Below are 57,671 nucleotides of genomic sequence, written 5' to 3' on the forward strand. Positions count from 1 at the left end.
CTGTATATGTAATACGCACTTCATACAACATACCATTTCTTTTCTCAATTATTTCAACAGGAAATGCATCAAACAACTCATTCGAAAAAAGAATTCCCTCGAAAGAATCTCCCATTTCACTATAAGAGGTATAGTACGATACATTAGAAAATGAGCCAAGGTGCTCCTGCTGTAATTTTCTATGAAAAGGGCTCACTTCAATCATTGAATAGTTTAAATCAATAAAGGTTTTTGGAGATAATTGCTTCCATTCTTGTAAAACATCATAGGCAAACTTCCCTGTTCCTCCACCAATTTCACAAATATTCGGAGCAACTTCACCATTTTCAACAAGACGAATAAAAAGTTTAGCAAAAGTTTTTGCAAACACAGAGGATACGTTGCTACTTGTAAAAAAATCACCTTGTCTTCCAATCTTTTCACGTTCTTTCATATAATATCCATGACCTTCTGTATACAATACAAGGTTCATATACGTACTATATGAAATTGAATAATCCTTTTCTTTCCCCATCCATTCTCTTAAAATGAGCTCCATTCCCATAATGACTCCTTATTGTAAAAACGGATTATTTTCTTTTTCAAAGCCAATGCTTGTTTCTGGACCATGTCCACATAGCACCGCTGTTTCATCTGGTAATACAAATAATTTCTCTTCAATACTTCCAATTAATTCAACGAAACTTCCACCAGGTAAATCTGTTCTTCCAATGCTCATTTGGAACAATACATCTCCTGAGAATACAGCATTCGCCTCTTTACTATAATAAGAAATACTTCCTGGAGAATGTCCTGGTGTCTCAAAAATTTCAAAATTAAATGATCCAATTGTTAATGTACCTTCTGCATCAATAATATGATCCGCTGGTTTTGCTGTAATACTGCGGTTCATCATAAAAATTTGAGAGCCGTTTACAGTTGCATCTCCTAACCAATCTGCTTCTTCTTTATGTACGTACACAGGAATATGAAAAGCGCCTCTTACCGCATCAACAGCACCGATATGATCAAAATGAGCATGTGTTAATAAAACAGCCAATGGTTTTAATTGTTCTTCTTGTAAATATGTAACGAGCTTTTCACCTTCATGACCAGGGTCAAAGATAATGCACTCTTTTTGATCGTTCATTAAAATATAAGCATTTGTTTGTAATGGGCCTAACGGCATTTGTATCCATTTCATATGAAAATCTCCTCCAGTTATTAAACTTACTTTTAATGATACAACATTTCTTTCTCTGAAGAAAAGAAAGGATGCTATCTCGACAATCATTTTTAAAACATGTACAATATAAAAGAGTAAATATTCCAAAAACTCATAATAAGAAATGGGTAGACAGAGGAGGATATTGTATGGGCCTTGTTATTATTTTTACACTTGTCACTCTGTTAGCTGTATTCGCTACGCTTAGAACACTTCGTGAAAAAAACTTTTTCGCAAGCGGCTTTGCAATTGCAACTGTACTCGTTTTCGGATGGTTTACGATCATGACTGTTCTATATAACGGGTATCCACCAGCAGCTTAATTCGTTTACACTTTATTCTTCATCGAGATTTCACACAAAAAGAGGAAGGGTTCCCCTTCCTCTTTTCATATTTCACAACTTATATCATCTTCGCTTCGTATTTGTGCTTTTTTACAAGCCAAGCTCCTCCGATAACACCTGCATCATTACCAAGTGTTGCAATAGCTAACTTCGTGCTCTTTACAGCACGTGAGAAAGCATATTGCTCGAAATAGCGTTGAATTGGTTCTAATAGCGCATCTCCAGCTTTAGACACGCCTCCACCAATAACAATTTTCTCTGGGTTCAACGTACTAGAAAGGTTCGCTACAGCTAATCCTAAATAAGAAGCTACTTTTTCTACTACTTCTCCTGCTAATTCATCACCTTGTCCAAGTGCTTCAAAGACATCTTTTGATGTAATACGTCCTTCTTCAGCTAACATAGAACGCAACATGCTCTCTTTATTAGTCTCTTGTATTTTTTGCATAGCAACACGTACAATACCTGTCGCAGATGCTACTGTTTCTAAGCAACCAGACTTCCCGCAATTACATGGGAAAGCATTTTCTGTAACTACTGTAATATGTCCAATCTCACCAGCAGCACCACTCACGCCGTGTACAATCTCACCATTGGCGATTACACCACCACCAACGCCCGTACCAAGTGTCATACAAATTAAATCTTTTGCACCTTCACCAGCACCTTTCCACATTTCACCAAGCGCTGCTAAGTTTGCATCATTATCAATAACAACAGGTAATCCTGTTTCTACTTCTAATAAATCTTTTAGTGGATAATTTTTCCACCCTAAATTAACCGCTTCATAAATCATTCCAGATGCCACATGTACAGGACCAGGAGCCCCCATACCAATACCAATTAACTTGCTCTTCAATTCGCCTAATTCTTCTAGCTTTTTATCAATTGCTTTCGCAACATCAAGTGTAATATGTTTTCCTTGCTCACCTGTATTCGTAGGGATTTCCCACTTATGTAAAATTTCACCGTATACATTAATAAATGCTAATTTAATCGTTGTACCACCAAGGTCAACACCAACTAACCATTTCTCTTCCATGTTGCTTACCTACCTTTATCTAATTCTTATTTAGCTCTTTTTGAATTTCTTGCTTCAATAAAAATAAAGCTGTTTGATAGTCTTGTGGATCGATTAGCTGTGATTGATTTAATTCACGCAATTCATCTTGCATTAATTGTAAATCTGCAATTCGATCTCCCGTATAAATAATCGTACCAAATTTCTTTAGCAATTGCTGAATATCATAAATAGATACCATTTCATCACCCTCTATACTCACTTACTATAAAAAATTATAATAAGAAAACGTTCACATATTTTATTATAATCAAGAAGAAAAAGTCTCGTCAATTTTTATTTGTCTATACAAGCTTATTTATAAGTATTGTTCCTTTTTCTGTAATAATTTTTTCTATGTTTTTATCAAATGGCTCTACCGGAATGTGTTTTACCATTTGAAAATCATACGCTAATGATAGCGTTTTCCCTTTATAATGCACGAGATAACGATCATAATAGCCACCGCCGTACCCAATTCGCTCTCCTCGTTCTGTATAAGCTACGCCCGGCACAATTTGAAGATCAATTTCATCCATATTCACTTCTTCCGTAAGCCCAGGAATCGGTTCACGTAAATTCATATACACCGTTTCTAATTGATCAAAATTATTAATTTGCCGGAAAGACATCGTTCTTGTTCCTTTATTACACTTAGGAACTACAACTTTCTTTCCTTCTTCCCAAGCTTTTTCGATAATAGGATATGTATTCACTTCATTTTCCATTGAAAGAGTAATTCCAATTGTTTTAGCTTCAACCCACTCTTTTTGCGCATACAACGAAAATGCAATCTGTTCTGATAAAGTTGTATACTGTTCTTCTGATAAAGAATTCATGTGTTCTATTATTTGTTTACGTAAACGTACTTTCTCTACTTTCACACACTCTCCCCCTTACAGTGACACTTTACTCTATGCTGATAGTGTATCACTTTTAACATAGGAATCGAATAAAAAAAGAAACAGTAGGAAAATATTCCTACTGCTTACTTTGTTTCACGGTGTAACGTAGACTTCTTGTCACGCTTGCAATACTTTTTAAGCTCGATACGCTCAGCGTTGTTACGTTTATTTTTCTTTGAGATATAGTTACGATCTCCGCATTCTGTACATGCTAGAGTAATATTCACACGCATTCTTATTTCCCTCCAGTACTAATAACTTAAATCAGACTATACTATAATACCACTTTTAAAATAAAAATTCTACACCTTTTGATATTGTCTAATTTTTTCTATAAGATTTTTCATGTTTTCCCTTGCTATTACTGGGTTTCTAGCATGTGAATACACCAAAAACTTTGGTTGTTTTGTGTCAGAAACGATATAAGACCACTCTTTTTCAGTATATTTGAACTGTACTCCTTCAAATATACCTTCTCCCTTCCTTTCCATATCATCCAATAATTTCCTCATAATTTCTCCTTTTTCATTCCATGAACATACCACTTCATCATAAAGTAAATAGAGCGGAGGTGATTGCTCTACTATGCTGAGAAACTTTTTTCCTTGCAATGCTATTAGCTCAAATAATTTTCCAATTCGATATAAAATATCTCGCTTCCACCTTACTTGAAACGACTTTCTTTCATCCTGCGTATAAAATAGAAGATAACATTCTCCTAACTTCAAAGACATTGGGTAAATATTTCCTGTCGATTCGAGTAAGAAATCCGGAATATCTACCTCTTCCAAATCTGTACCTTGGTAAATATTACTATGTTTATCGTATAACTCGAAATGATTTCCTTGCTCAGAAAACATAAGAGCCATATTCGCTTTACTTGATTTCATCAAAGCTTTCACATGATCTTTTTGTTCGCTTGCATAAATCCATGTAACTGTACAACCAAGTCTTTGCAGAAAGAGCATGAGTAAATGTTGCAACGTATCATTTCTCTTATTAATAAGAAGATGAAACTTCTGCATCTGTATTTTCTCGATATCAATATGCTCCAATATAACTTCTATATACTCATTCATAGAAACATGAACCAGCTTATTACGCCCCATTTCTTTCTCATGCACGTAATAAAACAATTCGGACATATATACTTGTTCTATCTCTTTTTGCTGCTTATACGTTAACGGCATGCCAGCTTGACCGTATAACTTTATAACAATCTCATTCCCATTCTCCACTTGAATGAAAACACCACCTGCACATTGCAAATGATGAACACTATATTGAAAAAGTGACTCGTTCATTTCTTTACATTCCATCGTATGAATCCCTATACCATGAATAGCATGTAAAAATAAATTTTTATAAGAGGTTGTTTCTATATTTTCTTGACTTCCAATTAATATACTTTCTCCTTTTGTAAAAAGAGAACCATACGCCATCGCAATCTTCACGATAAACTGGGGAGTAATTTCAACATTCCCTCTTCCTACAATGCGGCTTTTTTGTAACCACCCTGCACTCATTTCACTCTCTTGAATACCAGCCGCTCCTACTATCGAATGACTATCAATCGCCTTATAAGGCCATAGTTTTCCTTTTTGCTTAATTACCGTACTTCTCCCGATATGACAGTGATCCGCTACAACGCTTTTTTGAAACAGTGTAACATCATCTTCAACTATTGTACGCTCTCCTATTGTCGTTTCTAATAGTTCACAATACTTCCCAATGTGGGCATTTGCAAAAACAATACTCTTTTGAAGATGAGAATAATTTGAAACGATACTATTTTTCCCAATAATAGAATATGGCTCAATTACAGCTCCTGTACCAATCTTTGCTCCTTCTCCAATAAAAGAGGGGCCATGAATTTTCGTCCCTTTACCAATCGTCACCCCTTCTCCCATCCATACCATCGGTAATACTTCCGTATAAGGAATAGGTACTTGTAACTTTTTCGTTAACAAATCAAATTGTGCTTGTCGATATTGATTAAATGTGCCGATATCTAACCAATAACCTTCTGACAAATATGCGAATAACACATTTTTGTTTGCCAATAGCGGAAACACATCATGACTGAAATCAAAAAATTGCCTAGGCGGTATGTAAGAAAAGATTTCTGGTTCCATAATATATATGCCTGTATTCACAACATTAGATACTACCTCATTCCAGCCCGGCTTTTCTATATATCGTGTAACCTCCTGGTCTTTATTCATTACAACCAATCCAAATGAGAGTGGATTTTCTACTTCTTTCACAAACATTGTTACCATTCTTTTCTTTTGTTCATGAAACCCAATTCCTTCTGATAATTGAAAGTCAGTTAATGCATCCCCGCTTATCACAACAAATGTTTCATCTAAAAATTGTTCTGCTTGTTTAATACTCCCTGCTGTGCCAAGCGGAGGAGAGTCTTCAAAATAATACAAGTTAACTCCCCATTTACTACCGTCACCAAAATATTGCTTAATGGTCGTACTCATATATTGAACAGTAATTGCAATTTCACGAATACCATGCTGGCGTAATAACTCAATATTATATTCTAAAACTGGTTTTTCTAATAATGGTAACATCGGCTTTGGAGTATTACATGTTAATGGCCTAAGGCGTCTTCCTTTTCCTCCAGCTAAAATAACCCCCTTCATATACTTCAGCCTCCACTTATATAATGTTCAATAACTCCATATACCATATGTATATTCCCTATCCCACATGAACTAGCAGCATAAACTTGATTAGTTAAACAAATCCTCATTTAGAAGACCATATAATTAAATTTCTCACCTATAAAAACGTACGTTTCAAACAACAAGAAAGCGCTTACTATTAATTGTTAAATAATACTTATTAACGACAAACATATATACTAATTTTTCCATTATATTATGATACATCTTATCATCATAAACTAAAGGAAACAACGAGCTTTTTTTGTCATGTTTTGACTAAAAAAAGCAGGTGATTTCTCATCACCTACTTTAATTCCTACTCATTCAATAAATAATGCTTTCCTTTTACTAAATAAAAGACATTTTCAGCAATATTTGTAATATGATCTGCTACACGCTCAATATATCTCGCGACAAATGATAATTGTGTAATTTGCGTAATTGCTTCTGGTTGTTCCGGAACTGAAGATATAAACTCACGAATTGCTTTTCCATATATTTCATCAACGGAATCATCCATTTCAGCAATTTGTTTCGCAAAAGTTAAATTTTCTTGTTCATATGCTTCTAACGCTAAATGCAACATCTCATTTGCAACCGCAAACATTTCATCCAGGTTGTGCAAACTAACAGCCACTTCTTTTTCCCCAAGACGAATTGTAGCCTTTGCAATATTAACAGCATGATCTGCAATACGCTCTAAATCTGTCGCTGTTTTAATTGAAATAAAAATCCTTCTTAAGTCACTTGCTACAGGTTGCTGCTTCGTAATGAGCATAAGCGCAAGATCGTTTATTTCCTCTTCTAAATTATCCATGCGGTAATCACCATCAATGACCTCTAACGCTTTCTCTACATCCCTTGTATGCAGACCTTCCATAGCAATCAATAAAGCCGCATTTGCTAATTCTCCAAGCTCGATCACCTTTTGCTGTAACGCTTTTAAATCACCTTGAAACTGTTCTCTTACCATTTTTCTTCCCCCTCAATATTATGTGCCATTATATAAAAGTGAAACTTTAATCAACCCTCATCAATCGGGCTTTTATAGGCAGCAAGATCCCCTCCCTAACTTCTTTGCTTTCGCTAAATTTTAAGGTGGGGGGCTTACTGCCTGCAAATAGCGGGGCAAATCTCCTACATAGCCTCTTGCGCTTGTAATAAACCTTAAGATAAGGAGAAGTATTACTTCTCTATTAACAGTAAGATAAAATAAGAAATGCCCTCTGTTAAGAGGGCATTTGCTCTTAGCTTTGAAACGATATCAACCAAAGCGACCTGTAATATAATCTTCTGTACGCTTATCTGAAGGAGTCGTAAATAATTTGTTTGTATCTGTATACTCCACAACTTCCCCGCTTAAGAAGAAAGCTGTTTTGTCTGAAATACGCGCTGCTTGTTGCATATTATGCGTTACGATAACAATACTAAAATCTTTCTTTAGCTCTTGAATTAATTCTTCTACTTTTAATGTTGAAATTGGGTCTAATGCCGATGTTGGCTCATCCATTAAAATAACGTCTGGCTCAATAGCTAAGCAGCGTGCGATGCATAGACGCTGTTGCTGTCCACCAGATAAACCATATGCATTATCGTGCAAACGATCTTTTAACTCATCCCAAATCGCTGCTCCACGTAAACTTTTTTCAACAATTTCATCTAATGCCTTTTTGTCACGAATACCATGGATTTTTGGACCGTATGCTACATTCTCATAAATAGATTTTGGAAATGGATTTGGCTTTTGGAACACCATTCCTACATGCGTTCTTAATTCTTCAACTGGATATGATTTATCAAATATATTGCGTTCTCTATACTCAATTACACCTGTAGTTCGAACGATCGGTACTAGCTCTACCATGCGATTTAATGTTTTTAAGTAAGTTGATTTACCACAGCCACTTGGACCGATAATGGCTGTAACTTCATTCTCATGAATACTTAAATTAATATCTTTTAAAGCATGGTCTTCCCCATACCATAAATTTAAGTTTTTCGTATCAAATACTACCTTCTTTGGCGCAGTCTCGATTTTCTCTTCGTTTTTCACCTGTACATTTACTACTGTTGCTACCATTTGAATTCCCCTTTCATCCACTTCCAACTTATTTTCGATTTCGTAACCATAAAACAAATATATTAATAAATAGCAACAAACCTAACAAAACAATCATCCCAGCTGCTGCTACATACTGAAATTCTTCTTTTGGCCTACTCATCCAATTAAAAATTTGAATTGGTAGAACTGTAAATCTATCAAACATACTAAATGGAACATAATTTGCAAACGCAAGTGCCCCAATAACTAATAGTGGTGCAGCTTCTCCAATTGCTCTTGATATCGCTAACGTACAGCCCGTTATAATCCCTGGGAAAGCATATGGCAATACAATTTGATACATCGTTTGCCACTTCGTAGCACCTAATCCGTAAGAACCCTCTAATAATACACTTGGTACTGATCGAATTGCTTCTTGACTCGCCACAACAACTGTTGGTAAAACGAGTAAACTCATCGTCAGTGCTGCTGCAACTATACTCTCTCCTAAATGAAGAGCATATACAAAAATAGTTAAACCAAGCAATCCAAATACAACGGATGGTACTCCTGCTAACGTTTGATTATTAATCACTATTATTTTTTTAAATAGAGATTCCTTCGCATATTGCTCTAAATAAAGTGCTGTTCCAACTCCAAATATAAAAGAAACAGGTATAACAATACTCATAAATAATATTGTCCCTGACAAAGCTGCAGCAATACCAGCTTCTTTCGGATTACGTGAAGCGAAATTTGTAAAGAAATCTATTGAAAGATAACTTATACCTTTTTCAACAATTTGAAACAGTAACAAAAACAAAATTACAATTGAAAATAAAATTGCTATATAAAATAACAATTTGTAAATTCGATCTTTTAAAAAGCGTGATGCCATGTTTTTTTGTATTTTTTTATGATTCAACATTCGCATATTATGTCATCCTCCTAAAACGGCGCATAATTGACTGCGAAATGATGTTCATAATAAAAGTAAACAAAAATAACGTTGCACCTACAGCATACATGCTGTAATACGTAATCGTTCCATGCGGAGCATCACCTAAACTTACTTGTACAATATAGGCTGTTAACGTTTGAATAGAATGTGTCGGATCAAGCGATACATTTGGTGTGGATCCTGCTGCAATTACAACAATCATCGTTTCACCAATTGCACGAGAAGCCGCTAATATAATTGCTGCCATAATCCCTGTAAAAGCGGACGGAAACACCACTTGTTTTACCATTTCAAACCGCGTCGCTCCGAGTGCTAATGAAGCTTCTTTCGTCCCTTTCGCCACAGCTCTCATCGCGTCTTCAGATAGAGATGCAACTGTAGGCATCATCATAAATCCGATAACGATTCCTGGACTAATCGCATTAAAAAACTGTAAGTCTGGTATAATCCTTTGTAAAAGTGGCGTAACAATTGTTAATGCAAAAAAACCATATACAATTGTCGGGATACCTGCTAATAGCTCTAACATCGGCTTTAATATTTTCCGTGCACTATTTGAAGCATATTCGCTTAAAAATACGGCACACGCTAAACCGATAGGAATTGCTACAAACATAGCAATTGCTGTTACAAGGAACGTTCCACATATAAGTGGTAATATGCCGAATTTAGGATCTTCAAAAAATGGTAACCATTCTTTCTCCGTCAAAAAGGAGTATAATGATATTTTTTGAAAAAACATGATTGTTTCATTAGAAAGCGTAAAAACAATTCCAAGTGTCGTCACAATAGAAACGCTAGCAATTATTTTTAGTAATAAAGGTACTATTCGATTGATTCGCTGCGTTTTTTTTCTTTGTTTTGTATTTCTTTCAATCAAATGTTGTACAGAAAATGTAATTTGACTTTTGTCATTATGAGCCAAAGATGAAAACCCCTTTCCACCCCGACATTACCTTTTTATTTCTGTTAACATACGCAGCTGTTCATTGTATTTTTCTTTTCGTAATTTTACATACCCGACCTCTTCAGCGAGGTTACCGACATGCTGAATCATAAACTCAACATAGTTTGCTACATTCATTTTATTTCGGATAGATGCATTATTCACATAAGCAAGTAGCGGCCTAGATAACGGCTTATACTTACCTGATTGAATGGTCTCTTTCGTCGGAAATACACCATTTACTTTTATTGCTTTCACCTTATCTCGATTAGCCATATAATAAGCATATCCTACAAAAGCAATGGCATGTTTATCATTCATTACCCCTTGCATAATAACTTGATCATCTTCAGACAAAGAGACTTTTTTTACAATGCGATGATTTTGTAAGATGACATTTTGAAAATAATCATACGTACCAGAGTCTACGCCTGGTGCATAAAACTTCACTTGTTCACGTGGCCATGTTGAATGAATTTGTGACCATCGCTTCTCTCTTCCATCTTCACTCCAAAGTAGTCGTAACTCGTCTACTGACATATCGTCTACCCATGTATTGTGGCGATTCACAACAATCGTAAGACCGTCGTTAGCAACCTCAAAAGGTGTGAACTGAATAGAGTTTTTCTTCATTTCATTTTTCTCGACTTGTTTCATTACTCTCGAAGCATTATTTATATCTACTTCTCCTTTACTGAAACGATTAAATCCTCCCCCAGTTCCAGAAATACTGATGGAAATTTTCACGTCTGGATGCACCTTTGTATATTCCTCCGCTACTGCTTCTATAATAGGAAAAACCGTTGAGGATCCATCAACTCTCACTTCTCCCGTATCATTTAAAGCAAATGCAGTAGACATTTCAAAACAGAGGAACCATATTGATAATACGAAAATTTTAATAGGTGTACGCATCCATTTCACGTGTTCTTCCTCCTAGAAGTAACCGGAAATAACAGGATTACAGATATAAGAATACTGCTAAACTATTAATTCGGTTTTAATTGTTTGTAAAAGTTTTGTAAAGTTCCACAAAAATCAACATACGATACAATTTTAATTCATTAGTAGCTATTCATTTCCTCTGATGATTTCCCTATAAAATATTTATCCCCTATCCCACCATATACAAGTATCATTTATACGGCCGCGCTTTTTCCAATGTTGTATACTTGTCCACATTTATTACACGATATGCATAAACCATAAAAAAAAGCACACTATCTTTTCAGATAGTGTGCTTTTTTACAACTTTTTTATTCATCATCTTGATCTTTATTTTTATTGTCTTTATCATCTTTTGAAGCTTGACCATTTACTTCTTTGTTTTTCAAATCAAAGTAAGCATCCATAATTTCACGACCAATATATCCATTAATACCAGTCTTATCATCATGTACCCACGGAACGACAACAGAGAATGCTACTTCTGGATCTTCAAGTGGCGCATAACCTACTAATGTTAAGTTATATGTTTCCACACGTTCACCGTTTGCCTTTCTACCAATCTCTTTATCTCCGCCATACACAGTTTGCGCGGTACCTGTCTTCCCTGCCGCTTTATATTTTGCACCTGTAAAGTATTTTGTAGCTGTACCACCCGAATCATTATACACTTGTCTAAATCCTTCTTGAACGCGTTTAATTTGCGATTCCGGCATATCAACACGATTTAATACTTTCGGTTCCATAGATTGAACAACTTTCCCAACTTCATCTGGTTTCACTGCCGGTTGACGAATTTCTTTTACAACTTGTGGTTGCATACGATATCCGCCATTGGCAATCGTCGAAATATATTGCGCTAATTGAAGCGGTGTATACGTATCATACTGTCCAATTGATAAATCTAGTAAGAAACCTGGTTGACTACTTCTACCCATCTGACCAGCAGATTCATTCGGTAAATCAATTCCTGTTTTTACACCAAGTCCAAACTGTCCGAAATAATAACGCATCGTATCAAATGCTTTTTGAGGTATATCTAACGTACCACCTCTCACATACTGAACACCGGCAATATTCATCGCTGTTTTAAACATATAAACGTTAGAAGACATTTTTAAAGCTGTAAGGTCATTAATATATCCCATCGTTTTCCAAGACGACTTCGTAGGTGTACCTTTTAATTTAATTGGTTCATCCAATTGTACTGCCCCTGGTTGAATCGCACCAGTTTGATATCCAGTAAGTACTGTTGCACCTTTTACAGTTGATCCCATCGGATAAGAACTTGTCATGGTACCTAATGCAAAGTCATTTACTTTCGTTTGGCCATCTTCGTTAACTAATTGTTTCCCCGCCATAGATAAAACTTCACCATTTTTTGGGTTCATCATTACAACGAATGCGCGATCTAAAAGAGGTTCGCTTCCTTTAAACCTCATTAAATTCTTCGCAAGAATATCTTCCACGCGCTTTTGTAATTCCATATCAATTGTTAAGTTCAGGTCATTACCACTTTGTCCTTTTGATACATTAATCGTTTCTAAAATATTACCGTTTTTATCTGTAACATTTCTAACTTCTGCTTTCGTACCGTGCAGACTATCTTCATACTGTTGTTCAAGATAACTTTTTCCTACTCGGTCATTTCGATTATAGTCACGAACAAGATAGTAATCTAGTCTTTCTCTCGGTAAGCCTTCATCAGATGTCGACACCCCACCAAGTACACTTCGGAATAAATCATCGTACGTATATTTTCGCTCCCAATCAACATTCGTATCTACACCTGGTAATGCTGCTAGGTTTTCACTAATAATCGAATATTCCTTTTCTGTAGCATCCTTTTTAATAACTTGAGGTGTCATTGCATATCCGCCGTCCATCTTACTTTTAATCGCTAGTATTTCTAGATCTTTTGCGGATAATTGATTAATCTCTTCTTCTGTTACACGACTTCTCTGACGCTCGTCTAATTCTTTATCATCAATTTTTTTATCTTTAAACTCTTGACGATCTTTATTCGTAATTTTTTCTTTAGCTTCCTCTTTATGCATAGCAAGCCAATAATCTTTTTTATCGCGATCTGTTAATTTATCTGTCGGTACTTCAATCAAATCTGCTAGCTTTTTCGCTGTTTCTAAGCGATCTTCTGCAGTTGATCCTTTCATTTTTGTAAATGTAATAGTACGAACGGCTGCATTATCTACTACAGGTCGCCCATAACGGTCAAATATTTTCCCACGCGGTACAGGATTACTTATCGTTGAGTTTTCTTTCTTCTCCACTTCATTCTTATATTCTTCACCGCGAACAATTTGTACATATCCGAGCCTTACAATAACCGCGGAGAACATTAAAAACACGCAGAAAAACAGCACGTTTAACCGAAAAGGAACGTGGGTCTTTTTCTTATTTTGCTTCTGCTTCTTGCTCATACAAACCCCCTCTACCAACAGCTATGTAATGTGAAAGGGACACCTTCTACAGGTGTCCTCACTGCTGTCTTACATCTTTTTCTATTCTAGCATAAAACAAACGAGAAGTTAACCTTCTGGTTCAGTTTGGTTTTGCGCGTTCCCTTGCGTTACAACACTTGTTTTACTCGCATTTCCCTCATCATATTTGACATTTTTAACTGCAAAATAAATAAGAAAATGTCCAGCACCTAAAATACATAATAAGTAAGGTAAACTTTTTTCAGGTGGAAAGAATAGTACAGCACATAAAAAACTTAAAATGGAACAGATTCTTCCGGCGTTTAACCACAGCTCCCGAACAACGACATATTCCACACGCCATTCTCTCGCATTTTTCGCTCTACCAATTACGTCATATGTCATTGATCCGTACGGAACAAGTAAAATAGGATATGCAACCGCAATACATGCCGCATAAATAAGTAATTTCGTGTATGTAACATTGAAAATGACTAAAAAGACGACAGCATATAAAATAATGCCCCCAAGTAAAATTGCTTTTTTTCGCCACTCTTTCTTTAACATACGAGCAACTAAGTAATAACATACAAAGGATACAGCAGAGTTAACTAAACTGTATTTTCCTAATGCGAACTCACTATTAGTTGCTAAATAAACATATACTGAAATGACAAAAATAAACGTTCCTTCTCTCAATCCTTGGAAAAAATGAGCTCGTGTAATCTTTCCCCAATTTTTATCAATCCGTCGTTCTTTCAATACTTGCACGATTTCATAACGCCCTTCACATTCTCTTTTAGATAAAAAGAAGCTTAAGACGACAGCAATTGCAAATAGAACTAATGAAAGAAAGAATATAACAGTATAACCACTCCATTTCTCCATACGTGAAATTGTGTATCCTGCTGCTATTGGTCCGATCATCCCAGAGAAGGATGTAAGAAGTCCAAGAAACCCATTAAAGAAATCTCTTGTTTCTGGTTCTGTAATTTCAAATGTCAATAAGTTAAAAGCCAACCAGTAAAAACCGTATCCTACTCCTAAAAGAGCCCCCATTAATAAAATATACTGAGAAGCACTTTTTCCTGCTACTAAGACAACGATAAAAAAAATTGCGAGCGTTCCTACCCCTATCCGTAATAAAATCGAGCGATCGATACGTTTCGCTAATTTCCCCCCTACAAGAAATGTGAGAGGCTGTAATACCACGCTGGCTAAATTATACAAGCCAAGATTCACATAATTTTGTGTTTGTTTCCATAAATAAATATTTACAAACGTATTCGATAAAGAAATTGCGAGCGTGTATAAACCTCCTATAAGGAGCAATAACACTAAATCCCGATTCACTTCAACGTCACCAATTATATGTTTCCATTTCATACACAACTCTCCTTTACTTCATGTTCTAGTCTTCCAAAGACAAGCCCAATTATGTAAAAGGAAAGCATAGAAAAAAGCTAGGGGCTCTCCCCTAGCTTTTTCTATATTTATTACAATTATTTTGCTTCTTGGTAACGTTTTTCAGCAGCGTTCCAATCTACAACGTTCCAGAATGCACCGATGTAGTCTGGACGACGGTTTTGGTAGTTTAAGTAGTAAGCATGCTCCCAAACATCTAAACCGATAACTGGCGTTTTACCTTCAGTTAAAGGAGAATCTTGGTTTGGAGTGCTTGTTACTTCTAACTCACCATTGTTTACTACTAACCAAGCCCAACCAGAACCGAAGCGAGTTGCGCCAGCTTTTGCGAATTCTTCTTTGAATGCATCGAAGCTACCGAATTTTGCTTCAATTGCAGTTGCAAGTTCACCTACAGGTTGTCCTCCGCCGTTTGGAGATAGGATTGTCCAGAAGAATGTATGGTTAGCATGTCCGCCACCATTGTTACGTACTGCTGTACGGATTGCTTCTGGTACTTCGTTTAAGTTCGCAACTAATTCTTCTACGCTTTTGTCAGCTAATTCTGCATGACCTTCTAAAGCAGCGTTTAAGTTTGTAATGTACGTGTTGTGATGTTTTGTATGATGGATGTTCATTGTTTCTTTGTCAAAGTGAGGCTCTAAAGCATCATACGCATAAGGTAAATTTGGTAATTCGTGTTTTGCCATTGTTATATTCCTCCCAGTTTATGTATTGCCACTTAAGTGACATACAACTTCATTCTACCCTAATTGCCATAGGGTGCAAACAAATAAATCACATTGTCTTGCTATCATTAAAGTAGCAAAATTCCCACTTCTTTTCAATTAAAATGCTCATATATTCCGTAAAAAAAGCTTCCTTCTACAAGGAAGCTTCCTGCTAACATAATAAACATGTGAAATGGATATGGACCCTGTAGGACTCGAACCTACGACCGGACGGTTATGAGCCGTCTGCTCTAACCAGCTGAGCTAAGGGTCCACAATTATGTATGTAACAACATATCAAATAAAGGAATTCCTATCGGATATGCCCTTTAAGAAAGGTAAGATAAATTTACCATATAGAAAAGAAAAGTGTCAATTGTATTTTTCTTATTTAAAAGAAGAAAGTTAATAAAAAGAAATTTAGTTATCTCCACTATATGTAAATATAATATATCTTGAGATTCTCTAGATTCCTACGTTACAATGATTTTATACATACATAAAGGAAGTGAATCTATGTCCATATTTACCCAATTCGTAAAAAGCATATACTCGCCTAAAGATATGGCGCTATTCCGTTTTCAAAAAATCGGTAAAACCATTTTGTATATTATGCTACTTTGCTTAATTACTACTATTCCAAGAACTTTTTTGTACGGTAGTTTTATCCAGGATGGTGTAGGCATGGTAAATCAAGTCATCGATAAAGATTTACCTGATTTTAAAATTGAAAATGGCGAACTAAAAGCCGATATTGATCAACCTATTGAAAAAGAAGAAGGAAATGCACTTTTCGTATTTGATCCAAATTCAACAGACCTAGAAAAATATCAAAATAAAACAGGTTTATTTGTTTTAAAAGATAAAGTAGTCTCTATGGGAAATGGTCAAACACAAACGTATTCTTATAACGATTTGTTAGGTGCATCTCTTGAGAAAAAAGATCTACAAGAATTTATTTCTTTATTCGATAATATTTACCCAATTTTATTATTTGTTATTGGATTTTTAGTGTACCTATTCCAATTATTCATCACTTTTGTAGGCGTGACTTTACTTGCGTTCATCGGTTCTGCTATGAGCGGTCAACGTAAACTATCCTATAAACAAGTTTGGACACTAACTGCATATAGCTACACAATCCCAACCATTTTCTTCATGATTATGGATTTATTCAAAATCGTCGTACCTGGGGCAACGTTCATTTATATCGCTGTTGTTTTAATCGTTCTATACTTAACGATTAAAGAGGTACCCAAACCGAAAGAAAAATAAAAAATGCCTAAATAGGCATTTTTTTTTTGGACAAGCATATATTCCTAGCAAAGGAGTGAAGAATATGAAGAGATTAGGTATATTCCTATTCGTGCTTGTTCTCGGTTATATATTTTATTACGATATAAAAATCGGTACTTTACCGATGTTAAGTGCATATAAAAAAACAACTACTGCTCAAACGATTAAAAAAGAAAACACAGACAGCCAACAAAATAAAGAGAACAAAACAGAAAAAGAAACGGATGTATCTTATAAAACAATTGAAGTAAAAACTGGTGAGACAGTTCTTTCTATTACAGAACAAATTAATAAGAAAAAAATTCCTTCCATAGAAAAAGTCATTGACGACTTTAAACAATTAAACAAAAGTACATCTGCTACAAAAATACAAATTGGAAAGTCTTATAAATTCCCCTTATATCAATAAGCTATCACTTAATCCTTGTCAATTACATAAAGGCGCTGATACAATAGTAAAAGTGAAACTGAGTACTTCGGTTTCTATAGCCCTATATCACGTATACTATCATTGATATGAGGGACTAAATAAGAAACTTCTTTTATAAGGAGAGCGATCTATTCGTGAATGAAATGACTCATCGTACAAAAACACGTCCAGTTAAAGTCGGTAATTTAACAATCGGCGGTAATAATGAATTAATTATACAAAGTATGACAACAACAAAAACACATGATGTTGAAGCAACAGTTGCTGAAATCAAGCGTTTAGAAGAAGCCGGCTGTCAAGTCGTGCGCGTTGCCGTTCCAGATGAACGCGCAGCAGATGCTATTGCTGATATAAAAAAACAAATCAACATTCCACTTGTTGCTGATATTCATTTTGATTATCGCCTTGCTTTAAAAGCAATTGAAGGTGGCATCGATAAAGTACGTATCAATCCAGGTAACATCGGTCGTCGCCATAAAGTAGAAGCTGTTGTAAATGCAGCAAAAGAGCGCGGTATTCCAATCCGTATTGGTGTAAACGCTGGTTCATTAGAGCGTCACATTTTAGAAAAGTACGGGTACCCAACTGCAGATGGTATGGTCGAGAGCGCGCTACATCATATTAAAATTTTAGAGGACTTAGATTTCCACGATATTATCGTATCTATGAAAGCCTCTGATGTTAACTTAGCAATCGAAGCATATGAGAAAGCTGCTCGCGCTTTTGATTATCCATTACATTTAGGTATTACAGAATCTGGAACATTGTTTGCCGGAACTGTAAAAAGTGCTGCTGGTCTTGGAGCAATCTTAAATAAAGGCATCGGAAATACATTACGTATTTCATTAAGTGCTGATCCAGTTGAAGAAGTAAAAGTTGCTCGTGAACTATTAAAATCATTCGGTCTTGCATCTAACGCAGCAACACTTATCTCTTGTCCAACTTGTGGTCGTATTGAAATCGATTTAATTAGCATCGCTAACGAAGTGGAAGAATACATCTCTACACTTCAAGTACCAATTAAAGTCGCGGTACTTGGTTGCGCTGTAAATGGCCCTGGTGAAGCTCGTGAAGCTGATATCGGTATTGCCGGTGCACGTGGAGAGGGATTATTGTTCCGTAAAGGGCAAGTCGTTCGTAAAGTACCAGAAGAAACAATGGTAGAAGAACTGAAAAAAGAAATCGACGTAATTGCTGCTGAAATGGCTGCTGAACGAGAAAAAGAAAAAGAGACGCAAGAACAATAAAAAGAAGGTTGCCACAATATTTGTGAGCAACCTTCTTTTCTACGTAAAAAAGCTCGTCAGTTATATAACCGACGAGCTTTTACTTTGCACATTTTGGACAACGACCATATATTTCAAACTTATGACCCGTTACTTCATAACCGGTAAAATCTTTATTCATAAAATCCATTGGGCAGGAAGTAATCTCTTTCGTTCCTCCACAATCCAAACAAATAAAATGATGATGATGTTCCATAATAGAACAAGTAAAACGAAAATGTTTTTCACCATTTAATTCCGTTTGTTCTAAAACACCAATCTCAGCAAAAACTGTTAAGTTACGATAAATCGTATCAAAACTAAGCCCTGGATAATCATCTTTCATATGCTCTAAAACATCTTTCGCAGTTAAATAACGATTATGTGCTGCAAATAATCTGAGCATCTCTTCTCTTTTTCCAGTATGTTTGTATCCTTTTTCTTTCATTAGGCGTAAAGCTTCTGTTAGATTCATACCTATCCCTACTTTATGCAGTTTTTTTCTTCTTCCATAAAATCGCACCGATTAAAATAAGAACTGCTATCATAACAACTGTACCACCTGGCGCTAGATCAAGTTGATACGAAGCAAACATTCCACCAATTACTGCAATTTCACCAAATAAAATGGAAAAGAAAATTGTTTGTTTAAATCCTTTAGCAATACGAATACTTGCTGCAACTGGTAACGTCATTAATGATGATACGAGAAGAACCCCTACTACACGCATTGATACTGCAATGACAAGAGCAACTAATATAATGAAAATAAAGTGAATCCATTTCGCTCTTAAACCAGTTGATACTGCGTATTCCTCATCAAATGATAATAGAAACAGCTCTTTATATAATAAAATAATTGTCGCAACAACAACAATTGCTACAATCCCAATAATAATTAAATCTGTACTTGTTACAGCACTGACACTACCAAATAAATAACTAAATAAGTCTGTGTTAAATCCATTTGCAAGTGAAATGAAAATAACTCCAACCCCCATCCCTGCCGAAAGGATAATCGGAATTGCTAATTCTTGATAGTGCTTATATACAGTTCGTAACTTTTCGATTAGTAGCGCTCCACCAATCGAGAAAATCATCCCCATATATAAGGGGTTTAAAAATCCACCTGTAAAAATGGTTTTTTCAAGTAATAAACTTGCTGCAATACCCGATAACGTCACGTGACTTAATGCATCCGCAATAAGAGATAAACGACGAATAACAACAAACACACCAATTAGTGGTGCAACAAGTCCAATTAAAATACCTGCGTATAAAGAATTACGTAAAAAGTCATATTGTAAAAAATCTTGTATCATTATATCCTCCCGTGATGCTCATGTTCGTGTTCTAAACGATGAACATGATGTCCATATAAAACGGACATTTCTGCATCTTCTAACTCTCGGAACTTCTCTACATTTCCATGGAAATGTAGATGTTGGTTTAGGCATGCAACATGTGTTACTTTTTCAGTAACAGCTCCCATATCATGAGTAACAAGAATTAATGTGATCCCGAGCCTTTTGTTTAAATCCTCTAATATTTCGTAAAAACTTTCCACATTTTTCACATCGATTCCAACAGTAGGCTCGTCCAAAATAAGCAATTCAGGATCACTAACGAGCGCACGAGCAATAAATACACGCTGTTGCTGTCCACCAGAAAGCTCTCCAATGTTACGACCTTGAAACTCACTCATCCCTACATCAGCAATTGCTTTTTCTACCTTTTTCTTATCCTCTTTTGTGAAAAAGCGAAAAAGCCCTTTTTTCGAAACAAGTCCCATTGACACAACTTCAGAAACAGTTGCTGGAAAACCAGAATTGAAACTATTTGCCTTTTGGGATACATAACCAACTTTGTTCCATTCCTTAAACTTCTTACTATCAACGCCAAACACGCGAATGCTTCCTTCTTTTGGCTTTAAAACACCTAATAAACACTTAAGTAAAGTTGATTTACCTGAACCATTCGGTCCCACTAAACCTAAAAAAACTCCCTTCGGAACTTGCAAATTAATATTTTCTAACACATTCCGATCTTCGTATCGGAATGTTAAACCTTCAATTTCTAATATATTATTCATAGCATCTCACCTATTTTAATTCAGAATGATTCCGATTTATATCTATTTGAATTATAGTACAGCTTATTATAGTTGTAAACCAATCTGCCTAAAATATATCTATTTTTTCAAGAAACCTTACTATTATAACAAAAAGCAGAGAAAAATTCTCTGCTTTCGAAAAATATTCCTATAAACTTTTTAGTGAATAGCCGATTTAAACTTACCACCATTTGTCTCTTGCGTGCTCATAATCGTAACAAACGCATTTTCATCAATTTCATGCACAATTGATTTTAACTTCGTCACTTCTAGACGCGTTACAACTGCATAAATAACTTCTTTTTCTTTATCCGTGTAACCACCTTTCGCTACAAGCTTTGTAGTTCCACGGCCAAGACGATGCAAAATCGCGTTTGATACTTCCTCATATTGATCAGATACAATTAAAACCGCCTTCGTTTCATCTAACCCTTGAATTACTGTATCGATCGTTTTAAATGCGATATAGTACGTCATAACAGAATACATCGCTTGTTCCACACCAAACACAAATGCTGCCCATGCAAAAATAAATAAGTTCACAAACATTACGAATTCACCAACAGAGAACGGTAATTTCTTCGTTAATAAAATCCCCATAATTTCAGTTCCATCTAGCGATCCACCATGACGAATTACAAGTCCTACACCAAGCCCTAAAATAAGACCCCCAAACACTGTCGCTAAAATAGGTTCTGTTGTAAATGGTGGTACCGCATGTAACGTTGACTCAATGAAAGCTAACGCTACAATACCAAATGTCGAAGATAACATAAATGTTTTTCCAATTTGCTTATAACCGGAATACATAAATGGGATATTGAGAACAACGACTAAAGTAGAAAAACTTAACCACCAAATGTTAGGAGTAAGATAATCTAATATAAGAGAAATACCAATAATTCCACCATCAATAATTTTATTTGGCATTAAAAATAGTTCAATTGCTACCGCCGCGCATGCTGCTCCAAAAATAATCATAACTAAACGATAAATGAGATGAATAACACTTTCTTTTCGATGTTGCTTTTGCTCCATAAGCCCTCCCTGTACTCTTTTTCTGTAGTTTCGTTCTTATATTATAACATACGCTTCTTTTCCTCATGAAAAAAGAAACTCCATACGAATATGTACAAGCTACATGCTCATATATTTCGATAGAAGAACGCGTGAAGGAGGATAACAAGATGAACCTCATTAAACAAATTGTTAATAAAAAATTAAATCATATTTCTACAAAAGAGTTATTAAAATATAGCAAAGAATACGAAGTTCCCATTACAGCAGCACAAGCTGATCAAATTGTTTTACTTATGAAGGGTAAAAATATTAATATTTACGATAACAACGAGCGACTAGAGCTCTTAAAACAGATCGCAAAAGTAACTTCCCCTGCCACTGCCCAACAAGTAAATACGTTATTTCAGCAACTACTAAAATAAGGAGGGGATTTCCCCTCCTTATTGCGCTTTAATTTTTTCAAGAAGCCCTTCATCAAAAGTGCCGTTTTTCAGCATTTCAATTTCCAATTTGTATGGTGGCTTCTTATCTTTTTTATCTTCCCCTACATACGGTGTTTCAAGAATTTTTGGTACATGCATTAACTGTGGATGATGTACAATGTGATGCAATGCTTTATACCCAATGTGACCAAATCCAATGTTTTCATGACGGTCTTTTCCTGCTCCGCGTACATTTTTACTATCATTAATATGAAGTACTTGTAAACGATCTATACCAACGATCTTATCAAATTCGTTTAATACGCCGTCAAAGTCATTTACAATATCATATCCTGCATCGTGCGTATGACACGTATCAAAGCATACAGATAGCTTTTCATTATATTTCACACCATCAATAATCTTTGCAATTTCTTCAAAGCTACGACCGCATTCTGTTCCTTTTCCTGCCATCGTCTCTAACGCAATGTTAACCGTCTGTTCTGGCGTTAATACTTCATTAAGCCCTTTAATAATTTGTTGAATACCAGCATCTGCTCCAGCACCAACGTGCGCTCCTGGGTGAAGAACAATTTGTTTTGCTACACCTAATGCCGATGTTCTTTCAATTTCCATGCGAAGAAAGTCTACGCCTAATTGGAATGTTTCTGGCTTCGTCGTATTCCCAACATTAATAATATACGGTGCATGGACGATAATTTCCTCAATTCCGTTCAGCTCCATATGTTTTCTTCCTGCTTCTATGTTCAATTCTTCAATTGGTTTTCTTCGTGTATTTTGCGGTGCACCTGTATAAATCATAAACGTTGTTGCACCGTATGAAACAGCCTCTTCACTTGCTGCTAATAACATTTTCTTACCACTCATGGAAACATGAGATCCAATCTTTAACATACAATCACCTCTTCAATATACAATAGATATAATGATAGCATAATTTGTAGAAATATGTAGTGAATTGTTTGTTCACAAAAGACGCACTACACAAATTCATATGACTATTTAGACAGACTATACTCTTCATTTAAATTAGCAGGATAAAAAAAAGATAAGGGAAATCCCTTATCTTTTTTTATGGCTGTATTTTCTCTTCACTTTGTCACGTTCTGTTGCAAGTTTACGTTTATAGTTTGGTTTTACTTTTTTCGGTTTTTTAACAACTTTTGTTGCCATAACATCAAGTTCGTCATTTGGCTTTTTACGGCTCTTACGACGACGACGCTCACCTAAATCTGCCCACTCATCTCCACGTAAATCTACATGTTTAAACTCGATATGACGTTGTTTTTCTAAGCTATCTAACGCTTCTTCGTTTGCTGGATCATAAATCGTCACTGCAATACCAGAATGCCCCGCACGTGCTGTTCTTCCAACGCGGTGAACGAAGAAATCTAAATCTGATGGTAGCTCATAGTTAATAACATGGCTAATCCCTTCAATATCAATACCACGTGCTGCTAAATCAGTTGCAACAATATATTGGAATTCCAGGTCACGAATTTGTTTCATCATTTTTTTACGATCACGTGGTGATAAATCCCCGTGAATTCGTCCAACTTTTAAGCCACGTTCCATTAATCCATCAGCAACTTGGTCTGCCATCTTTTTCGTATTCGTGAAAACAACTGCTAAATACGGTTTAAATTGAAGTAGCATTTTATGCACTAAATCAATTTTATTACGATGTTTAGAAGGCACTAAATAGTGTTCAATGTTTCCAGCTGCAACTTGTTTTGGATTGATATGAATATGTTCTGGATTCTCCATATACTTCTTCAGAAACGGTTTTAGTTTTTGAGGAATTGTTGCAGAGAAAACTAACATTTGCAAGTTTTTAGGCATGCGTGCTGCAATTTTATCTACATCATGAATGAATCCCATATCAAGCATTAAGTCTGCTTCATCGACAATAATCGTATTTGCTTTATGAACAAATAATGCTTGCTCTTCTACTAAATCTTTAATACGTCCTGGTGTTCCAACTACGATATGAGGTTGTTTTTTCAACTTTTCAATTGAGCGTTGTTTATCAGTTCCACCAATTAAACAACGTGCTGTAATCATTTGGTCTTCCGCACAAAACTTTGTTAATTTCACGATTTCTTCGTAAATTTGTTGTGCTAACTCACGAGTAGGCGCTGTAATAACAAGTTGTACTTCTTCACGGCTTGCATTAATTCTGTTTAATGTAGGAAGTAAGTATGCATGTGTTTTCCCAGAACCTGTTTGGGATTGTCCAATTACACTTACACCTTTTTTCACAACCGGGAAAATTTTCTGCTGAATTCCTGTCGGCTCTGTAAAGCGTAGTTCACGAACTGCATCTATTAAAAATGGTTTAAAATCATACTGTGTAAAAGTTTGTTGTGTCATAAGTTACACCTTCTTTCTAAAATTTCTACTGCGCGCACAAATCAGTCAAGTCTACATTATATCGAAATCTACAAGTAAAATCCATCTTTAGTTTAGGTTTTCACTTCAAAAACTAACCTTCTTCCCTTTTATTGCATATTGTATGTGTATATACCTAACTGAAGAAAGGAGGATTTCTCACATGTTTCCGAAATCCCCTACAAGGCAAATGTATCCGAATCCAGGGCAGCAACCTTATACACCATATCCAATTCCACAACTACCACCAATGGCACAAAAAAAGAAAGGTTTTCTTGCCAAGCTTTTTAAAAAACACGATCCAACCGAGCCTTTTATGCAAATGGTTCCACCTTACCGACAAATGGAAGGGCAACCGATGATGCATCAGCAACCACCGTCGCCGCCGCAATATCAACAGCAATATCCGCAGCAATACCACCAACAATATCCGCAGCAACATCCACAATATCAACCATACATGCAGCAACACCCTGAGCAAATGATACCGCCTCAAATGTATGAATCAAATGAAACGCGCGGCGGCGCAACTACAGCTGCGGTAACAGCAAGCAGTGGCATCGGCAGTTTTTTTTCGAACTTAATTTCGAATCCAACTAATATGATAAATAACATCGAAAAAGTATCCCAAGTCGTTCAATCTGTAGGTCCTGTTGTCGAACAGTACGGTCCTATTATGCGTAGTCTACCAAGCATTGTTAAAATCCTCACCTCTGGAAAAAGCACGGAAGAAAATCAAACAGAAAATGTAACAGAGCCAGTTGAGGTAGAAAGTCCGCCTCCTGCACCTCAAAAAAAGAAACGAAAACGAAAGAAAATAGTGATTGAACCTGTAATACAAAAAGAGTTACCGAAAGAACCAGTTCAACAAACAGCAACAAAACCAAAACTATATGTGTAACAATCCTTTGTTTTCTATCCACTCCTCCTTTATAATGTAAAAGACTATGCACAAAAGTATCCCTTGTTTAGAAGGAGAGGATTACTCATATGAAAATTGTTAAAATTTCCCCTCGTGGTTATTGCTACGGTGTTGTCGATGCAATGGTAATTGCACGTAACGCCGCATTAGATAAATCATTGCCGAGACCCATTTATATTTTAGGTATGATTGTTCACAATAAACATGTTACAGACGCTTTTGAAGAAGATGGAATCATCACATTAGACGGTCCAAGTCGCTTAGAAATTTTAGATAAGATTGATTCTGGTACTGTTATTTTCACAGCACACGGTGTTTCTCCAGAAGTTAAACAACGCGCAAAAGAAAAAGGTTTAACAACAATCGATGCCACTTGCCCAGATGTTACCAAAACGCATGATCTTATCGAAGCTAAAAAAGCGGAAGGATATCATGTCATTTATATCGGTAAAAAAAATCATCCTGAGCCAGAAGGCGCAGTTGGTATTGCACCTGACATCGTTCACCTTATCGAAAGAGCCGATGATTTAAAAACATTAGAAATCCCAACAGATAAAATTTTAGTAACGAATCAAACAACGATGAGTCAATGGGATGTTCAACATTTAATGGAGGACATTCAAAAAAAATTCCCAACAGCAGAATTCCATAAAGAAATTTGTTTAGCAACTCAAGTTCGCCAAGAAGCTGTCGCTAAACAAGCTGATGTTGCAGACTTAACAATTGTTGTTGGCGATCCGAAAAGTAACAATTCAAATCGCCTAGCACAAGTATCACAAGAAATCGCGGGTACAAAAGCATATCGAGTTGCTGATGTAAGCGAAATTCAATTAGAGTGGCTACAAGGTGTAGAAAACGTAGCTGTCACAGCAGGTGCTTCTACACCAACGCCGATTACAAAAGAAGTTATCGCGTTCTTAGAGCAATATAATCCAATGAATCCCGCTACATGGGAAAGAGTTCGAAAAGTACCGTTACAAAAGATATTACCTCGCGTAAAGGTGAAAAAAGAACAATAATAAAAACCGTTGCCCTAATGGAGCAACGGTTTTTATTTTTCTTATACAAATGTGAATGGATCTGTATGTAACTGCGAAGCATGAATTTGAACATTGAATTTCTTTGCATCCACTTTTTCTTGCAGTTGCTTTTGTACACCTTGCTTCATTACTTTTTCAACATTATGCCCTGGGTCAACTATATTTAAACCAAGCATCATCGCATCATGAGCAACATGATAGTACATGTCACCAGTTACATATACATCTGCTCCTTTAAATTTCGCTTGGTTTATATATTTATTACCATCTCCACCAAGTACAGCTACTTTACGCACTTTATCATCTAACTTACCGACAACTCTTGCACCCTTAACATCTAATGATTGTTTCACATGTTCTGCAAATTGACCAAGCGTCATTTCTTCTTGTAAATATCCTATTTTTCCTAAGCCTAACGTTTCACCTTTATTATCAAGCGGATACACATCGTATGCTACTTCTTCATAAGGGTGCGCCGTTACCATTGCTTTAATCACTTTTCGCTGTAATGAAGCTGGAATAATCGTTTCGATTCGCACTTCTTCTACACGTTCTAACTGTCCAGTTTCCCCGATATAAGGATTTGTCCCCTCTTGAGGTACAAATGTGCCTGTACCCTCGCTACTAAACGTACAGTGGCTATAATTGCCGATATGACCAGCACCTGCGTCTCCTAATGCTTTCCTTACTTCTTCTGCATGAGTGACTGGCACAAACACAACAACTTTTTTCATTTCTTCTGCATATGTTGGTGCAAAAACTTCTGTATTTTGCAATCCTAACGCCTCAGCAAGTAAATCATTTACCCCGCCCTTAGCAACATCCACATTTGTATGCGCTGCATAGATTGCAATATCATTTTTAATACACTTTTCAATAATTTTCCCATACGCCTTATCTGTATGAATCGCTTTTAACGGGTTAAAAATTAAAGGGTGATGAGCAATAATGACATTTGCCCCTAATTGAATCGCTTCTTCCACAACTTCCTCCGTTACATCTAAAGCAATCAATACGTGCTGCACAGGTTGATTAAGCGCTCCAATCTGCAAACCAATCTTATCACCTTCCATCGCTAAATGCTTTGGATACATACTTTCAAATAAAGAAATTATTTCATGACCATTCGGAATTTTACTCATGATAAAATCTCCCCTATCATTTTCATTTTCGCTTCTACTTCTTCACGTTTCGCTTTTGTTTCTTCAGAATCAGTCGCACGTTCTAACTGTTTTAAAATATTTTGGAAGTTTTTTAATTCTCCTTCCCATTTTTCAACAAAAGCTTCACTTTTTTCTTTTATTAAAAATGGTCCCATAAACAATTCAGCTTGTTTATTTTCAGAATAAGGCAACGCGATGTTTCCCCGCTCCCCTACTAGAATTTCATAAATTTTTCCATCTTCTTTTACGATTTTTTCATGGATAAGCTCCCATCCATTCTCAATAAACCATTCACGAATGTGATGCGCTGCAATATTCGGCTGTAAAATTAAACGCGTTACACCTTTTAATTTTTCTTTACCACTTTCTAAAATATCACGAATTAACGCTCCACCCATCCCAGCAACCGTAATTACATCTACTTCTCCTGGCGCGATAACAGCTAATCCATTCCCTTTACGCACATCTATCTTATCTTGTAAGCCACTTTCAGCTACAGTTGCTTGTGCAGAGCGGAATGGTCCATCTACAACTTCTCCTGCAACTGCTTTTGTAGCAATATTATTTATAATTGTATAACACGGTAAATACGCATGATCCGATCCAATATCAGCAACTGTAGATCCTACTGGTATTTCACGCACAACTTCTTCTAATCGTTTTGAAAGCTTTACTTCATTCATGTATTTCCATTACTCCTTCTCTTGTCAGTCTGTCTCCATGATAATGAATTTATAGTAGTTGTTGCAAGCCCATAACAACAATTCACCACTCTATCATTCATCGTATTTTAGAAAATATAGAAAAACAAGCCCTTTGCATAAGCAAAAGGCTTGTCATACGGAACTTTATTTTTTCTTCGATAACCAATCAGCTACTTTAGCAGCTTGATCAGCTGGAACTATATTGGCAGGCATATTGCCTTTTCCTTTCGAAAGAATTTCTTTAATTTCATCCTTTGAAAGTTTCCCACCAATTTTTTGTAAGTTAGGTCCAACTGCCCCTTGTAACTGATCACCATGGCAGCTCGTACAGCTTTGCTTCACAATATCCTCTGGTTTTGATGCTGTTTGTGCTGGCTTCCCGCCATTTTTTGCATCAGCTAACTCTTTAGATTTATTTAGCCCCTGAAATGAAAATACAAACATAACGATAATACCCAATGCTGCAATAAGAGCGAACGGAATCAGCGGATTACGTTTCATATCTCTTCTCCCCCCTCTATACCCCTAAATAGTTAGATGATTCAGTCATTTATATTGTACTTGAAAACGCTCTATCAGAAAAGAGCAAACTACTACTTGTTAAAAATATTCCATAAATTCAGTTTATTGTTTTTTATTGTCATATCGCTTATTATTTCGATAATTATTAACGTTTCTCATCATATTTTTCGCTTTTCTACATATATTTTTGTATATAATAAACAAAATTAATCGAAAAATCGAAAAATGAGCATTTGCAAATCAAAAGACAATTCTGTAAAATAAATTACAAGAAATTGTAATCGTTGCCCAGAGCTAAATTTTAACAAAAATTAACAAAATAAAAAAGTTTACTTCACAAAGGTGAAGTAAACTTAAAAAATAACCTATTCTAAGAAATCCTTAAGACGCTTACTACGGCTTGGATGTCTTAATTTGCGAAGTGCTTTTGCTTCAATTTGACGGATACGCTCTCTCGTTACGCCGAATACTTTCCCAACTTCTTCAAGCGTACGAGTTCGTCCATCATCTAAACCGAAACGAAGACGTAGAACATTTTCTTCACGATCTGTTAGCGTATCTAACACATCTTCTAATTGTTCTTTTAGCAATTCATAGGCTGCATGGTCCGCAGGCGATGTTGCTTCTTGGTCTTCAATAAAGTCACCTAAATGGGAGTCATCTTCTTCACCAATTGGTGTTTCAAGAGAAACTGGCTCCTGTGCAATTTTTAAGATTTCACGTACTTTTTCTGGAGCAAGATCCATTTCCTCACCAATCTCTTCAGGAGACGGTTCGCGACCTAAATCTTGTAATAATTGACGTTGTACACGAATTAACTTATTAATCGTTTCAACCATATGAACTGGAATACGAATTGTTCGCGCTTGGTCTGCAATGGCACGTGTAATAGCTTGGCGAATCCACCAAGTTGCATACGTACTAAATTTGAAACCTTTACGATAATCGAACTTTTCAACAGCTTTAATTAGACCCATATTACCTTCTTGAATTAAGTCTAAGAAAAGCATACCACGGCCTACATAGCGCTTTGCAATACTTACTACAAGACGTAAATTTGCTTCTGCAAGACGACGTTTCGCTTCTTCATCGCCTTCTTCAATACGCGTTGCAAGTCGAATTTCTTCTTCTGCAGATAGTAAGTCTACACGACCAATTTCTTTTAAATACATACGAACAGGATCGTTGATTTTAACCCCAGGTGGTACACTTAAATCATTGAGGTCAAACTCTTCTTCTGTTTTTGAAATTTGGCGATTATTAGGGCCTTCTTCGTTGTCATTATCACCAACTAAGTCAATGCCTTGTTCACCTAAATATTCATAGTATTCATCCATTTGATCGGATTCAATTTCAAATCCATTCATGCGTTCTGCAATCTCTTCATATGTAAGAACGCCACGTTTTTTTCCGAGCTCAGTGAGTTGTTCTTTCACTTGCTCAAGGGTCATTTCAGTTTCAATTTGTTTAGAACGAGCTGGTTTGTCAGCCATCTGTTCCCCTCCTTACGCGAGATACAAACATTCATTATACTAAAAATTTATCAAAAAAGCTATTTTCTCGCTTTTTGATTTTGTAAATATGCTACATAATATTTAGCAGCCTCTACAGGATCTGTTTTTTCCATTTGTTTCACTTTAAAGATGATCTCCATCTTTTCAAGTTTTTCCTGATGCCGTCTAAGCGTCTCCAAATGGCCTTGCAACACTTCTTCAGTGTATTCTGGATTAATAAATTCATCCGTCGAAATATCAGTGATAATATTTTTCAACTTTTCATCAGAGAGCCAACTTAAAAATGTTCCGACTGAAGGTTCATTTCCCTTTTCATAATATGCGTATAGTTCATATAAAATCCCTTTATGTTCTTCTGTATGAAAATCTTCTATATGGGATTCCATACGAACAGCTACTTCTGCACTTTGCAACATATGGTAAATAATTTCTCTTTCCGCTCTTTCAAAACCTGTTAACTTAGGTTTTGTTTGAACGACTTGAGACGGTTTAGCAACCTGCTTTATTTGTTTTTGCTGTACCTTTTGTTCTTTGCGATATTGGTGCAATTGGTTCAAAAGTGTTTCCATTGAATACGAAAATTCTTGCGATAATGACTTCAAATATGACTCTGCCTGCATCGCATCTTGTAACAACGATAACTCTTTTAAAACACTTTTCACATATTCTTCTTTGCCAGACTCATCTTGCAAATTTTTCCCTAAACGCAAATAATTTATTTTAAAACCAACAAAACTCACACTTGATTTCACAAGATTTTCAAAAGCAGTAGTGCCATATTGTTGCACATATTCATCAGGATCAAGCTTATCTGGCAAGGATGTGACTTTCACTTGGCAACCAACTTTTAGCAATAATTGCCCTGCTTTTATCGTCGCTTCTCGCCCTGCTTTATCACCATCATAGCAAAGAACAACAGTTTCAACGTTACGTCGCAGAAGTTTTGCTTGTTCTTCAGTTAAAGCTGTTCCCATTGTCGCAACAGCTTCTTCCACACCACTTTTTACCGCAGCTAGCACATCGGCATATCCTTCAAAAAGAACCACTTGCCCACGCTTTCTAATAAACGGTCTTGCTTGGTGAAAGTTATACAACAATTTACTTTTGTGAAAAATCGGCGTTTCAGGGCTATTTAAATATTTTGGAGTGTCATCTCCTAACGCCCTTCCACTAAATGCTATTACCTTACCTTGTAACGTATAGATCGGGAACATAACTCTTCCGCGGAAGCGATCGTAATGACTACCATCCTTCTCACTTCTTATTAGAAGGCCAGCTTGTTCCATACTAGACAGCGATAAACCTCTTTTTTGTAAAATTTTCGTCGCTGCGTCCCAAGCAGGTGATGCATAACCAATTTCAAACTTCTCAATCATTTCTTTCGTAATACCACGGTTTAATAAATATGAAAGTGCTTCATTTCCCTCTTCCGTATTTACTAATAAATGATGATAATACTTTTTCAATAATTCATGAGCTTGCTGCATGATGACAGTGTCATCAGATATGTCTTCTTGTTGTCCTTGCCCTGATGTGTACTCTGCAACCGCAATTCCATTTCTTTCGCCTAGCTTTTGAACAGCCTCGGTAAAAGCCAGTCCTTCCATTTTCATTAGAAAGGAAAATACATTTCCACCTTCTCCACATCCGAAGCAATGAAAAATTTGCTTATCGGATGAAACAGAGAATGAAGGAGAGTTCTCACCATGAAATGGACAAAGGCCGAAATAGTTACGCCCCTGTTTTCTAAGTTGAACGTATTCACCAATGACTTCTACAATATCGGATGATGTCCGAATTTGTTCAACAACTTCTTCGGGAATTCTGTTCCCCATAACTCCATCTCCGTGTCGTATTTTGTATTCGATATAAATTAAAAAATTCCTTTATAATTCGACAATATTTTTCTAAACTTGTTAGAAAGTGTTGCCGATTACATTGTATAAACGATTTTGAACCTTCCTATAGGTCCTTTATATGCATAAATCGCATATACATACTTGCTATATAAAATTGTATACATTTGCTCATCTGTTACAAATGTATCTCTTAGAAACAATACATATAGACCTTTTTACAAGAACAGTAGCAAGCCACATATACTGTTTGACCTTGAGATCTGTAACTTTTCCATGTTGATCCATATAACAATCAACTACATTTTGTTCAGTATCTACAAAGATCCAATTGCCTTGCTATTTTCCAAAAGGATGAGCATATGATGCGACAAACAAAATTCCGACATGAAATTCCGCTCCAACTTGCACAACTTCAGCCTTCACGGGACATACATATACACCAACTGATATGTTGTTGATGTTTTGCATATTTCTGTATTCTACATCCCTTCTGTGAATCCTTCCATAATGTGCGTTTTCTTGTATAGATTTTGTCGATTTAACGTAATTACATGTCTTTTTCGTAAATCCTATCCCTAGTTTATTCTGAAAAATTAAAGTCTAAACGTAAAATATAGGTTTTTATCACAATTTTTTATTATAATATATTTTCTTCAACTACGCTACATATCCCTTTATTTTTTCATCTTACATTTCAGGATGACAAACTCACACCTTGAATATACTAAAAGACAAAGGAGTATAAGTATAACCATTACAATACAATCTATTACAAAATCCATAGGTGTCATATTTCACACGAGCGAAAAAAGCACATTCACCTTTGGTAAATGTGCTAAAACATTTTTTGGTTTTGCACTGCATTCACAATAATATTTGCTGTTTCTTCAATCGCTTTATTCGATACATCGATTACTTGGCAATTTATTTTACTAATTACTTCCTCAAAGTGATCAATTTCTTCTTGAATACGATTAATATTTGCATATGTTGCTCCGTCACTTAATCCAAGTGATTTTAATCGCTCTTTTCGAATATGATTTAACTTATCTGGCGTAATTTTCAAACCGAAACATTTTTCTTTTGCCACTTGATATAGTTCTTCAGGTGGGTCAACTTCTGGCACGAGTGGTACATTCGCAACTTTCAAGCGTTTGTTATGAGCTAAATATTGGGAAAGTGGTGTTTTTGATGTACGCGAAACACCGATCAACACGATATCTGCTTTTAAAATACCTCGTGCATCTCTGCCGTCATCATATTTCACAGCAAACTCAATCGCTTCAATCTTTTTAAAGTATTCTTCATCTAACCTACGGACAACACCTGGCTCATATCTCGGCACTTGCCCCGTAATTTCTTCAATTTGATCAATAAGAGGGCCAATAATATCGTATGCCTCTACCCCTTCTTTTGCAGCCTCTGTTACTAAATACTGGCGCATATCAGGCTTAACTAACGTAAAACATATAAGTGCTTGATTACTCTTAGCAATCGAAATCACTTCTTTTAATGTCCCTGTATCTTCTACATACGGTACACGTCTAATATCAGGAGCAAACGGGAATTGCCCCATTGCTGCTCGAACAACCAAATCAGCCGTTTCCCCTACAGAGTCAGATACGACATATACGATTTTATTATCCATTACATTACCTCACTTTAAACAAATTACACTTATTCGTTATTTACTAAATTTACAAACGCACGTGTAATATTTGTTTTTGTAATTCGCCCAATCACTTCTAAACCTTGTTTCGTATCTTTTACAACTGGCATTGCATCAATCTGTCTTTCTATTAATTCCATCGCAATATCATATAAAGAATCCTCTCTACGACACATCGCAATGTTTGGCATCCTTGTCATGATAATATTAACCGGAAGAGAGGTTAAATCCTGCTTTCCTAAGCTCGCTCTTAATAAATCTTTACGAGACACAACACCAACTAATAGAGTCATCTGATCTACAACGAACAATGTACCAACGTCCTCTAAAAACATCGTACAAATTGCATCGTATACGGAAACATTTTTATCAATTACAACCGGTCTAGATTGATAATCTTGTACTTTAATTTTCTTAACAGCTTCAGATAATAGCTGCCCCCCAGTTTTACCCGTATAAAAATAACCTACGCGTGGACGTGCTTCTAAATAACCAGCCATCGTTAAAATTGCTAAGTCTGGTCTTAGCGTCGCACGTGTTAGACCCAATTGTGCTGCAATTGATTCCCCTGTAATAGGACCGTGATCTTTTACAATCTGAATGATATGTTCTTGCCGTTTATTCAGCTCTATGATAATCACCACCTTTAATGCACAACGAAAAAAGTTATACTATCTCTTAAATATTATATACTAAATATGCTATTCGAAAAAGAAAGTATGTAAAAAGGACCGTATACGGTCCAAAATTATATTTGAAACTTATCAAGTTGTTCTAAAAAACGTCTTGATTTCAAATAAATTCCGCAATATTCATCATAATATGTATTCAATACTAAACGCATTTGTTTTTTTGTGCTATCCTTTACCGATACATTTCCGAGCCTATGTAAATCGAAATGGAAGAAAAGACGTAATAATTTATGAACAGCTTCTCCTACCGGTATACGATATGGGTCTTGCTCTGCATGACGTGAGCACAGAAAACCGCCTTCCCTGACGGAGAAGGCGACAAAGTCTGTTTCTTGATGACAAATCGCACAAGTATCAAAGTACGGGCGCATCCCTAATACTGGAAGCATTTTCGTTTGATAAATTAATGATAATACTTCTGAATCAACACCCTCACACATATAATGCAACGTTTGATATAACATTTCAAATAAGTACGGATTATGTTTTTTATCTTCTGTTGCTTTATCAGTTAACTCAACAATAAATGATGCATAAGCAGTTAAAAATATATCCTCGCGAATTTCTTTCATAGTTGAAATAATCTCGCCTTGTTGCAATGTTCCAAGCCCAGATCCCATTTGAATAAGAAAATGGCCATGTGTCATTAATTGCGACACAGATGCTAATCGGCTTTTCGGTTTTTTTGCTCCTCGTGCCATTGCACTTACCTTACCAAGTTCTCTTGAGAATATTGTAACAATCTTGTTCGTTTCTCCGTAATCTGTCGTACGGATAACGATGCCCTCAACTTTTTGAAACATGTTCGTCACCATCCAAGGTTTGAACAAAACGGGTCAAGAAATTGGAGAGTCTAGATGCGCTAGCTCCTCTTCATGTTGATCCATCTCATCGTTTACGTCTTTTTCCATTTCTTTCAAAAGCAAGTACGTTTCAATGCTTCCTGTTTTGGAGAAAAACTTCCAGGTAAAATCTAGCATAAGAATCCACCTTTCTCAATAAGCGTAGCCTATAAACCAATTTCCTTTGTTGTTATTAAATTGACCCATTTTGTCCATTTTCATGTGAGAAAAATTTTTCCTAATTTATCAAAGTTCATAAAAACCAATAATCAGCGGATGAACCAACCATCCACTGATTACAGCTTGACTCTATTTTAGTACTCATCCTCGCGGAAACCTAGGTCACGAAGCTGAGACATTTTATTACGCCAATCTTTTTGCACTTTTACCCATACTTCTAAAAATACTTTAGAACCAAGTAGCGCTTCAATATCAAAACGAGCTCGTTTACCAACTTCTTTTAACATTTTTCCTTGTTTTCCGATGATGATTCCTTTTTGTGATGCACGTTCAACAACAATCGTTGCATTTATATAAACTGCCCCACCCTCACGCTTTTGAATCGCATCGATAACAACAGCCACAGAATGCGGTACTTCTTCACGTGTTAAATGTAGTACTTTCTCACGAATAAGCTCTGCAATAATAAATCTCTCCGGATGATCCGTTACTTGATTATCTGGATAGTATTGTGGTCCTTCTGGTAAATACTTTTTAATTGTTCCAATTAAAGCGTCCACATTATTACCGTCTAACGCAGAAATTGGTACAATCTCTGCAAACTCATGTAGTTTACGATATTGATCAATTAACTCTAGTAATTGCTCTGGATGAAGTTGGTCAATTTTATTAATTACTAAAAATACTGGTTGTTTCGTTTCTTTTAATTTCTCAATGATGAATTCCTCACCACGACCAAAGCCTTCGACAGCATTAACCATAAACAGAACGATATCAACTTCTTTTAATGTCGTTTGCGCCATCTTCACCATGAAGTCGCCTAGTTTATGTTTAGGTTTATGTATTCCTGGTGTATCAATGAAAATAACTTGTGCATCATTTTCTGTATATACACCTTGAATTTTATTACGAGTCGTTTGTGGCTTATCACTCATAATAGCAATTTTCTGGCCGATAATACGATTTAAAAATGTAGATTTTCCAACATTCGGTCTGCCAATAATAGAGACAAAACCTGATTTATAACCTTTTCTATTCATGTAAATCCTCCGCTAAAAATGCTCCTGGTAACAATTCTCCGACTGTCGTCTCTTGAACGTCACCATGTAAATTTGATAAGTATACTTTCGTATCCTGTTTACATAATTCTACCATAACTTGTCGACATGCTCCACAAGGAGGTACTGGGCGCTTTGTATCTGCTACAACCGCAATGGCTACAAATTCTTTATCTCCTTCAGAAACCGCCTTAAATAAAGCTGTTCTTTCAGCACAATTACATAAGCCATATGATGCATTCTCAACATTACACCCACGATATACTTTTCCACCGCGCGTTAATAATGCTGCACCTACTTGAAATTTAGAATATGGTACGTACGCTTGTTTACGCGCTTCGATTGCTTCTAGAATTAATTGTTTACTATTCATATTCCCGCATCCTTCCTGTTCACAGCTATGAAGAGATACACTCTCTCATTAAAGGCCCTTACGGCACTTCCAAAGCTTAATAAAAGCTTCGGAATGCAACTATACCATATACGGTAAAAAGATAATAGCACCAATTATAACAGCTATAATTGTAAATAATAAAACCGCTCCTGCCGCAACATCCTTTGCAATTTTTGCAAACGGATGAATATCGGCAGTCGCTAAATCTACCGTTTTTTCCACAGCCGTATTTACCATCTCTAAACTCATTACAATCCCTATTACAATAAGTAATATCATCCACTCTATTTTCGTAATATGGAAATAAAAGCCGCAGCATATAACAATGACTGCGGCTAAATAATGGATTTTCATATTTCGTTCATGACGAAAACAAAAGAATATACCAGCTATAGCATATCCAAAACTATCTATAAGTTTTCCTTTTTTCATCTTCCTAATCCAAAAGCTTCTAAAATTTCTTTTTGTCTTCCGAACATTTCTTTTTCATCTTCTTCCGTCATGTGATCATAACCAAGTAAATGTAAAAAGCCATGTAACGCCAAAAATCCAAGTTCACGATCGAAAGAATGTCCGTACTCTTCAGCTTGCTCTTTCGCCCTTGGAATAGAGATAATAAGATCACCTAACATGCGCGGCATCTCTGCACCAACGATCTCCATTTCTCCTTCTCCCATCTCTTCCATGGCAAAAGATATTACATCTGTAGGTTGATCTTTATCTCGGTAATCACGATTAATTTCTCTAATGCGCTCATTATCTACAAATGTCACCGATACCTCCACGCCATCCTCGATATTTTCCATTTGAGCTGCTTTTTCTAACACTTCACGAATTAAACTCATATACGCTTCTTTTACTTCTCCTGTTTCATCAATAAAATCAATTAACAAACTCATTCTTTCTCCTTTTCTTCCGGAAGTTCCGGATATGTAATACGCGAATGGAAAATACCATTTAACGTTTCACACAACGTTTTCCCAACGATTTGTAGTTCTTTAAACGTCAAATCACATTCACTAAATTGACCGTCTTGCAATCGATCTTTAATAATACTTTGCACTAAATTATTAATTTGTTCTGGCGTTGGGTGATTCATAGAACGTACCGCAGCTTCTACACTATCAGCAATACCAACAATTGCCGATTCTTTCGAAGTTGCTTTTGAACCTGGATAACGGAACATCTCTTCTGTATATTTTTCTTTATCTTCTTTAATTGCTTTATAATAAAAATATTTCAGTAACGTTGTACCGTGATGTTGCCCAGCGATATCAATAATTTCTTGTGGAATATGATATTCTTCGAGCATTCTTACTCCATCCGTTACGTGAGCAATTATAATATCTTTACTCGTTACAGGATCTAATTTATCATGCGGGTTTTCAATTCCCATTTGGTTTTCAATAAAGAATTGCGGTTGTACTGTTTTTCCTACATCATGATAATATGCACCTACACGTGCTAATACACCATTTGCCCCGACTGCTTCACACGCAGCCTCAGAAAGATTCGCTACCATTACACTATGATGATATGTCCCTGGCGCTTCTAACAAAATTCTACGTAAAAGCGGATGATTTGGACTTGATAGTTCCATAAGCTTCATACTTGATACGATTCCAAGTCCACTTTCTAAATATGGTAAAATCCCCATAGCCAAAACGGACGATATAATCCCTGAAAGTGATGCCATTAATAATTGCGTACCAATTTCAAGAGGCGAAAAATTCCCATTACGTAATAATAAGAGCGCCGCCAATACGACTACATTTAATACAGAAACGAGTATACCAGCTTGTAAGATCATTGTACGACGATTTTTTTCTCGCAAGAAAATACTAACCGATAATGAACTTAACAATACGTAAATCCCTACACTATAATTTAACGTACTCGTTACTCCTTCATTAAACATAATACTTCCGCATACAGAAAAAATCATACTCGTTAAAAAGACAAATCGATCACCAATCATTAGTTTTACAAGTAATGTTCCCATCGCAACTGGGACAACATATGCAATCCCTGCGTATTCAAGTTTTTGAAACAAACTAATGATTTTCATTAAGACGATTGTGATAGACAAAATTGTAATATACGCTAAAACATACGGTCTATCTTCTCTTTTTCTCTTTAAAAACAATTCAAATTGTTTATGCATAAAGTATAGTAACACACTAATGAGTACCGCTAATCCAACATAAGGTTGAAAGCCATTCCCTTTTTCTAACAAACCAACTAATTTCAACTGATTATACACATCACTTGAAATTGTTTCACCTTCTCTAACAAGAACTTGTCCTTGAAGAATATAAACAGGTGGAACTAAATCTTCCTCTGCTTTTCTCTTCTCTTTCGTTAAGATCGGGTCATAAAAATAGTTCGCTGAAATTGCATATCTTCCTAGCGCCTTAATTGACTCTTTTAAACCATTATCAACATTAACACTATTCATCTCACTTACATATCGTTCTTTCGCATCTTTCAATTCGTCCATTTTAATATGCTCAGTCATGATACTATTAATCGCTGTGACCGCAGCATCTTTCGCTAATACTAATTGGCCCGAATCTGCATTAATCAAATTTAGTAAGTTTGAATCAGATAATTCTTTCGTTAAGTCAGCAGGTAGTTTCTTTTTTAACTTATCCACTTTCTCAGCATCAGTAATCTTTTTTTGATCATCCGGTCCAACAGCTTTAATCTCTTGCACCACTTCATCCACTTTAGCGAAGACGTCATTCACAATATCAACTTTATTTTGTTTATACTCACTTTTATATGTATATTGATCTTCAACTTTTGTAGCGGCTTCTTTTTTCTTTTTATCCGTTGTAACTTTATCTTCAATTTTTATAGGAGAATGGATTGTCTTTTTCGCAATAGAATACATGTTAACATCTAATTGCTCTGGTTTTACATTATTCATAAGCGCAAAAAACAGCACTGCTCCTAATACAACGTAAGAAATCCAACTTAGTTTTTTCGAATGTTGTAAATTACGAAACCACTTAGAAATTTCTTGAGATCTTGACATGATTTCAATACTTCTCCTCTCCAGAAATAAAGTGAAACTATTTATAGCTTTCATTTCTTCTACCCAACGATACTTTGAGGCAACATTTTATACACCAGTACCTATAGTTTATTTTCCTTATCTTTCATGATAGTAAAAAATATGACGTTCGCCAACCTTATCATACAAAAAGAAATGATCCTGACAAATAGGATCATTCCATTTTATCATATGCCTCAATAATACGTTGCACCAATGGATGTCTCACAACGTCTGTTTGTTCTAATGTAATAAATGACAGACCTGATACACCAGATAAAATATTAGAGGCTATAGATAGCCCTGATTTTACCCCTTTTGGCAAGTCTACTTGTGAAGGATCCCCTGTAATAACCATTTTAGAACTAAAACCTAATCTCGTTAAAAACATTTTTATTTGAGCACCCGTTGTATTTTGAGCCTCATCTAAAATAACAAATGAATCATCAAGCGTACGTCCCCTCATATAAGCAAGTGGCGCGATTTCAATTACTCCTCGCTCCATCATACGCTGCGTATATTCTTGTCCAAGAATATCATGTAAGGCATCATATAATGGACGTAAGTATGGATCAACCTTCTCTTTCAGATCCCCTGGTAAAAAACCTAAGTTTTCTCCAGCTTCTACAGCAGGTCTTGTTAAAATAATTTTCTTTACATATCCTTGTTTTAAAGCCCTCACAGCCATTACTACAGCTAAGTATGTTTTTCCAGTTCCTGCTGGCCCTATTCCAAAGACAATATCATTCTTCTTCATCGCATGAATATATCGTCTTTGCCCCATTGTTTTTACACGAATGGATTTACCTTTTGCAGTCTTGAAGATTTCTTCTTCATATAACTCTTCAAATTGAGCAATTTTCCCTTGTTGTGCGAGCTGAATTGCATACGCAACATCTCTCTCCGAAATTGATATACTTTTACGAATTACAACAAGTAATTGCTGTAAGATTTTTTCTACGAGTGTTACCGTTTCAACTGCCCCAGATACATGAACAGTTTCTCCTCTAGTTACGATCGATACATTGAGTTCTCGTTCAATTACTTTTAAATGCGCATCATTGACTCCAAAAAGAGCGATTGCTTCGTTAGTATTTTCCAATTGTTGGTTCATTTCTACTAATTGTTCTGCCATTACTCAGTCTCCTTGAATATCGGATTCAGATATTGGTTGTGGCTCTGCAATATTTTCAACTACAGTATAATGCAATGTGACCTTTAGTTGATCCGCCTCAACCTCTTTACTCAAAATCTTATCACTTACAATCATAGCATGTTCATCCAATTTTTTCTTTAGTTCTTTTTCGGCCATCTCTTTCGCTACTTTTAACGCTTGCTTTTCTGTATATTCTCGATTCGCTTCTTCCTCTTCTCTCACAACATCTTTTTCATATGCAATCGGCAGTGTAAAACCAAATAATTTCACATCGTGCTTTACACTTTCAGTACGAGAGCGTTTATACTTATCATGTTGAAATCCCCATATTTTTATTTTCGTATCCCCAAATTTAAGAAAATGTTCATTGTATACATTACCAGTATACACTTGAAATTGCGTCTTTAACGGGACATTCACTTTAGAGGTATACCACGTTTCGCCATACACAATACCTTTCGCTGAAACAATTGTCGGGCTTTCCTCATTACCATATATTCCAGATACGAGAATCTGCCCTTTTTCCACATGATCATTTTTCAGTACAACCGGTTTTCCAACTTCTACAAACGTTTTTGTAATAATCGCTTCTTTTTTTGCTACTAAATTTTGTGGCCTTTGTTCCTTTTCTTTTTTCGGTTCGTTTTTTTCAACAATTTTAAAATGATACGTCGTTCCTCTTACTTCTAGTCCCGCCCAAGTAATGGCATTAATATTATCTGTCAAATGGCGTTGTACATCCTCTACATTCGGCATTTGAAACTGTAGTTTCCCTTTTTTAATACCCATTTTATCCAATTCTTTCATTAATATATATTCTGTTTCAGGTTTTGCTCCTGTAATTTCAATTTTCCAAACCATATTTGACATTGCAATCACACCAAAAAAGAAAATTAAAAACCCAATTAAAAATCCACTATTTTTAATTAAACGCTTATTCCAAAAAGGAAAACCATAACGTCCAATAAAATATAATTTACATTCATTTTTTCTATAAATTGGTTTTATTTTTTTCACATCGCGTAACAATATACAAAAAACTAACGTTTCATCAGCTATCTTCTTAACATCCCAAACTAATAAATTCCTCCGTACACATTCATTAACAAACCGTTCTGCCCCTCTACCTTCAATTCGCACTTTTACATACCCAAGCCACTTTATAAACCATTTATTTTTCATTTACCACCTTCACTACCTTTCTAAAAGTAGGTATACGACTTTTTATTTGAAGCATTAAAATAGCTCGTACTAAAATGAAACAGAGTAAAACTGTAATCAGTCTCTATCAACGGAACTTTTACAGGATAAAGAAGAAAAACTTCACAAATGGAAGTTTCACTTCAATCACCTTTTTTTTCATTTTCTAAAAATGTTACTTGCTCAATTATACCTTCGAGTAAAAGCTCTTCTGGAAGAATCGTTTTAATAACAAAGGATTGTCCTTTAATTAATAATTGACCATGTTTTAAAAGTAATCGTACTTCTTTATCTGAAAACACTAATAACCCCCGATGATTTTCTATATAAATATGTATTTGCCCAACAAGAGTAATCCGAGGCAGATCCATTAATACATCCACTGGTAGATCTACTTGTTTTGTTAACCAATTTTTCATTTGTTCTAATTTCTTCATCTCGAAAGACCCCCTCCTCATCCCATATATATATGTATTTCTTCACAAGTGCCTATCGTGTTATAACGACTTCACTAACATAACTATATTCTGTAAGAGTTCATATCATGTTAATTAAAACAGTCGCTATATGAAATCATATTTGTCAGGACAATGATGGATCAGAGGATATTACCTTTAATAATAGAAGTATTAATACAAGAATATGCGCCCCTACAGGATATCAGTACAAGTTACATTAAGAAATTGAGCCTAGCGAGAAGTTGGAAACTTGAAAAAACCTGTTACAATTCGTTCTGGACGTGACATACTGACCATAGAATAAGTAGTTGTCATTTATTGGACAAATGAGATAAAGTGAAACTTTAATCAACCCTCACCAATCGGGTTGCCTGTTAATGCGGGATAAAATTCAAAAAAGAAAATTTCCCCGCTCTGAATGTTACGTTGTAAGTAAGAATATTTTATAGATGGTTGTTATATGAATTTCAAAAAATATTAGGGTTCATTAAAAGATGAATTAATAAATGAGGAAATACGAAAGTAAATTGGCTTTGGTCAAGAAATTTTGAATGCTATAAAACAAGTTATCGACAGTCATATCCGGCCATTTTATGCAACTGATGCAAAATCTAATATAGTTAGAATCTCTTTTGTTACCTTCGAGGATTATGCTGAAGAGCACGCTATAAAACTTCAATCTGAGTTTCAGAAGGCTCGGTACTTAGCTTTTATTTGCGAAAGAAGTTTTAGTCAAGGAAGTAAGAACAGGTGTAGAATCAGAATTATACAAGGAAATAATAAATTGAAACTTTAACTAGAGGGGTTTCTATCACTTACAGAAACGCTTTTTAAGCAATATAGCGTTTCTCCTTAATAAGAACAATAAAAAAACGTCTCATACGAAATGAGACGTTTTTTTATGCTAATAGCTGGATAACCAGCTTATTCACAAGTGATCCGTCTGTTTTACCTTTTACTTTCGGCATAACAGCAGTCATCACCTTACCCATATCTGCTTTAGAAGTCGCACCAACTTCAGAAATAACTTGCTTGATTACATCAACTAGTTCTTCTTCAGTTAATTGCTCTGGCAAATATGCGCTTAAAATCTGAATTTCACTTTGCAGTTTATTAACAAGGTCTTCACGACCAGCTTTTTTAAATTCAAGGAGGGAGTCCTTATACTGTTTTACTTCACGAGCTAAAACTGTTATTTCCTCTTCTTCAGTAAGAGTATGTTGCAGTTTAATACCTTCATTTTGTAAAGCAGCCTTAACCATACGAATAACGGTTAATTTTTCTTTTTGTTTATTCTTCATCGCTTGTTTCATATCATCGTTTAAACGACCGAGAAGACTCATAACTTACACCCTCTCTTAGAATTTACGCTTTCTTGCCGCTTCAGATTTCTTCTTACGTTTTACACTTGGTTTTTCATAAAACTCGCGCTTTCTTGCTTCAGCAAGTGTACCAGTTTTAGAAACCGATCTTTTAAAACGGCGAAGTGCATCCTCCAAAGACTCGTTTTTACGAACGACTGTTTTTGACATTCTCTTTCCCTCCCTCCGAAACATCACACTTACATACTAACTTCAGCATGCAAAAAGAAACACTTCTTCAGCATGTCTTTTACGATTATAATACATTTTATCACTTCAGGTCAACTATTTGGCAGAATAAAAGAAGAATAGAAGCATTTCCTTTTCAAAAGTTATGGCAAATAGCTAGTATCCTTCACTGATGAAGACAACTATATTTTTATCATTTCATCTTTTTTCATACAGGGATGCATGAAACGCCTCCACGCCCTCTAGTACTTAACCGATTCAAATAAAGAAAGCATGCAAACCGTTTCCGGTTGCACGCTCTTTTTATGCACTAGCTGATTCTTTTTTTACATCATCTTCAAGAACACGAACAAATTGCGCTTCGTTATATGGATAACCAGCTTTCGTAATTTTCACTTTCACTAGCTTACCAATTAATTCTTCTGATCCTTCAAATACAATTTTCAAGTAGTTATCTGTATAACCTACATATAACCCTTCACGGTCGCCCTCTTTAAATTGCTCTTCCGGAATGATTTCAAGCACTTCACCTTCAAACCCTGATGCGTACTCTTTCGCTAATTGATTAGATAGCTCAATTAAACGATGAACACGATCGTTCTTCACATCTTCAGGAACTTGATCTTCCATGCGTGCTGCAGGTGTTCCTGTACGTTTTGAGTAAGGGAACACATGTAACTCAGAGAAGCGGTTCTCTTTAATGAAATTGTATGTTTCCATGAATTCTTCTTCTGTTTCACCTGGGAAACCAACGATTACATCAGATGTAATCGCAAGGCCTGGTAACGCTTCTTTCAAACGATCTAAACGCTCTTGGAAGAACTCCATCGTATATTTACGACGCATACGTTTTAATACAGTATTAGAACCAGATTGCAACGGAATATGCAAGTGGCGTACAACTACTTCAGATTTATCTAACACTTCAATTACTTCATCTGAAATTTGACTCGCTTCAATAGAAGAAATACGAAGACGTTTTAATCCGCCTACTTCCGCTTCCATATCACGAAGTAATCCAGCTAAGTTATAATCTTTTATGTCTTCGCCGTATCCACCTGTATGAATACCCGTTAATACGATTTCTTTATAGCCTGCATCCACTAATTGTTGTGCTTGTTTAATAACTTCTTTTCCATCACGAGAACGCATTAAACCACGCGCCCAAGGAATGATACAGAATGTACAGAAGTTATTGCAACCCTCTTGTATTTTTAAAGACGCACGTGTACGATCCGTGAAATAAGGTACATCAAGTTCTTCATACACGCGTGTTTTCATAATATTGCGGACAGCATTAATTGGTTGACGCTCTTTACGAAATTCTTCGATGTAACCTAACATCTTTTCACGATCCTGTGTACCAACTACAATATCCACACCTGGGATTGCCATAATTTCCGCTGGAGATGTTTGTGCGTAACATCCCGTTACACAAATAACTGCATCTGGATTTTGACGCACAGCACGTCTAATTACTTGACGACTTTTTTTGTCCCCAGTATTCGTTACTGTACATGTGTTAATAACATATACATCAGCTTTCTTTTCATATTCTGTTCTTTCATAACCACCTTGTTTAAACAATTGCCAAATGGCTTCTGTTTCATAGTGGTTTACTTTACAACCTAACGTATGGAACGCAACAGTTGACATTGATCATCACCCCATCAATTCAAAATGATACGAAGCAGCACTTAACGCGTATAATGGCGCCGTTTCTGTTCTTAAAATTCTTGGTCCTAAACTACATGGTACAAATTTATGTTCACGAAGCGCTGTAATCTCTTCCTCAGCTAAACCGCCTTCTGGGCCAAATACAATCAATAGCTTTTGACCTGGTTTCATTGTCGTTAAAGCTTTCGCAAAATTAGATTTCTCGCCTTGTTTTGCTTCCTCTTCGTAAGCAACAAGACAAACATCATACTCACCACTCATTGAAAGCAATTGCTTAAATGATGCCGGAGCATGTACTTCTGGAATTTCACTTCTATGTGATTGTTCCGCAGCTTCTTTCACAATTTTTCTTAAACGCTCAACTTTTTTATCAGCTTTTTTCGCATCCCATTTTACGATAGAGCGAGATGCTTGAAATGGTAAGAATGCAGCTGCCCCAAGCTCAGTTCCTTTTTGAAAAATTAACTCTAGCTTGTCTCCTTTTGGCAGTCCACTTGCAATCGTCACGAAAACAGGAAGTTCACTTGACGCCTCTACCCATTCTACAATAGTCGTATTAATAAATTCACTGGTAATTTCATCAATTGAACATACTGCTGTTTTTCCGTTTACACAGCAATAAATATGATCTCCAGCTGACATACGCATCACTCTTGCGATATGATGTACGTCATCACCTACAATGCGAATACTTGTCTCATTTACATATTTCTCTTCTACAAAATAACGTTGCATATAATCACCTTAGTAGAGTTTCGTTCCTTTCGTAAGTCAACACTTACGAAAAGAACGAAACGTTATCATTTTTCATATAACAAACGGCAAGTCCCTCACCTTATAGTGAGAGACTCCCCTTTTCATTATAGACTAAAATCTATATTACGCATTTCGTGCAATAATTGCTACCCAATCTTCCATTCGTAACACTTCTTCAATTGTAAATCCAGCTTTTTCTAGCGCCTCAGAAATTACTTTTTCCTTCGTAGCAATAATGCCCGATGTAATAAATAATCCACCTGATTTCACAACTCTTGCTGCATCTTCAGGGAATAATAGAATGATTTCTGCTAATAAGTTAGCTACGATTAAATCAACAGGACCTTCAATACCTTCTAAAAGACTATTTTGTCCAACAGACACGATATCATCTGTTTTATTTAAACGTACATTCATTTCTGCACTTTCAACCGCAACCGGATCTAAATCATATGCTTGAACAGAAGACGCACCTAATTTTGCCGCTGCAATACTAAGTACACCAGAACCTGTTCCTACATCAATAATAGTGTCACCTGGCTGTACTGTTTTTTCTAAAGCACGTATACACATCGTTGTTGTTGGATGAGTTCCTGTACCAAACGCCATACCCGGGTCTAATTCAATGATTTTTTCATCAGGAGAAGATGGTGTATATTCTTCCCAAGTCGGTACGATTGTGAATGTATCAGAAATTTGTACTGGATGGTAATATTTTTTCCAAGCAGTAGCCCAATCTTCTTCATTGACTTCGTTAACGGTAATATTTCCAGTACCAATTTCGATGTCGTAAGATGGAAGCACATCAATAGATGATTTTACACCTGCAATCGTTTCATGTAAAGAATCGGTTTGCGGGAAATATGCTTTTATTAATACACCTTCCGCTGGATATTCATCGGGATTCAATGCATAAATTTCACCATATTGTTGCTCGCGCTCTTTCGTTAACTCCGCTGGGTCCTCAATCGCAACTCCGCTAGCACCAGCTTCGTGTAAAATATGAGAGACAGCTTCTACTGCTTCTTCTGTTGTATGAATACTAATTTCTGACCATTTCACAATTTACCAACTCCATTTTTTATTTCCATTATTCCCCTTTGAAAGCACGTTTAAGCTTTCCGAATAAACTATCATCCTGCTCTTCTTGTCCTGCAAATTCACGTAATAAATCTTTTTGCTGTGAAGTCAATTTCGTTGGTACAACAACACGAACGACTACATATTGATCTCCTTGGCCGTATCCACGTACGTTCGGAGCACCTTTTCCTTTTAAGCGGAATTCAGTTCCAGTTTGTGTTCCTGCTGGAATTTTCAGCTTCACTTTACCATGAACAGTAGGAACTTCCACTTCATCACCAAGCGCCATTTGCGCAAATGTTAATGGCATTTCGCAAATAATGTGATCTCCTTCACGCTCGAAGAATTCATGATTTCTTACATGAACGACAACATATAAGTCTCCTGCTGGTCCGCCATTTACGCCGGCTTCACCTTTTCCAGACACACGAATTTGTTGACCATTATCAATACCCGCTGGAATTTTAACATTAATTTTTTTACGTTTACGAACTTTACCTGAACCGTGACATGTCGTACATTTTTCTTTAATAATTTGTCCAGTTCCTGAACAATGACCACAAGCTTGACGGTTTACGATACGACCAAATGGTGTGTTTTGTTCAACACTCACTTGACCAGAACCTGAACAATGTTTACATGTTTCTTTTGAAGTTCCTGGTTTTGCTCCACTACCTTTACAAGTATCACATGGATCTTCTACTGGAATTTCCACATTTAATTCCTTACCAAAAATAGCTTCTTCAAAATCTAAAGTGACTTGATATTGTAAGTCAGCACCTTGGCGCGGAGCATTTGGATCACGACGTCTGCCGCCGCCACCGCCAAAGAAAGAACTAAATATATCTTCAAAACCGAAGCCACCGCCGAAGTCTCCTCCGCCGCCAAATCCACCGAATCCTTGATTTGCACCAGCATGACCAAATTGATCGTACTGCGCACGCTTTTGATCATCACTTAACACTTCGTATGCTTCTTGTACTTCTTTAAACTTTTCAATTGCATTTTCTTCTTTACTTACGTCTGGATGGTATTTTTTAGCCAAACGACGATACGCTTTTTTAATTTCATCTGTTGAAGCGCCCTTGCTAAGTCCAAGGACCTCATAATAGTCTCGTTTACTCATAAATTTACAACCCCCGAATCTTTCACATAAACGTAATTTTAACACCGAAAGAAAGTGCTTTGCAACAAAGTTTCCTCACTTACAGTATGCAAAGCGAAAAACTTAAGATCCTCACACATCGCTTCTCATTCGTGAAAAAAGCCAAAGTCAAGGCACGCTTGACTTTGACTTTTTGTCATCTTACTTATTATGTTTACAGTTGAATTACTTGTCTTCTTTTACTTCTTCAAACTCAGCGTCAACTACATTATCTTTCTTCGCGCCAGCGTCTTGTGCACCTTGCGCACCTTCTGCTTGACCAGCAGCAGCTTGAGCTTGCTCGTATAATTTAACAGTTAATTGTTGTACGATTTCTTGTAAAGCATCTTTTTTCGCACGAATTTCTTCAAGCTCGTTTTTCTCAATTGCAGCTTGTAATGCTTCTTTTGCTTCTGTTGCTTTTGCAACTTCAGCTGCATCTACTTTACCTTCTAAATCTTTTACAACTTTGTCTGTTTGGAATACAAGTTGGTCAGCTTCGTTACGAAGTTCAACTTCTTCCTTACGTTTTTGGTCAGCGTCAGCATTTGCTTCCGCTTCTTGTACCATACGTTCTACTTCTTCATCAGAAAGACCTGAAGAAGATTGGATTGTAATAGCTTGCTCTTTGCTTGTTCCTAAGTCTTTCGCACGTACGTTAACGATACCGTTCGCATCAATATCGAATGTTACTTCGATTTGTGGAATACCACGTGGTGCTGGTGGAAGGTCAGTTAATTGGAAACGACCTAACGTTTTGTTGTCAGCTGACATTGGACGCTCACCTTGTAATACGTGAATGTCTACTGCTGGTTGATTATCAGCAGCTGTTGAGAATACTTGTGACTTACTTGTTGGAATTGTAGTGTTACGCTCGATTAATTTCGTGAACACGCCACCCATAGTTTCAATACCTAAAGAAAGTGGAGTTACGTCTAATAATAGAACGCCTTCTACATCACCAGTAAGTACGCCACCTTGAACTGCAGCACCTAATGCTACAACTTCATCAGGGTTTACACCTTTATATGGCTCTTTACCAGTTTCACGTTTAATAGCTTCTTGTACAGCTGGGATACGAGTAGATCCACCAACAAGAATAACTTTATCTAATTCGCTTGGAGCAAAACCAGCGTCTTTTAATGCACGACGAGTTGGCTCTAATGTTCTTTCAACAAGACCTGCTGAAAGCTCTTCGAATTTCGCTCTTGTTAACGTTAATTCTAAGTGTAATGGACCAGCAGCTCCAGCACTAATGAATGGTAATGAAATTTGAGTTTGTGTTACACCAGAAAGATCTTTTTTCGCTTTTTCAGCTGCATCTTTCAAGCGTTGAAGCGCCATTTTATCTTGGCTTAAATCAATGTTATTTTCTTTTTTGAACTCAGCTACTAAGTGATCGATGATAACTTGGTCAAAGTCATCGCCACCAAGACGGTTGTCACCAGCAGTTGAAATAACTTCGAATGTGCCGTCTGCTAACTCAAGGATAGATACGTCAAATGTACCGCCACCTAAGTCATATACTAAGATTTTTTGTTCTTCATCTTGTTTTTCTAAACCGTAAGCAAGTGCTGCTGCTGTTGGCTCGTTAATGATACGCTCAACTTCTAAACCAGCGATACGACCAGCATCTTTCGTTGCTTGACGCTCTGCATCGTTGAAGTATGCAGGTACTGTAATAACAGCTTTCGTTACTGTTTCACCTAAGTATGCTTCAGCAGAAGCTTTTAAGTTTTGTAAAATGATTGCAGAAATTTCTTGAGGTGTATAATCTTTACCTTCAACTTCTACTTTGTAGTCTGTACCCATATGACGTTTAACAGACATGATTGTATTTGGGTTTGTAATTGCTTGGCGCTTTGCAACTTCCCCAACTTGACGTTCTTCATTTTTGAAAGCTACAACAGAAGGTGTTGTACGATTTCCTTCTGGATTTGGGATAACCTTTGGTTCTCCACCTTCCATAACAGCTACACAAGAGTTTGTTGTACCTAAGTCAATACCGATAATTTTACTCATGGCGAATCCTCCTAGTTTTATGTAAATTATTGATTTACTTTTACCATTGATGGGCGAATCACACGGTCTTTTAGTTTATAACCTTTTTGGAATTCTTCTACAACCGCGTTTGATTCAAATTCACTATCTTCCACTTGCATAATAGCTTGGTGTTCATTAGGATCAAACTGTTTACCAACAGCTTCAATCACTTCCACACCTTCTTTATTCAGTGCTTCTAACAATTGACGATGCACCATTTCCATACCTTGTAACAAGGATTTCGTTTGCTCATCAGTCGCTTCCACTTGCATCGCTCTTTCAAAATTATCAAGAGCTGGCAAGATGTCTGAAACTAGACTTTGTGCTCTATATTTTTCAGCAGCCTGTTTATCCATTTGGACACGGCGCTTATAATTTTCAAAATCAGCTTGTAGACGTAATGTGCGACCTTCCGTTTCCGTTAGTTTCGCTTGTAACTCATCTACTTTTTCTTGTAAAAGAGCAGCCTCACTTTTTTCTTCTACAGTTTCTTCACTGTTTTCTGGCGTGACAGCTTCTTCAACTTGCGCTTCTTTTACTTCTTCTACCACTTGTTCGTTACGCTCTTCCACAATATTCACCTCCTTAAAAGGTATTAGGTATCATGCATAGCATGATTACCTAAGGATTATATATTACACACAGCAATGAAAATTTCATCACTTGAGCGAATGTATTACTCTCATTTACTTTTTAAGCCCATCAGTAAATTGTCTCGTAAATAACTGTAACAAACTAATTACACGAGAATATTGCATTCTCGTAGGACCTAAAATAGCAATTGTTCCAAGTTGCTCTTCGCCGATCGAATATGTTGCAGAAATTAAACTACAATCCTCCATAGCCGTCGAAGAATTTTCCCTACCAATTTTCACTTGAATCCCTACTTGTTTATGACGCAAAATGTCATAAAATTCGGCTTCATTATCAATCATGGTAAGTAAAGATCTAACCTTTTGAATGTCATGGAACTCTGGCTGCGAAAGCATATTTGCTTTTCCTCCAAAGTATATCTTTTCCGATAACGGAACTTGAAATGTACCATCCAACATTTTTATTGCACTATCGTAATTATGAACATACCCACGTAAAACTGTAACAATCTCTTTAAAGATTTTATTATGAAGTTCTTCCATCGGTACGCCAGATAGCTTTTCATTTAAAATATTAACCATTTTTTCTAAATCTGATAAATCAACAGATTCCGGAACGGTAATCGTTTTACTTTGTACATGCCCTGTATCAGTTACAATAATAGCGACTGCAGTTTGACGATCAAGCGGCACAATTTGTACATTTTTAAGTTTATTTGTACTTAACTTCGGTCCAAGAACAATGGCCGTATAATTCGTAAGTTCTGATAAAATTTGAGCAGATTGCTGTGCAATTTTTTCCGCTTCAAAAATTCTTTCGGCAAATAAATCTTTAATTTGTACAATTTCAGCGTTTGGTAAGTTTTGCGGCGCTAAAAGATGGTCTACATAAAATCGGTAGCCTTTCTCAGAAGGAACACGTCCAGAAGAACTGTGCGTTTTTTCAATAAAACCTAATTCTTCTAAGTCCGCCATTTCATTTCGAATAGTAGCTGAACTAAATGTAATTTCATCTTTTTTAGCCAACGTTCTAGACCCAACGGGCTGCGCTGATCCAATAAAGTCATCAATAATTGTTTGTAAAATTAAGAGCTGACGTTCCGTAAGCATCTCATCATCACCTCTGTTAGCACTCTTTGTCTTTGAGTGCTAAATCTATTAATAACTTACCAAAATTGACATTCAATTGTCAACGGAAACGTCACGAAATAATGAAAATTTTTCACACCTATGGAACATTTAATTAGTCAATCAAAAATGATTGGAATACTTCATTCCCTAATAATTTTCCTTTTCGCGTTAAACGTACATGTCCATCTTCCTCTTCAAGCAATCCCTGCTCTTGATTGCTTTGTAACTGCTTCGCGAAAACTTGATCCATCTCCACATTAAATTTATTGCGGAACGACGTTTTAGAAACACCTTTTGTTTTTCGAAGCCCTAAGAACAGTTCTTCTTCCATTCTTTCTTTCTCCGTCACTTTGTGAACATCTAAATACGGAAATCTTGTTTCATCAATTTTATTAAAATATTGCTTCAGGGGACCTACATTTTGAATACGTTCCCCGTTCACATAACTATGAGCTCCAGCTCCAAATCCATAATACTCTTCATTATTCCAGTATGTGAGATTATGTCTACTTTTATTGTCACCTTTTGAGAAATTACTAATTTCATACTGGTTATAACCGTGTTTCTCCATTTCATCCATTACTATTTCATACATTTTCGCTTCATGGTCTTCACCCGGAAGACGCAATTTCCCTTTGTTCATTAAGTTATAAAACACTGTTTTTGGTTCCACAATTAATGAATATGCCGAGAAATGTTGTACACCAAGCATAAAAGCAATATCTAATGTTTCTTTTACATCTTCTATCGTCTGTCCTGGCAAAGCATAAATAATATCTACATTAATATTTTTAAAGCCTACTTCCTGTGCTTCTCGAATCGCTAGGAATGCATCTTCCCTCGTATGCTTGCGCCCAATTTTCTCAAGCAGTTCATCACGGAACGTTTGCACACCAAAACTAATTCGATTCACTCCACCTTCTAGCAGTACATTCAACTTCTCTTTCGGTAGATCTCCTGGATTCGCTTCAAATGTTAATTCACAATTCGGGGCGAACGGACGCAAATGACGATTAATAATCTCGAGTAATTTTTTTGTCTGCTCCATATTTAACGCTGTCGGAGTTCCCCCGCCCACAAAAATCGTTTTCATACTATCAAACGGAACTTTTTGAACCGTATTTATTATTTCCTTCTCTAGATAATCTAAATATTGATCAACCGGTTGGCGTTCAATAAACACTTTATTAAAATCACAATAGTGACAAATGTGCTGACAAAACGGAATATGAATATATGCAGCTTGTACCAAATATAACTCCTACCTTTCTAAAAAGAAAACCTCCGCACTCCGGAGGGTTCTCTACTTCTCTAACGTATTACGAATTTGTTCCATTCGCATTTTTCCCCAATCATACATCATTTCAACGATCGGTAAAAGTGACATGCCTAGTTCCGTCATATAATACTCAACGCGAGGAGGAATTTCGGGATATACTGTCCGATCAACAATCCCATCTTCCATTAACTCTTTTAATTGGTTCGACAAAACTTTATGAGAAATGCTTGGGAATAACCGTTGTAATTCACTGAAACGATGCGGCCCTTCCACACCAAGATGCCACAGTATCACAACTTTCCACTTTCCACTAATAATAGAAAGCGTCAATTCCTTTTCACAATTAAAATTACCATTTTGTATTTTATCTTGAATATCTTTTCGAATATTTTCGGACATTAACAGTCTCCTAACTCTATATGAACTAAAAAGCTCTCTCATTATTGTAAATGAGAGCTGCTCAGATGTCTAAAAAGTAATTATACAGAAAAAAGAAGCCGCACAAACGACTTCTTTTTTATTTCAAATATTAGTTGTCATCCATTTTCAGTACAGCCATGAATGCCTCTTGTGGTACTTCTACAGAACCAACAGACTTCATACGTTTTTTACCTTCTTTTTGCTTATCAAGAAGTTTACGCTTACGAGAAATGTCACCGCCGTAACATTTTGCAAGTACGTTTTTACGCATCGCTTTAATTGTAGAACGTGCTACAACTTTATTTCCGATAGTCGCTTGAATTGGCACTTCGAACTGTTGTCTCGGAATTAATTCTTTTAATTTCTCTACGATTACTTTACCACGGTCATACGCTGAATCACGGTGTACGATAAATGATAAAGCATCCACTTGTTCATTATTTAAAAGAATATCCATTTTCACAAGTTTAGATGGTTTATAGCCAATTAACTCGTAGTCAAATGATGCATACCCTTTCGTATTTGATTTCAATTGATCGAAGAAGTCATATACGATTTCTGATAACGGGATTTCATATGTTAATGTAACACGCGTTTCATCTAAATATTGCATATCAATAAACGTTCCACGTTTACCTTGGCAAATCTCCATTACAGCTCCAACATAGTCATTCGGAACCATAATTGAAGCCTTCACAAACGGCTCTTCTACACGATCGATAGACTGTGGATCTGGCATATTAGATGGGTTATCAACTATAACATCTTCACCGTTAGTTAAATAAACTTTATAAATAACGCTTGGCGCTGTTGTAATTAAGTCAATCTTAAATTCACGTTCAATACGTTCTTGAATGATTTCCATGTGAAGAAGTCCTAAGAAACCACAACGGAAACCAAATCCTAGCGCTTGAGATGTTTCTGGTTCAAACTCAAGAGCAGAATCGTTTAACTCTAATTTTTCTAATGCATCACGTAAATCGTTATAACGAGCAGAGTCAATTGGATACAGACCACAGAATACCATCGGGTTTAACTTACGGTAACCTGCTAACGGCTCTGCAGCTGGACGTTTCGCATGTGTAATCGTATCACCAACGCGTGTGTCACCAACATTTTTAATCGATGCTGCTAAGAAACCTACATCACCTACTGTTAACTCGTCACGTTGTGTAGTTTTCGGTGTAAATACACCTACTTCTGTTACTTCAAATTCCTTACCCGTTGCCATCATACGTACTTTATCGCCAACTTTTACTGTTCCATTTACAACACGGATATAAGCAATTACACCGCGGTACGGATCATATAAAGAGTCGAAAATCATACATTGTAACGGCTCTTCTGAATCACCCGCCGGAGCTGGTACTTTTTCAACAATTTGCTCTAAAATTTCTTCAATACCAATTCCAGCTTTCGCAGAAGCAAGTACCGCTTCTGATGCATCTAAACCAATTACGTCTTCCACCTCTTGACGTACACGTTCCGGATCCGCACTTGGTAAGTCGATTTTATTAATAACTGGTAAAATTTCTAAATTATTATCAAGCGCTAAGTATACGTTTGCTAACGTTTGCGCTTCAATACCTTGCGCTGCATCTACTACAAGAATCGCGCCTTCACAAGCCGCTAAACTACGTGATACTTCGTACGTAAAGTCGACGTGTCCTGGTGTATCAATTAAATGAAGAATATACTCTTCACCATCTTTTGCTTTATAGTTTAATTGTACTGCGTTTAATTTGATTGTAATACCACGCTCACGCTCTAAATCCATAGAGTCAAGCAACTGAGCTTTCATTTCGCGTTGTGTTAACGCGTTTGTTTTCTCTAAAATACGGTCTGCTAACGTTGATTTTCCGTGGTCAATATGAGCAATAATAGAGAAATTACGAATTTTGGACTGTCTTTTTGCTCTTTCTTCTTTATTCATCTATGTTCTCAACTCCTAATAGTCTCGCCAATATACACTAGCACTGATTATATCAATAGAGCAACAAAGATTCAATGAAAACTCGTGCTGCTTACGATACAAATCATTCTATCTATATCTTATGCGAATAAACCATAAGAGACAAACCCTTTTCAAATTTTAAAACGGCTGTCTTACAAATCAGTAAAACAACCTTCTCCCATGTTACTCTTAGCTAAAAATTTCTTTTATTTTCCCAACAACTATATCCGTTCCGAACTTCGTCATTTCATAAGCTACACTTGCTACAGCCATCCCAATTCCTTCTACAACATTAAAACTTCTTAAACGTTCTAATTGTTGTTGTTTTTCTGAGGCCGAAAACGAGCTACCCAAAATTTCTGATTCAGCACCTGTACTTTCTGTCCCTGTCATATGAGCGATTTGTTCATATGACAATTGCTGATAGCCTTTCATACTTTTCAAACCATGATTAGCAAGTGCCACTCCTGCTATCATCATAAGTAAACATAAAGCTACACTACATATACACAAAAGCGTAAAGCGACTCAAACGATAATCATCTGTTCCCCTCAATGTGTATATGCTCCCGTATTATCTTGATCAATTTGATGATGCAGCGCCGCATTTAAACCACTCGCTATTACATTCGCCATATCCTCAATAAAAGTATCTACTTCTTTTGGGGTTACCATTAAATTATGACCAAGAGGAGATAGCACCTCATAAATCAGCCTTCTTTTTTCTTCTTCTTCTAACGTACCAACAGCACCTAAAAACATATTTCTGCTCTTTTCATCCGGCATATCTTCTTCTGTTAATTTTTTCTTTTCTCCAAATAAAAATCCCGCTGGTAACAAAGATCGTGAAGGTTTATTTCCTTCTTTCATCTCCCGGCCAAAATGTTTCAAAATAAAATCAATCGTATCACTTGTAATCGAAACAGCATCGACCACAGTCGGAACACCAATTGCGATAACAGGGATACCTAATGTTTCTTTACTTAGTTCTTTACG

The 57,671-nt window shown here is 36.2% G+C and carries 59 protein-coding genes and 1 tRNA gene (2 of these 60 cut by a window edge); 7 read left to right on the plus strand and 53 right to left on the minus strand.

Features of this window, described 5'->3' with window-relative positions; all coding sequences use genetic code 11:
* Nucleotides 1-544, minus strand: the 5' end (the start) of a protein-coding gene (locus BAQ53_RS20110; protein ID WP_000525138.1) for a class I SAM-dependent methyltransferase. 569 nt of this gene lie to the left of the window's left edge; only the first 544 of its 1,113 coding nucleotides appear in the window; it begins with the start codon at nt 542-544; its stop codon lies beyond the left edge, outside the window.
* 9 nt (nt 545-553) lie between these two features.
* Entirely contained in the window at nt 554-1,183 is a 630-nt protein-coding gene (locus tag BAQ53_RS20115) for an MBL fold metallo-hydrolase (RefSeq protein ID WP_208906193.1), read from the minus strand.
* A gap of 170 nt (nt 1,184-1,353) precedes the next feature.
* Between BAQ53_RS20115 and BAQ53_RS20120 the strand changes: the two genes are divergently transcribed.
* On the plus strand, nt 1,354-1,527 hold the full coding sequence (locus tag BAQ53_RS20120; protein ID WP_000524852.1) for a DUF2759 domain-containing protein: 174 nt from the start codon (nt 1,354-1,356) through the stop codon (nt 1,525-1,527).
* Nucleotides 1,528-1,606: 79 nt separating this feature from the next.
* Here BAQ53_RS20120 and glcK read toward each other — a convergent pair whose 3' ends face one another.
* The 14 genes from glcK to BAQ53_RS20190 form a co-directional block, all read right to left on the minus strand.
* The gene (glcK, locus tag BAQ53_RS20125) at nt 1,607-2,590 is read right to left on the minus strand and encodes a glucokinase (RefSeq protein ID WP_000391701.1); all 984 of its coding nucleotides are present in this window, start codon (nt 2,588-2,590) and stop codon (nt 1,607-1,609) included.
* A gap of 19 nt (nt 2,591-2,609) precedes the next feature.
* Nucleotides 2,610-2,810, minus strand: a complete 201-nt coding sequence (locus tag BAQ53_RS20130) for a YqgQ family protein (RefSeq protein ID WP_000253699.1) — start codon at nt 2,808-2,810, stop codon at nt 2,610-2,612.
* A 103-nt stretch (nt 2,811-2,913) separates the two neighbouring features.
* On the minus strand, nt 2,914-3,492 hold the full coding sequence (locus tag BAQ53_RS20135) for a 5-formyltetrahydrofolate cyclo-ligase (protein ID WP_000861927.1): 579 nt from the start codon (nt 3,490-3,492) through the stop codon (nt 2,914-2,916).
* Between the two features lie 104 nt (nt 3,493-3,596).
* Nucleotides 3,597-3,746 (minus strand): 50S ribosomal protein L33, encoded by a 150-nt coding sequence (gene rpmG, locus BAQ53_RS20140; protein WP_001265616.1) that lies wholly within the window; start codon nt 3,744-3,746, stop codon nt 3,597-3,599.
* A gap of 69 nt (nt 3,747-3,815) precedes the next feature.
* Nucleotides 3,816-6,170: a sugar phosphate nucleotidyltransferase gene (locus BAQ53_RS20145; RefSeq protein WP_208906194.1), complete on the minus strand. Its 2,355-nt coding sequence runs from the start codon at nt 6,168-6,170 to the stop codon at nt 3,816-3,818.
* Nucleotides 6,171-6,510: 340 nt separating this feature from the next.
* On the minus strand, nt 6,511-7,167 hold the full coding sequence (gene phoU, locus BAQ53_RS20150) for a phosphate signaling complex protein PhoU (RefSeq protein WP_000251240.1): 657 nt from the start codon (nt 7,165-7,167) through the stop codon (nt 6,511-6,513).
* Between the two features lie 291 nt (nt 7,168-7,458).
* Nucleotides 7,459-8,274, minus strand: coding sequence for a phosphate ABC transporter ATP-binding protein (pstB, locus tag BAQ53_RS20155; RefSeq protein ID WP_000226680.1), 816 nt, complete (start codon nt 8,272-8,274; stop codon nt 7,459-7,461).
* Nucleotides 8,275-8,302: 28 nt separating this feature from the next.
* Nucleotides 8,303-9,169 carry a phosphate ABC transporter permease PstA gene (gene pstA, locus BAQ53_RS20160; RefSeq protein WP_001242558.1) on the minus strand — a complete coding sequence of 289 codons (867 nt, stop codon included), beginning with the start codon at nt 9,167-9,169 and terminating at the stop codon, nt 8,303-8,305.
* A 1-nt stretch (nt 9,170) separates the two neighbouring features.
* A complete protein-coding gene (gene pstC / locus BAQ53_RS20165; protein ID WP_000940914.1) occupies nt 9,171-10,121 on the minus strand; it encodes a phosphate ABC transporter permease subunit PstC in 951 nt (316 codons plus the stop codon).
* A gap of 27 nt (nt 10,122-10,148) precedes the next feature.
* Nucleotides 10,149-11,066: a PstS family phosphate ABC transporter substrate-binding protein gene (locus tag BAQ53_RS20170; RefSeq protein WP_000871823.1), complete on the minus strand. Its 918-nt coding sequence runs from the start codon at nt 11,064-11,066 to the stop codon at nt 10,149-10,151.
* Between the two features lie 332 nt (nt 11,067-11,398).
* On the minus strand, nt 11,399-13,525 hold the full coding sequence (locus BAQ53_RS20175; protein ID WP_000038991.1) for a peptidoglycan D,D-transpeptidase FtsI family protein: 2,127 nt from the start codon (nt 13,523-13,525) through the stop codon (nt 11,399-11,401).
* Nucleotides 13,526-13,633: 108 nt separating this feature from the next.
* The gene (locus BAQ53_RS20180; RefSeq protein ID WP_000871387.1) at nt 13,634-14,911 is read right to left on the minus strand and encodes an MFS transporter; all 1,278 of its coding nucleotides are present in this window, start codon (nt 14,909-14,911) and stop codon (nt 13,634-13,636) included.
* Between the two features lie 116 nt (nt 14,912-15,027).
* A complete protein-coding gene (sodA, locus tag BAQ53_RS20185) occupies nt 15,028-15,639 on the minus strand; it encodes a superoxide dismutase [Mn] (protein ID WP_001052031.1) in 612 nt (203 codons plus the stop codon).
* Between the two features lie 221 nt (nt 15,640-15,860).
* Nucleotides 15,861-15,934, minus strand: a tRNA-Ile gene (locus BAQ53_RS20190).
* A gap of 242 nt (nt 15,935-16,176) precedes the next feature.
* On the opposite strand from BAQ53_RS20190, the gene yqgB reads away from it, so the two are divergent.
* From yqgB to ispG, 3 genes are all read left to right on the plus strand, one after another.
* Nucleotides 16,177-16,935, plus strand: coding sequence for a protein YqgB (gene yqgB / locus BAQ53_RS20195; RefSeq protein ID WP_000021894.1), 759 nt, complete (start codon nt 16,177-16,179; stop codon nt 16,933-16,935).
* Nucleotides 16,936-16,999: 64 nt separating this feature from the next.
* Nucleotides 17,000-17,365 (plus strand): protein YqfZ, encoded by a 366-nt coding sequence (yqfZ, locus tag BAQ53_RS20200; RefSeq protein WP_000825404.1) that lies wholly within the window; start codon nt 17,000-17,002, stop codon nt 17,363-17,365.
* Nucleotides 17,366-17,529: 164 nt separating this feature from the next.
* Nucleotides 17,530-18,633 carry a flavodoxin-dependent (E)-4-hydroxy-3-methylbut-2-enyl-diphosphate synthase gene (gene ispG / locus BAQ53_RS20205; protein ID WP_153577907.1) on the plus strand — a complete coding sequence of 368 codons (1,104 nt, stop codon included), beginning with the start codon at nt 17,530-17,532 and terminating at the stop codon, nt 18,631-18,633.
* Between the two features lie 79 nt (nt 18,634-18,712).
* Here ispG and BAQ53_RS20210 read toward each other — a convergent pair whose 3' ends face one another.
* From BAQ53_RS20210 to BAQ53_RS20225, 4 genes are all read right to left on the minus strand, one after another.
* Nucleotides 18,713-19,126: a Fur family transcriptional regulator gene (locus tag BAQ53_RS20210; protein WP_001054516.1), complete on the minus strand. Its 414-nt coding sequence runs from the start codon at nt 19,124-19,126 to the stop codon at nt 18,713-18,715.
* Nucleotides 19,127-19,139: 13 nt separating this feature from the next.
* Nucleotides 19,140-19,973, minus strand: a complete 834-nt coding sequence (locus BAQ53_RS20215; RefSeq protein ID WP_208906195.1) for a metal ABC transporter permease — start codon at nt 19,971-19,973, stop codon at nt 19,140-19,142.
* Nucleotides 19,973-20,743, minus strand: a complete 771-nt coding sequence (locus BAQ53_RS20220; protein ID WP_208906196.1) for a metal ABC transporter ATP-binding protein — start codon at nt 20,741-20,743, stop codon at nt 19,973-19,975. Before BAQ53_RS20220 ends, BAQ53_RS20215 begins: the two co-directional genes overlap by 1 nt.
* Nucleotides 20,744-20,923: 180 nt before the next feature.
* On the minus strand, nt 20,924-21,802 hold the full coding sequence (locus BAQ53_RS20225) for a YitT family protein (protein WP_000435963.1): 879 nt from the start codon (nt 21,800-21,802) through the stop codon (nt 20,924-20,926).
* A 149-nt stretch (nt 21,803-21,951) separates the two neighbouring features.
* Here BAQ53_RS20225 and BAQ53_RS20230 point away from each other — a divergent pair, with 149 nt between their 5' ends.
* Nucleotides 21,952-22,206, plus strand: a complete 255-nt coding sequence (locus BAQ53_RS20230; protein WP_001048954.1) for a DUF2624 domain-containing protein — start codon at nt 21,952-21,954, stop codon at nt 22,204-22,206.
* An 18-nt stretch (nt 22,207-22,224) separates the two neighbouring features.
* Here the strand turns inward: BAQ53_RS20230 and BAQ53_RS20235 are convergent, their stop codons facing one another.
* Both BAQ53_RS20235 and BAQ53_RS20240 read right to left on the minus strand, forming a co-directional pair.
* Entirely contained in the window at nt 22,225-23,121 is an 897-nt protein-coding gene (locus BAQ53_RS20235) for a deoxyribonuclease IV (protein ID WP_000912460.1), read from the minus strand.
* Between the two features lie 168 nt (nt 23,122-23,289).
* Complete coding sequence (locus BAQ53_RS20240; protein WP_000194018.1) at nt 23,290-24,600, minus strand: DEAD/DEAH box helicase; 1,311 nt, start codon at nt 24,598-24,600, stop codon at nt 23,290-23,292.
* Between the two features lie 181 nt (nt 24,601-24,781).
* On the opposite strand from BAQ53_RS20240, the gene BAQ53_RS20245 reads away from it, so the two are divergent.
* Nucleotides 24,782-25,519: a YqfQ family protein gene (locus BAQ53_RS20245; protein WP_208906197.1), complete on the plus strand. Its 738-nt coding sequence runs from the start codon at nt 24,782-24,784 to the stop codon at nt 25,517-25,519.
* An 89-nt stretch (nt 25,520-25,608) separates the two neighbouring features.
* Nucleotides 25,609-26,559, plus strand: coding sequence for a 4-hydroxy-3-methylbut-2-enyl diphosphate reductase (locus tag BAQ53_RS20250; protein ID WP_000706662.1), 951 nt, complete (start codon nt 25,609-25,611; stop codon nt 26,557-26,559).
* Nucleotides 26,560-26,600: 41 nt separating this feature from the next.
* On the opposite strand, the gene BAQ53_RS20255 is transcribed toward BAQ53_RS20250, so the two are convergent.
* The 31 genes from BAQ53_RS20255 to gpr form a co-directional block, all read right to left on the minus strand.
* Nucleotides 26,601-27,722 (minus strand): Nif3-like dinuclear metal center hexameric protein, encoded by a 1,122-nt coding sequence (locus BAQ53_RS20255; protein ID WP_208906198.1) that lies wholly within the window; start codon nt 27,720-27,722, stop codon nt 26,601-26,603.
* Nucleotides 27,719-28,426 carry a tRNA (adenine(22)-N(1))-methyltransferase gene (locus BAQ53_RS20260; protein WP_001006535.1) on the minus strand — a complete coding sequence of 236 codons (708 nt, stop codon included), beginning with the start codon at nt 28,424-28,426 and terminating at the stop codon, nt 27,719-27,721. The genes BAQ53_RS20255 and BAQ53_RS20260 overlap by 4 nt, the downstream gene beginning before the upstream one ends.
* 165 nt (nt 28,427-28,591) lie before the next feature.
* Nucleotides 28,592-28,948, minus strand: a complete 357-nt coding sequence (gene cccA, locus BAQ53_RS20265) for a cytochrome c550 (protein WP_000828141.1) — start codon at nt 28,946-28,948, stop codon at nt 28,592-28,594.
* 386 nt (nt 28,949-29,334) lie between these two features.
* A complete protein-coding gene (rpoD, locus tag BAQ53_RS20270) occupies nt 29,335-30,462 on the minus strand; it encodes an RNA polymerase sigma factor RpoD (RefSeq protein ID WP_000764065.1) in 1,128 nt (375 codons plus the stop codon).
* A gap of 59 nt (nt 30,463-30,521) precedes the next feature.
* Complete coding sequence (gene dnaG, locus BAQ53_RS20275; RefSeq protein ID WP_000528220.1) at nt 30,522-32,318, minus strand: DNA primase; 1,797 nt, start codon at nt 32,316-32,318, stop codon at nt 30,522-30,524.
* 859 nt (nt 32,319-33,177) lie between these two features.
* On the minus strand, nt 33,178-33,990 hold the full coding sequence (locus tag BAQ53_RS20280) for a pyruvate, water dikinase regulatory protein (protein WP_000368944.1): 813 nt from the start codon (nt 33,988-33,990) through the stop codon (nt 33,178-33,180).
* 29 nt (nt 33,991-34,019) lie between these two features.
* Nucleotides 34,020-34,652: a transcriptional regulator CcpN gene (gene ccpN, locus BAQ53_RS20285; RefSeq protein WP_000583756.1), complete on the minus strand. Its 633-nt coding sequence runs from the start codon at nt 34,650-34,652 to the stop codon at nt 34,020-34,022.
* Between the two features lie 107 nt (nt 34,653-34,759).
* On the minus strand, nt 34,760-35,506 hold the full coding sequence (gene recO, locus BAQ53_RS20290) for a DNA repair protein RecO (protein ID WP_000487011.1): 747 nt from the start codon (nt 35,504-35,506) through the stop codon (nt 34,760-34,762).
* A 33-nt stretch (nt 35,507-35,539) separates the two neighbouring features.
* A complete protein-coding gene (locus BAQ53_RS20295; protein ID WP_000883924.1) occupies nt 35,540-35,683 on the minus strand; it encodes a YqzL family protein in 144 nt (47 codons plus the stop codon).
* Between the two features lie 176 nt (nt 35,684-35,859).
* Nucleotides 35,860-36,765, minus strand: a complete 906-nt coding sequence (era, locus tag BAQ53_RS20300; protein ID WP_001080229.1) for a GTPase Era — start codon at nt 36,763-36,765, stop codon at nt 35,860-35,862.
* Nucleotides 36,758-37,156: a cytidine deaminase gene (locus tag BAQ53_RS20305; RefSeq protein WP_001086285.1), complete on the minus strand. Its 399-nt coding sequence runs from the start codon at nt 37,154-37,156 to the stop codon at nt 36,758-36,760. Before BAQ53_RS20305 ends, era begins: the two co-directional genes overlap by 8 nt.
* 99 nt (nt 37,157-37,255) lie before the next feature.
* Complete coding sequence (locus BAQ53_RS20310; protein ID WP_000715462.1) at nt 37,256-37,609, minus strand: diacylglycerol kinase family protein; 354 nt, start codon at nt 37,607-37,609, stop codon at nt 37,256-37,258.
* Nucleotides 37,606-38,076 (minus strand): rRNA maturation RNase YbeY, encoded by a 471-nt coding sequence (gene ybeY / locus BAQ53_RS20315; RefSeq protein ID WP_208906199.1) that lies wholly within the window; start codon nt 38,074-38,076, stop codon nt 37,606-37,608. The genes BAQ53_RS20310 and ybeY overlap by 4 nt, the downstream gene beginning before the upstream one ends.
* Entirely contained in the window at nt 38,073-40,217 is a 2,145-nt protein-coding gene (locus tag BAQ53_RS20320) for an HD family phosphohydrolase (protein ID WP_000091508.1), read from the minus strand. The genes ybeY and BAQ53_RS20320 overlap by 4 nt, the downstream gene beginning before the upstream one ends.
* Before the next feature lie 193 nt (nt 40,218-40,410).
* Nucleotides 40,411-41,370: a PhoH family protein gene (locus BAQ53_RS20325; RefSeq protein ID WP_000840521.1), complete on the minus strand. Its 960-nt coding sequence runs from the start codon at nt 41,368-41,370 to the stop codon at nt 40,411-40,413.
* A gap of 3 nt (nt 41,371-41,373) precedes the next feature.
* Nucleotides 41,374-42,573, minus strand: a complete 1,200-nt coding sequence (gene yqfD, locus BAQ53_RS20330) for a sporulation protein YqfD (protein WP_000792494.1) — start codon at nt 42,571-42,573, stop codon at nt 41,374-41,376.
* A gap of 161 nt (nt 42,574-42,734) precedes the next feature.
* Nucleotides 42,735-43,028 (minus strand): sporulation protein YqfC, encoded by a 294-nt coding sequence (gene yqfC / locus BAQ53_RS20335; protein WP_000732269.1) that lies wholly within the window; start codon nt 43,026-43,028, stop codon nt 42,735-42,737.
* A 920-nt stretch (nt 43,029-43,948) separates the two neighbouring features.
* Nucleotides 43,949-44,392 carry a GatB/YqeY domain-containing protein gene (locus BAQ53_RS20340; RefSeq protein WP_000054562.1) on the minus strand — a complete coding sequence of 148 codons (444 nt, stop codon included), beginning with the start codon at nt 44,390-44,392 and terminating at the stop codon, nt 43,949-43,951.
* 15 nt (nt 44,393-44,407) lie between these two features.
* Complete coding sequence (gene rpsU, locus BAQ53_RS20345) at nt 44,408-44,581, minus strand: 30S ribosomal protein S21 (RefSeq protein ID WP_000048061.1); 174 nt, start codon at nt 44,579-44,581, stop codon at nt 44,408-44,410.
* A gap of 321 nt (nt 44,582-44,902) precedes the next feature.
* The gene (gene mtaB / locus BAQ53_RS20350) at nt 44,903-46,255 is read right to left on the minus strand and encodes a tRNA (N(6)-L-threonylcarbamoyladenosine(37)-C(2))-methylthiotransferase MtaB (protein WP_000108683.1); all 1,353 of its coding nucleotides are present in this window, start codon (nt 46,253-46,255) and stop codon (nt 44,903-44,905) included.
* 6 nt (nt 46,256-46,261) lie between these two features.
* Complete coding sequence (locus BAQ53_RS20355) at nt 46,262-47,011, minus strand: 16S rRNA (uracil(1498)-N(3))-methyltransferase (RefSeq protein ID WP_001190164.1); 750 nt, start codon at nt 47,009-47,011, stop codon at nt 46,262-46,264.
* A gap of 144 nt (nt 47,012-47,155) precedes the next feature.
* Nucleotides 47,156-48,094 (minus strand): 50S ribosomal protein L11 methyltransferase, encoded by a 939-nt coding sequence (gene prmA, locus BAQ53_RS20360; protein ID WP_000872104.1) that lies wholly within the window; start codon nt 48,092-48,094, stop codon nt 47,156-47,158.
* Nucleotides 48,095-48,122: 28 nt separating this feature from the next.
* On the minus strand, nt 48,123-49,238 hold the full coding sequence (gene dnaJ / locus BAQ53_RS20365; protein ID WP_000043947.1) for a molecular chaperone DnaJ: 1,116 nt from the start codon (nt 49,236-49,238) through the stop codon (nt 48,123-48,125).
* Between the two features lie 204 nt (nt 49,239-49,442).
* A complete protein-coding gene (gene dnaK / locus BAQ53_RS20370; protein ID WP_000034700.1) occupies nt 49,443-51,278 on the minus strand; it encodes a chaperone protein DnaK in 1,836 nt (611 codons plus the stop codon).
* A gap of 26 nt (nt 51,279-51,304) precedes the next feature.
* Nucleotides 51,305-51,871: a nucleotide exchange factor GrpE gene (gene grpE / locus BAQ53_RS20375; RefSeq protein WP_000392710.1), complete on the minus strand. Its 567-nt coding sequence runs from the start codon at nt 51,869-51,871 to the stop codon at nt 51,305-51,307.
* A 114-nt stretch (nt 51,872-51,985) separates the two neighbouring features.
* Entirely contained in the window at nt 51,986-53,002 is a 1,017-nt protein-coding gene (gene hrcA, locus BAQ53_RS20380; protein WP_000954941.1) for a heat-inducible transcriptional repressor HrcA, read from the minus strand.
* Nucleotides 53,003-53,135: 133 nt separating this feature from the next.
* A complete protein-coding gene (gene hemW / locus BAQ53_RS20385) occupies nt 53,136-54,275 on the minus strand; it encodes a radical SAM family heme chaperone HemW (protein WP_000249430.1) in 1,140 nt (379 codons plus the stop codon).
* Nucleotides 54,276-54,326: 51 nt separating this feature from the next.
* Nucleotides 54,327-54,701 (minus strand): winged helix-turn-helix transcriptional regulator, encoded by a 375-nt coding sequence (locus BAQ53_RS20390; protein WP_001293539.1) that lies wholly within the window; start codon nt 54,699-54,701, stop codon nt 54,327-54,329.
* A 130-nt stretch (nt 54,702-54,831) separates the two neighbouring features.
* Complete coding sequence (gene lepA / locus BAQ53_RS20395) at nt 54,832-56,655, minus strand: elongation factor 4 (RefSeq protein WP_001030949.1); 1,824 nt, start codon at nt 56,653-56,655, stop codon at nt 54,832-54,834.
* Nucleotides 56,656-56,865: 210 nt separating this feature from the next.
* Nucleotides 56,866-57,231: a YqxA family protein gene (locus BAQ53_RS20400; RefSeq protein WP_001215036.1), complete on the minus strand. Its 366-nt coding sequence runs from the start codon at nt 57,229-57,231 to the stop codon at nt 56,866-56,868.
* A protein-coding gene (gpr, locus tag BAQ53_RS20405; protein WP_074593433.1) for a GPR endopeptidase crosses the window boundary here: on the minus strand, nt 57,228-57,671 show its 3' end. 660 nt of this gene lie beyond the right edge of the window; only the last 444 of its 1,104 coding nucleotides appear in the window; its start codon lies off the right edge, out of view; the stop codon is at nt 57,228-57,230. Before gpr ends, BAQ53_RS20400 begins: the two co-directional genes overlap by 4 nt.

The sequence above is a fragment of the Bacillus sp. B25(2016b) genome, from assembly GCF_001679765.1.
Lineage (GTDB): Bacteria > Bacillota > Bacilli > Bacillales > Bacillaceae_G > Bacillus_A > Bacillus_A thuringiensis_K.

Excerpts from the sequence above, each read along its gene's own strand:
- BAQ53_RS20115 (WP_208906193.1), bottom strand. The coding sequence starts at position 1,183 with ATGAAATGGATACAAATGCCGTTAGGCCCATTACAAACAAATGCTTAT.
- BAQ53_RS20120 (WP_000524852.1), top strand. The coding sequence starts at position 1,354 with ATGGGCCTTGTTATTATTTTTACACTTGTCACTCTGTTAGCTGTATTC.
- glcK (WP_000391701.1), bottom strand. The coding sequence starts at position 2,590 with ATGGAAGAGAAATGGTTAGTTGGTGTTGACCTTGGTGGTACAACGATT.
- BAQ53_RS20130 (WP_000253699.1), bottom strand. The coding sequence starts at position 2,810 with ATGGTATCTATTTATGATATTCAGCAATTGCTAAAGAAATTTGGTACG.
- rpmG (WP_001265616.1), bottom strand. The coding sequence starts at position 3,746 with ATGCGTGTGAATATTACTCTAGCATGTACAGAATGCGGAGATCGTAAC.
- BAQ53_RS20145 (WP_208906194.1), bottom strand. The coding sequence starts at position 6,170 with ATGAAGGGGGTTATTTTAGCTGGAGGAAAAGGAAGACGCCTTAGGCCA.
- phoU (WP_000251240.1), bottom strand. The coding sequence starts at position 7,167 with ATGGTAAGAGAACAGTTTCAAGGTGATTTAAAAGCGTTACAGCAAAAG.
- pstB (WP_000226680.1), bottom strand. The coding sequence starts at position 8,274 with ATGGTAGCAACAGTAGTAAATGTACAGGTGAAAAACGAAGAGAAAATC.
- pstA (WP_001242558.1), bottom strand. The coding sequence starts at position 9,169 with ATGCGAATGTTGAATCATAAAAAAATACAAAAAAACATGGCATCACGC.
- BAQ53_RS20175 (WP_000038991.1), bottom strand. The coding sequence starts at position 13,525 with ATGAGCAAGAAGCAGAAGCAAAATAAGAAAAAGACCCACGTTCCTTTT.
- BAQ53_RS20180 (WP_000871387.1), bottom strand. The coding sequence starts at position 14,911 with ATGAAATGGAAACATATAATTGGTGACGTTGAAGTGAATCGGGATTTA.
- sodA (WP_001052031.1), bottom strand. The coding sequence starts at position 15,639 with ATGGCAAAACACGAATTACCAAATTTACCTTATGCGTATGATGCTTTA.
- yqgB (WP_000021894.1), top strand. The coding sequence starts at position 16,177 with ATGTCCATATTTACCCAATTCGTAAAAAGCATATACTCGCCTAAAGAT.
- yqfZ (WP_000825404.1), top strand. The coding sequence starts at position 17,000 with ATGAAGAGATTAGGTATATTCCTATTCGTGCTTGTTCTCGGTTATATA.
- ispG (WP_153577907.1), top strand. The coding sequence starts at position 17,530 with ATGACTCATCGTACAAAAACACGTCCAGTTAAAGTCGGTAATTTAACA.
- BAQ53_RS20210 (WP_001054516.1), bottom strand. The coding sequence starts at position 19,126 with ATGAATCTAACAGAAGCTTTACGCCTAATGAAAGAAAAAGGATACAAA.
- BAQ53_RS20215 (WP_208906195.1), bottom strand. The coding sequence starts at position 19,973 with ATGATACAAGATTTTTTACAATATGACTTTTTACGTAATTCTTTATAC.
- BAQ53_RS20220 (WP_208906196.1), bottom strand. The coding sequence starts at position 20,743 with ATGAATAATATATTAGAAATTGAAGGTTTAACATTCCGATACGAAGAT.
- BAQ53_RS20225 (WP_000435963.1), bottom strand. The coding sequence starts at position 21,802 with ATGGAGCAAAAGCAACATCGAAAAGAAAGTGTTATTCATCTCATTTAT.
- BAQ53_RS20230 (WP_001048954.1), top strand. The coding sequence starts at position 21,952 with ATGAACCTCATTAAACAAATTGTTAATAAAAAATTAAATCATATTTCT.
- BAQ53_RS20235 (WP_000912460.1), bottom strand. The coding sequence starts at position 23,121 with ATGTTAAAGATTGGATCTCATGTTTCCATGAGTGGTAAGAAAATGTTA.
- BAQ53_RS20240 (WP_000194018.1), bottom strand. The coding sequence starts at position 24,600 with ATGACACAACAAACTTTTACACAGTATGATTTTAAACCATTTTTAATA.
- BAQ53_RS20245 (WP_208906197.1), top strand. The coding sequence starts at position 24,782 with ATGTTTCCGAAATCCCCTACAAGGCAAATGTATCCGAATCCAGGGCAG.
- BAQ53_RS20250 (WP_000706662.1), top strand. The coding sequence starts at position 25,609 with ATGAAAATTGTTAAAATTTCCCCTCGTGGTTATTGCTACGGTGTTGTC.
- BAQ53_RS20255 (WP_208906198.1), bottom strand. The coding sequence starts at position 27,722 with ATGAGTAAAATTCCGAATGGTCATGAAATAATTTCTTTATTTGAAAGT.
- BAQ53_RS20260 (WP_001006535.1), bottom strand. The coding sequence starts at position 28,426 with ATGAATGAAGTAAAGCTTTCAAAACGATTAGAAGAAGTTGTGCGTGAA.
- cccA (WP_000828141.1), bottom strand. The coding sequence starts at position 28,948 with ATGAAACGTAATCCGCTGATTCCGTTCGCTCTTATTGCAGCATTGGGT.
- rpoD (WP_000764065.1), bottom strand. The coding sequence starts at position 30,462 with ATGGCTGACAAACCAGCTCGTTCTAAACAAATTGAAACTGAAATGACC.
- dnaG (WP_000528220.1), bottom strand. The coding sequence starts at position 32,318 with ATGGGGAACAGAATTCCCGAAGAAGTTGTTGAACAAATTCGGACATCA.
- BAQ53_RS20280 (WP_000368944.1), bottom strand. The coding sequence starts at position 33,990 with ATGGATAATAAAATCGTATATGTCGTATCTGACTCTGTAGGGGAAACG.
- recO (WP_000487011.1), bottom strand. The coding sequence starts at position 35,506 with ATGTTTCAAAAAGTTGAGGGCATCGTTATCCGTACGACAGATTACGGA.
- BAQ53_RS20295 (WP_000883924.1), bottom strand. The coding sequence starts at position 35,683 with ATGCTAGATTTTACCTGGAAGTTTTTCTCCAAAACAGGAAGCATTGAA.
- era (WP_001080229.1), bottom strand. The coding sequence starts at position 36,765 with ATGAATAGAAAAGGTTATAAATCAGGTTTTGTCTCTATTATTGGCAGA.
- BAQ53_RS20305 (WP_001086285.1), bottom strand. The coding sequence starts at position 37,156 with ATGAATAGTAAACAATTAATTCTAGAAGCAATCGAAGCGCGTAAACAA.
- BAQ53_RS20310 (WP_000715462.1), bottom strand. The coding sequence starts at position 37,609 with ATGAAAAAAGGAAAACTTATAGATAGTTTTGGATATGCTATAGCTGGT.
- ybeY (WP_208906199.1), bottom strand. The coding sequence starts at position 38,076 with ATGAGTTTGTTAATTGATTTTATTGATGAAACAGGAGAAGTAAAAGAA.
- BAQ53_RS20320 (WP_000091508.1), bottom strand. The coding sequence starts at position 40,217 with ATGTCAAGATCTCAAGAAATTTCTAAGTGGTTTCGTAATTTACAACAT.
- BAQ53_RS20325 (WP_000840521.1), bottom strand. The coding sequence starts at position 41,370 with ATGGCAGAACAATTAGTAGAAATGAACCAACAATTGGAAAATACTAAC.
- yqfD (WP_000792494.1), bottom strand. The coding sequence starts at position 42,573 with ATGAAAAATAAATGGTTTATAAAGTGGCTTGGGTATGTAAAAGTGCGA.
- yqfC (WP_000732269.1), bottom strand. The coding sequence starts at position 43,028 with ATGAAGAAATTAGAACAAATGAAAAATTGGTTAACAAAACAAGTAGAT.
- BAQ53_RS20340 (WP_000054562.1), bottom strand. The coding sequence starts at position 44,392 with ATGAGTCTTCTCGGTCGTTTAAACGATGATATGAAACAAGCGATGAAG.
- rpsU (WP_000048061.1), bottom strand. The coding sequence starts at position 44,581 with ATGTCAAAAACAGTCGTTCGTAAAAACGAGTCTTTGGAGGATGCACTT.
- mtaB (WP_000108683.1), bottom strand. The coding sequence starts at position 46,255 with ATGTCAACTGTTGCGTTCCATACGTTAGGTTGTAAAGTAAACCACTAT.
- BAQ53_RS20355 (WP_001190164.1), bottom strand. The coding sequence starts at position 47,011 with ATGCAACGTTATTTTGTAGAAGAGAAATATGTAAATGAGACAAGTATT.
- dnaJ (WP_000043947.1), bottom strand. The coding sequence starts at position 49,238 with ATGAGTAAACGAGACTATTATGAGGTCCTTGGACTTAGCAAGGGCGCT.
- dnaK (WP_000034700.1), bottom strand. The coding sequence starts at position 51,278 with ATGAGTAAAATTATCGGTATTGACTTAGGTACAACAAACTCTTGTGTA.
- hrcA (WP_000954941.1), bottom strand. The coding sequence starts at position 53,002 with ATGCTTACGGAACGTCAGCTCTTAATTTTACAAACAATTATTGATGAC.
- BAQ53_RS20390 (WP_001293539.1), bottom strand. The coding sequence starts at position 54,701 with ATGTCCGAAAATATTCGAAAAGATATTCAAGATAAAATACAAAATGGT.
- lepA (WP_001030949.1), bottom strand. The coding sequence starts at position 56,655 with ATGAATAAAGAAGAAAGAGCAAAAAGACAGTCCAAAATTCGTAATTTC.